The sequence below is a fragment of the Enterobacter sp. SA197 genome (assembly GCF_054131575.1).
Map to the genome: position 1 here is coordinate 4,258,672 of NZ_CP096393.1, position 57,671 is coordinate 4,316,342.

Below are 57,671 nucleotides of genomic sequence, written 5' to 3' on the forward strand. Positions count from 1 at the left end.
CTGGATCAGCGTTATTACCTCGCCATTTTGCAGGTTTATAACGACAGCCAAATCCGCAACCACAGCCCGTATGCCGATGTTCGCGACTATATTAATGACGTGATGTTCTCTTTCTCACGCAAAGCACCGGTAGACGACGTTCTGGTGATTAAGCACCACCCTATGGATCGTGGTCATCGTCTTTATGGTCCGTTAATAAAACAGCTTGGCAAGAAGTATGGGATTACAGAGCGTGTTATTTACGTGCATGACCTGCCCATGCCTGAGTTGCTGACTCACGCCAAAGCAGTAGTGACTATCAACAGTACGGCAGGAATTTCAGCGCTGATTCACAACAAACCGCTGAAAGTGATGGGGAACGCCCTGTACGACATTAAAGGAATGACGTATCAGGGACATTTGCACCAGTTCTGGACGGCCGATTTTCAGCCAGATATGAAGTTGTTTAAGAAGTTTCGTGGGTATTTGCTGGCAAATACCCAGATTAATGCGGTGTATTATGGGGAAAAAATAGACAGCATGAATGCAGACACTCCGCTAAAATTTAACTTAAAAAATGCTGGCCTTACAAACTTATATACAGAAAAATGAGCATTAACTTTTAAATTTTATTATATATAACACAAGGTTATCTTAAGTAAATGGCTATACTCATCCGAAGGAAAGTGATGGTAAACCAAGAACAAAAGCTAAGCTTAATCTAGTTTAAAAACACTTCACAATGTAATAGCGGTACTAAAAACCGTTATGAGATTGAACATTAATACACTTCGTGTAGTATAACATCAGAAAAAATTCGGAGGTTTAATATGCAAGAATGCCTTTACGAGGACGATGAAAATTTAGTGCTTTTCCAAAAAGGAACTTCCGATTTTCTATTGATAACCTTTAACCATATGGGTAAGCCCGGCAGAAGAGCCTTTTGGGGTCAAGATGTTGCGGAGAAATTAGGTATAACTTGTATTGGGGTTGTCCCTAAACATCCTCACTGGTATCCCTATAACGACGTTCAAAAATTTCTATCTAATATACTTAAAATTTCAGAGAATTATAAAAAAGTCATACTTTATGGATTTTCAATGGGTGCATACGCATCATTGAAGTTTTCATCTGCGCTAGGGGCAACGACTGTTCTTTCATTCAGTCCCCAAATATACATAGACCCGGACTTAATACAAAATTTCGACAAACGTTATGAAGAGCATTTTGATGCTGATAATCACAGTGGCATGAAAATATATGATGGCGACTGTATTTCCAACCCCTTCATTTTTTATGACCCTGAATTCAGTGTGGACTTGCAGCACATTCACTTGCTTCCTAAATCCTGTAAACCATTATTAATTGAAACGCCAAATTGTGGTCATAATTCGATAAATGCAGTATTGGGAACTGAAAAATTTGGGAAATTAATTTCGTTAATTATTTCAGAAGACAATCCCCAGAGACTGATACAAAAAAACATACATGGCTGGTCTTAATTAATAAGTCGCCAATATGGCGGCTTGATTAAAAAATTATCGTTCTTTATTCTCAATTATTTCCAGACGTTTTTCAATTTCATCTAAACGATACCAACAGGATTGTATAGATTTTACTATTGGAGGAATAAATTCATCATACCCCAAAGTGTAAATATCATCACCACCATTTAAGGCATGATGTTGTAACCCACCAAATTCAATATTTAAAGACTCACAGAGTTTTTTTACCTCTTGAGCTATGAACCAGTGATGATACCGAGGCTGTTTATAGGTTCCATCAGGTCTTAGGCTTTGAAAATTAGTATTCTTATGCTCACTTAAATTTCCTGAATGAGTTGAATGAGATATATCCCCGCCATTGTCGTTATTATTTCTATCATCTATCTGAACATAATCGTCGCGTAAATCCCAACGACCATCTACTGCTCTAAGACCAAGAATGAATTCAATACCAAGCACAGTATCTCTTAAATCAGCCTTATCCCTAAGATCTGCTCTGTTATGCACAGTACCATAAACATATGTTGTAGAGCGACTATTACCTAGCTGCACCTGATTGTTGCCTGAGGCGCGGCAATTGTATCCAAGCAGGGTTGTATTATTTAGATCAATGGCATTTCTTCCTAATTGAGTAATACATCCAGAATTTATGCCTAATGCAGAATTGAATTTACCCGTTAAATTTGAAGACAGTGCCCACGTACCAATAGCAACGTTTTTATAGCCTTTCGTATTTTTTGCAAGAGATTGATATCCAATTCCTACATTAAAGTTACCAGAGGTATTTTTAAGACTAGAATGACCAATTGCCACAGAACACTTTGAATTAGCTGTTGTAGAGCCTAAAGCGTTAAAACCAACTGCTACTGTTGCACTTACATTTGAAGACTCAGCACACGCCCCTGCGCCTACCACCGCATTCTCTGAACCAGACATATTACGCCGCAATGAAAACATTCCCACCCCGACATTATCATGCCCCGTTCCACCTTTTTCATTTTCAGCTGCGTTGAGACTATTACCTGCGCGATAACCGACAAAAGTATTATTTGACCCTAAATTATAATCACCGGAAAATGCACCAATATATATAGAGTTTGATTGAGATTTATCTCCAGTATTAGCATTTGCGCGGTACCCTATAGCTACAACATATGAAGAACTTAATGACTCACCTAAGGATTCAAATCCAATTGCGACATTAGAGTTACCATTCTGTAATTTTTTTCCAGAGCCAGCACCAAAAAAAGAATTATAACTACCTTTATTCAACCATTCGCCCGAAATAGAGCCATAAGCAGTATTGGCATCACCTAAACTTCGATACAAAGCTTGAAAACCTATAGCAGTATTATTGTTACCGTTGACATTACTTAGTAATGACTTTGATCCAAAAGCAGTATTATTACCTCCTTTAACTACGGACATTAGTGCTCGTGCTCCGAAAGAAGTATTATCATATCCCTTCGGCATATCGGATATTTTTAATAACTCAGGCATTATCTCATCACCATTGTTACCATTTCCGAACACATTGAATGTACGTATGGACTCTGCAACGCAACCAAGGGTTAACGTCCCATTTTTGATACTTATTACAACATTAGTATCTTTTCTTGTACCAGCAGCTAAAATAGTTCTTTCATCAATCCAAGAAAAGTCTACTACTTTTCCATCATACTTTAATGTGACATCTTCTTTCGAAGAAAAATTATAAAATAAAGTATAACGCTCATCGACATCTAAGCTTCCAGAAGAACCACCGCGCCTCCACCACTCCGCGTTATCGAACTTTAAAACACCAGGCCCGAAAAATTTTACTCTATCGCCAATAATCATCGGGCTTGATAAACGCCAAATGCCTTTAGGCACATAAATTATAGACTCTGTAAGTTCTGCATTTTTAAAGCTCTCATCGCAAAGTTTATAACCATCCCCTATGGCTCCCCATGCACGTATATCGGATGTATCGCGCCATCTTGAAATCTGTAATTTTGGGTATTTATTAAAACCATTAGGATCTGATAACTGAACTCTTAGCGAATTAGCACTCATATCTTTTATTTCTTTTGGCCCCGAATTTTCATTTTTTGATAATTCAGGGCTGACCTCTTTGGGGCATTAGCATCGCTATTCTTAGCCCAGTTTTTCGAACTAAGGCTAAAATTAATAATGGCTGAGGGTATTAACCATTTAAAGAAAAATCTACGTGAAATTGACATAAAGATTCCATACTGCGCAGATAAATTTTTATCGTATGCATATCATCATTTCTAAATTAAAAAAAATGGAATACTCAAGTATTCCATTTTTTATCTATACGTTAATGTTAACTCATATAATCCTTACCGATTCTTTTGATAAATCCACTTTTTGAATCAGCGAAAAAAAGATAAGGATTTTTGATGAATTTTTTTCTCTTGCGTTCATTCAAAGTCTTAGTAAGCACCCAATAAATAAATCTCTTTTTGAATTTTTCATTAGAAATCAGCTTTGGTTCAGAAAAATTTATTTCCGATTTGACACTCTCAACTCTAACGGGCGCTTTAACCTTAACAGTATTATTACGAACGCTATTATTTAAATCATTAAGTAGTGCTTCTCTACCCTGTTTCCAGACACATTCATTTTTGACATTTTGAATGTCAGGCAATATCGTTTTGTATTGGGTTCCGCCATAAGCATCTTCGAACATAACACCTGATAATATTCTTGCATCACGCGGATGAGGTTTAGAGAAATAATTATCTAAATTGCGAAGAGTTTTATTAGGTTCAATGTCAATACGCTTGAGTTTGTCGCTAAGGATATTAACAACTTCAGAAACGTAATTTATTGCCCCTTGTTGAATATCCTCAACAACAATTTCTCTAACATTTTCTACAGGTGAATGGGCCATAAAAACAGGCGTTAATTTACCGTTCCAATCTTTTGACATGCGAACAAATGTTGTATCGGAACAACTAAATAGAGTTTCATACAACGGTACATGTCGACAGAAATTATGATAAGTATCATGTCTATCAATAAATTCTGCCAGATAACCTTTAATATCAAGACCGTTTTCAGCTACACGTTTAAGTGCGGTCCTAAAGGTGATCAAATAATAACCACCAATTTTTTTACCATTGGGAGACAGCTGATGTAAGGATTGTTGCATTGTTCCTGCATAACCAATATCAACTATAGATGCTTTACCATCTGTAAAGACTTTTTTATCTGCAAGATATTGAAGATATAGATCACGTTCTTTTTCCGCTACGGCTAATACATCATCTTTTATATCTATTAACAGATCTTGTAGTTTATCAATATCATTAGCAGTCAGTTTTGAATGTCTGTTAAAACCATGCTCAGCTAATTTTTCGTCTGAAATAGTATCAATTTCTAAACCAAAACGATGAAGTAGTAAATGTGCGATTCGTACATTATTTGCATAATCTACGTTCACCAAATCAATAATATCATCATGGGTCTTAACTTTTGCAAGGTTTACTGCACGGCGTGAACAAAGGAGATAATGTGATTCTGGTGCGTTGTCATATAATTTAGCAACAATATCATATGCTCGCTTCATTAACTTTCCATCTCTGGAAAGAAAATATAATCTTTCAACTTTGTCTTTGATTGAGTTTTCCACCAACCATTTCGCATAGCCGAGTAACAGAGCACCAAGGCCATAATATCCTAACTTTATAGGAGACCCCCCGAAAAGTGTTCCAGTACGGAAAGGTAAATATGGATTATCATGAAGATTATTGCCCGCAATAGATAATAGCATCTTCCAATCTAATGAATGCCTGCTTTCATCTCTACTCCACGGTCCCCTATAATCTGAGTATAAGGTAAATTCATCATAAGCTTTTTTCAGATGGAATGGCTTTATCTTTCTTGCCTGTGCTTTTTTTACGTCGGCCTCAACATTATCACCAACGTGTAAAATTGTTTCAGGGCTAATATCTAAATCTTTTAGCACATAATCAAAGAGCGCACCGCTGTGTTTTTTCACACGATGTTCAGATGAGACGTACAACTTTGAATATTCGCCATAACCATTTTTCTCAAGAACTTTCGCTAAGAATTCTGCTGATAAATACATATCTGACACGAATATTATTTTTTTACCCAGTTGCTTGGCTTCAAGATACGCTCTATAGCCACTTTTCCTTGGATAAAGAAGATCATATTCAGTTTGCATTTCAAGCTGCATTAATTTTTCGCGAGAATCATCGCTTAAATTTAAATTCTCGGCTATGATTTCGTAAATTTCTTCAAGGGTAATTTCACCCAGTCCTGCTTCGATAGCGTTTTCAAATGCAGCTCTTTCAGCATTCTTACGTTCACGCTTAAAATTCAAATATGGAATGTTTGTAATTATTCGAGCATCAGATTCAATAAAATCGTAAAGATCCGTTGGATGCCTAAATGGGCGCATTAATAGTGTATCAAAAATATCGAAAGAGACAACTGGGTAGCGTCTAATCTGCTGAGAAAGTTCTTTACACTGATAATCATCTGGAGGTGAAAATTTTCTAGTATAAGGTAAAAGTGATTCAAGACTAGCTGTTTCTCGTCTTCTTTCGATAAGTTCTTTTGCTACGTTGTCAGACCATTTTTGATTATAATTAGTATTAACCGAATTAATTAACCACTCTGCATATTTATCATTAGAAAGATAATCTTGGGGGAGGTTTTTATAGTTAATTAACGATAAAAGCTTTTCATCTTTATAATAAAGATTTAGGCCATTAATTTGTTCAGAAAACTCTTCAAAATTAGAAGCGCTAGCAAACTCACTAATATGGCTTTTACCAAGTGTTAATAATGGTTTACCCCAATATGCCGCCTGATATCCCAGAGAAGACGAAATAGTTATTACACCATCAACTTCTTTCGTTAAGTATTGAGAAACCCAAGGTATTGAATTTGTTTCATCAAAGTATTTGAAGTTGGGATATTTTGCGCGTAAATATTTGATACTTTCGGGGCTAAGAACTGCGCTCTGAGTATCGCGTGAAATATAGTTGGTTACTAACAAGGCAACATTGCTTGATATTTTCTTCAAGCATTCAACTAAGATATCAAATTGACTTTTCCCCTCGCCAAGAACCGATGAGATCATAAAATAATTATCGATTTGGAGTGGGAAAAGAACTACTTTTGAAAATTCTCTTTTGATATTTTCAACAATGTGCCTGGTAGGACTTACCGACGATAAGAAAATTTCATCCTTTTCTCTTAATTCATAAAAATCATTTAATTCTTCTTCACCAGGTACGTACTCCTTGATTTCAGAGCCGCCTGCAAGCAGGCCTGAATCAAATGAAACCATATTAGCATATGGAGGTCTGGAAAAGACCCCAGGCATTTGGTAAACAATTTTTGCTTTAGGGAAAATAGTTTCCAAGTAATAAGCTGGAGACTCCCAAACTATAATAATATCTGGTGAGAAGGCAGGATCATTTATCGAGCTTAACAATTGATTTTTAATGAGCTCTACTTCTCCAGGAAAATATTTTTTTTCCTGATGTCGCATTGAACGTGGAAAATATCCCTCGCCATTCATCCATTCAATGGGATCAATGACTGCTACATTACCAACTTGATTCAATTTATTTTCATCAATACATTTCTGAGCCACTGACTCACTTAAAAAAGTAATGACGTCGTGCCCTTGATTTCTCAAGGACATAATCTGAGGAAGTAGTGAATTTCTTAACGTTGCATATCTGAAAACAGGATTTCCGAGTTCAATTGATGGTTCTAAAAAAAATAAAATATTCATATTCTTCCTGCTTAACTTATATTTTCGCTAACATTATACTGTGATATAGCATCTGAAATATTTTCAAAGTAAGAAACAGAATTGTTCCTATCAATCAACAAAGCACTATCGCAATATATTTTTAAAGAGTTCAGGCTATGCGAAACCATTAAAAAATTGGAAGTTTTATGTTTTTCTTTAAACATGTCTTCACATTTCTTCTTAAATCTGGCATCACCGACGGCTGTAACTTCATCTACAAGATAATAATCGAAACTGAAAGCCATACTTAAACCAAATCCAAGGCGTGACCGCATACCTGAAGAATATGTTTTAATAGGCATGTCAAAATATTTTCCTAACTCGGCGAAATCCTCTACGAAAGAAACTTTTTCTTTAAGTTCATGACTCTTTGAATAAAGTCTGGCAACGAATTTAACATTTTCACGCCCTGTTAAACTGCCCTGAAAGCCCCCAGCTAAACCAACAGGCCATGAAATAGATCTGTCTGTTAGAATCCTTCCACTATCAGGTCTATCAATGCCACCAATCATGCGTAATAATGTGGATTTCCCGGCACCATTCCGTCCAATCAAAGCTACACTTTTATTTGACGGTAATTCAATATTGAGGTCTTTAAAAACGTAGTGCCTGCCTTTCGGAGTACGGTAGGACTTAGTAAGATTTTCAATATGAATCATGATGTCAACATTGCCTCCTCACTTTTACGATACAAAGCTAGGCCTAAAAAAAGTGTAACCAGCGCGCACAAAGCAATGTAATTCAGACTCACGCCTTCACTAATATAACCAGCAACTACTGATTCGCGACTTAACTCCACCACATGTACTATTGGATTCCACAGCAAATATGGCCAGTACTCTTTAGGAACAGCATGAAGTGGAAACATTATGCATGAAATAAAATACAATGGTTTAATTAATATTGGTAGAAACTTCTCTGTTTCCGGGAATGTTTTTCCTAACACCATAAAAATCAATCCTAGACCAAATGAGAATACTACAAGAAGTATCCACGCCAGCATTAAATTAATAATGTTTGTTATAGCAAATTCTTCCCCTAATAGTCCTACTACCGACATAAGAACAATGTAGACTCCGCTATAAATAAGCGTTTCTAAGAGCGCTCTGGCAATTATAGTATCGACAGGCTTTACAGGTCGGTAATTGAATAGCCCTTGGTTTGCCTCAATTGCTCCGATAGAACGAGTTGCTATGCTACTAAATAAAAAAAATGGAATTAATCCGTTTAATAAGAAAACAGGAAAAGAGATATCAGGCATGGTTTTATGCATGAGATATCCAAAGATTGTTATCAGAACTAGCAAATGCGCTGCAGGCTCTAAAATCGCCCACAAATACCCTAAACGGTACTTACCAAAGCGCGTCTTAATCTCGCGCAGAAACAGCGCTTTTACAGCTGCCTGTTGAACTTCTAAACCACTTCTGGCCATGAGAGTAGTAACCCTGAACTTTCAGACACGCTACCGCCCCTGGCTGTAGCAACCAGAGCGCTTTGAGCGTAAGGATATGAAGCGAAGCATATTATTAGCTTGCTAATCTTTTAAAAAGGCAAAAAGCTGCCCTTCGGCGTAAACTTGTTGATAGGAAGGCAAAGAGGTAAATCGTAAAACCAGTGGGTATCTTCCTGATCCTAACTTCCATAGGTGGTAAAACGGCTATAAATGTAGCGGGGTATTAACCTAAATTATATATTTTAAAACCTATCAATACTACTTCATTGATGCACAGCACCTATCAAAGATGTAACCAAAATACCTTGTCCTTTATAGCGCTTCTAATTCAACCAGTTATAGGTCACTCGAATTATGCATCACTGCTGGCTATCGAAAGCCTGGTATTTTAGCACTTCATTCTCAGCGCGACTTTTTATCATTCCCGTCCCATCAATACAATTAATAGGGCAAAGCAACCCTAAAAATAGGTAGTAAATAATAGATGTGTAGTGATGATGGCGGAAGCAATCTTATCAGGCATCACCGACCTCTCTCCGCCAGCGCCTCATCCAGTTCCTTATAGCTTTCTACCAATTTATCCAGTGTTGCCCGGTTCAACCCACTCGGATTAGGTAACACCCAAACCTGGGTCACACCAATAGTAAAACCCTGCTTCCCCCATGCAGCGCCGCGTACACTAAACGCTTGCTCAAAGGCTTGCTTACCTAAAATGGCTAACGCCGCAGGTTGGTAATCCTCAATCTTTCTGATCAGTTCTCGCCCACCGGTACGAAGTTCTTGCAGGCCCACTTCGCTGGCCTGCACTGTTGGTCGTTCAACTAACATAGTTATGCCGCAACGCGTCTCTAACAGACGTTTTTCCTCTTCAGGCTTCAGGAGTTGCTCAGTAAAGCCTGCCTGATGAATGACCTTCCAGAATCGGTTACCCGGATGGGCAAAATGAAAACCAGTGTGAGCTGATGATTTCCCCGGATTGATGCCACAGAACACCACACGCAGCCCAGGTTCAAGAATGTCGTGGATCATATGTATTCCCCAGAATGTCAGTACCTTGCTTAAGTATAAAGGATTGAATTCTCATTGGTTATAAAACAAGCAGCTAAATGAATGGTGCTGGATTGCTCAGGAAAGTTCCTCTATAATCGTCCGCCTCGGCCCCTTAGCTCAGTGGTTAGAGCAGGCGACTCATAATCGCTTGGTCGTTGGTTCAAACCCAACAGGGGCCACCAGATAAAACAAGGAGTTAGATGAGAAATCATCTGACTCCTTTTTCGTTTTATACGAATCGGGTCAGGTAATGGGTCAGGTAAGGAATTGCCTCCCTGCCCTCTTCATCTCGCTGCCAGCATCCCCGGATAGTGCTTCGCCACGATATCATTCATCTTTTCTGTCAGGTCGATACGTTTAAAAGTGATGTGCGCGGTTCCTTTCTGGAAGTAACGTATACTGAAAAAATCATCTTCGTAAACATCCTTCGAAGGGTTATCCCGAATATGCTCCATCAATCGAGTAGTAACATCACCACGGTTATCGGGTATCGGTTTACCATCCAGCAGAAATAACATTCGTTCCAGGTCCGCTAGTTGATCCCGTCGCCAACCCCAGTTCAAACTAAATCCCCAGCGGTTATGCGTCACCAAATTGTTGACGATGATCTTTTTACCAAAGCTGCAGGGACTATTGGTTTTGTAATCCCACGACAGCCCTTTGAAGACATTGATAATGCCACGCTCAAATACATCCATTTTGTTCAGATGTAGCTGCTCAAAAGTACTCAGGATATTCGCCTCGCTGATGGCAGGCAGATCCCCCTCCTCCAGGTTCTTATGCCACTGGTCACGGGCCTGAGCATCCATCAAGGCCATCATGCCAGACTTCAACATCAAATCGCGCCAGATACTACGGTCAATATTGCGGGTAACGGCAGGCAGTGCTTTATCGACCTTTTCGGTCATCCAGCTATCGTAACGATGCCCGGCTTTCATCGCCCAGTCTTGCGCTGTACCACCGCCAATTTCTGAGGTTAGCTGTGAAATGGCATCAAGTTGCTGGATGAGTTGCTCGATCTGTTTTAGTGCTGTATCGCGGCCTGTCACTATGCGTTCAATACTGGTCGAGCAAATTAGCTCGCTATGATCGGTTAATACTTCAGCTTTAGTTTGCATGACATTTTGTCCTTAAAAAGCAAACGCGCCCGCCGGGTAATGGCAGGCGCATTATGCAATATGTAAACAAGGGAGAAAGCTCAGAAATTTAAATCAGGAAGGTTGTACGCAATATTCACCGTACTACGTTGTTACGGCTTTGCCGCAACAAGCCAGTTGCCTGCCGTGCTCGCAGAATATCTACAGCCCGAAGATAAGGTGATTGTTCCTGCCAACTAAACCTTCTGCGATCGATACGAACAAGCTCGTATTTTTCCACCAGAAAGTTAACGGCATTGGCCAGCGTGATACCTGCATCGATATGTTCCTGTATAACGGATTCATCCCTGAACGGCGTGTCGTTCAGAGTCAAGCCATAGTGTTGTTCCAGCAGGCGTGTCAGTAGAATTTGCCAGATAGCCACGGGGGACAGGCAGGGTTTTACCGCCCGCGAAGTTGCTGCAGATTGAGGTTTCATGCTTGCTCTCGTGAAAGTAATTAGCGCTTAGTGGGATAAATGGCGATGTATACGTAGCCGCAACTGCCGAGGGTGTCGGCTTCGCAGGTAAAACCGGTGTGGTACAGGGTGACGCAATGAACGTGTAGGGGATTCAGTTCACCGGTGGTCAGCATCGATTCCATCTGGCTGATAAAGTGCGGGAATGTTTCATCCAGCTTCTGGCATTCGGCGTCACTGAACTTACCGGTGATACTGGCCCGGTCAGCTAGGTAGTGCAGCCAGTTGCCCTCCTGCACCAGACGTGTTCCCAGGCGCGGCATGATATCGCGCTGCAAGCCCCAAGTGATGTTGCTCATTACAGTTCTCCACTATTGTCAGTTCAGGGTGATGCTCATCAGGCAGGCATAAGGCCCGTTGCGGTCCTGGCGGCGTTCGGCGTACACAGCCAGGACTCCTGTGCTATCCGGAACGTCCCTGCCGGTGTAATGGCAGACGCTACCGTGCCACTGATATTTTCCGGTGCAGTAGCGAAAGATTCGGGACTCCGGATGCTGGCGGTATATCGTCATTGCCCGGCGCTTACTGATAATTTTCATGTAATTCCTCACAGCAGACCGTGTTCTGCGAACGAATAGATTTGCCTGCCGCCGACAATCAGATGGTCAGGGACGCGGATATCCACCAGCTGAAGTGTCTGTATCAGGCGCTGCGTGAGAGCTTTATCAGCCTGGCTGGGCGTCGTCTCGCCGGAAGGATGGTTATGCGCCAGTATCACCGCTGCGGCATTGAAATAAAGGGCGCGCTTAACGACCTCCCGGGGATACACCTCGGTACGGTTAATTGTGCCGCTAAAGAGCGTCTCATGGGCAATAAGCTGATTCTGGTTGTCCAGATACAACACCCGGAACTCTTCCCGCTCAAGCGCGGCCATATGCAGTCGCAGCCATTCACGTACGGCGTGGGTGGAGGTAAAGGCTACCCCGGGCTCATGCAGATGCCGGTCCAGAACCCTGAGCGCCCGCTGGATGAGACGCCGGTCCTGTGGCGTCATCTCGCCGGGTAAAAAGGAAAGCTGTTTCATCCGTTGTTCCTCCGGTCAGTCGATGATACGCAGAATGGCGTGGGCTTCTGGATGCTGCAGCGCATAGTCCCGCAGGCGGTAATAGTGCTCCGTCATGGCATCGCATTCGGTGCGACAGGCGTGATGGCTGTAGTCAATCAGGCTGACAGCGATACCGGCAGCTTCTGCAATCATATCCGCATCATTACCGTTCATACTGTTGAACAGACGCCATTTATCGTCACTGTCAGCATCAGGGGCCATAAACGCGCCGCCATTGCTGAGCGTGTAAAAGGACCAGATACCACCGCTGTACTCATCACAGAAGCGGTCCATCCAGGCAAAAATGCGGGGTTCCAGCGTTATCCATTGTGGGATAGAGCCAAAGTGCTGTGGCCAGAAATCGAGACGCTGTTCGTCGGGAACCTGCGTTACTGTGAGTTTGAAATCGGATTCGTTAGCGGGTACAAGGTCGTACTGTGTCGCTGTTGTCATGTAAATGTCTCCGTCAATAAAAAGTGCCAGCCGCGATGGCTGGCGTGTGGGTTAATAAAGGATGGTCCGGGAGATGTGGCTGTCGGGAATGGGGTTTGTCAGTCGGTGAGTAACGACCTGCGGATGCCATAGCGCCGGATATATGGGGTAAGTTCTGCACCGGCATCGGGCTCAAAATTCCAGGCACGCCAGACCATGCCGCCATCATCGTCGCGCACAACCAGACGAAAATGCGTGGTCTGGTCATCTTCGATGGTGACGTTGTGGTAACGACTGATAATGGCTTCGGCGTGCTGCCGGGTGAAAGAACCGGGCGGTAGTAACGGGGATTCAGGCATGATGATGACCTCAAAAAGCAAAAAGCCCTGTTGCACATGTGCAACAGGGCTGGTCGAATGACTTATGTGAAAAGGCGTCAGGGTTGATCGAGACAATCCTGCCAAGTGATATCTTTCAGCGCATCGTGAAGACCACGGGCACTGAACGGTTTCGATTCTCCTGACTGTAAGGCGGTGAAGGCCAGTTTGTCTTTTGCTCCTGTGTGCTTCAGCGCTTCAAAAGCCACCTGAGCCGGAACGACCTCGCCAGGAAGCAAAATTTCATTCTCAAGCGAGTATTTTTCATTGTTTATCAGAAGATACACCCTGCTCATTCCTTCATCAGAGGTGGCGCGGTAATCCTCTTTCGGAACCTGCCGACCACAACCATCTTTTTGTAGCTGCAACTGATGGTCAGTTTCTCTCCGGCCTGATCGCACACGGGTCTGACACGCAAAGAACGGCTGGAAGCCCTCCTGCTGCAGGCTATCCAGCAAAGAGATGGTGGGTATATATGTGTATCTTTCACTACGGGATTCATATTTGTCATCGCTGAATACGCTGGGTACCACGCGGAACAACTCTTCACGGGTTAACGGACGGTCACGACGGATAAGGTTTGCTGCGCCAAAGCGCGAAGCCAGACGGGTCATAAGCAGACTCTTCAATACGGGTAAAACAAATAAAGAAAGCCCTGCCGCACTAGCGACAGGGATCGGGAAAGAACAGGCAGGCGTTAAACGTTCAGAAGAAGAAATTCCAGACAGCCCGGGCAACCGACACCACGGTGTTACGGACGGCCTGTATTACGGCCCGTACCGGAGCCGGTATCAGTGGGAAAGCACTTACCGTGTCCAGTACCGCGCCGACCGTTTCACCAAAATCGTCACGTGCTTTTTCCTGGACTGTCGTTGTGCGAAAGGGAGACTGCAGTTGCGCCACCACCGGGCTACTGGCCTCACGTGGCAGACACTTTATCATCCGCTCGGCCATCACCCGTAACCCCCACTGCAGACGGACCGACACCGCACACACCGGATGTACAGGTTGAAACAGCTCGTGCAGCAGGCAGATTTTGCGGCTGATATTCTGCTTCTGCGCCGTGGACAATTGACCACTACCGCTGGTGGGTTCAGTCTTGTCCGACTGGCTGATAACAAACAGCACCTTATGCCGGAATGCCTCCCCAATCACCTGATGATAAAAATGCTCATCTACTGCCAGCGCCCGGTCATCTGCCTTAATCAACCACAGTACCAGATCGAGCCGGGAAAGTTGTTCGCGGTACAGCGCAGCATACTCGGTATCGCGAACGCTACTTTCCCCAGCGCCGGGCAGATCCACCAGCGTCATATAGCGGTCGCCAACCTGCAGGCGAAAACGCAGTAGTTCACGGGTACAGGCCTCCACATCGCTGACCGGCGATACCTCTCCAGCAAACAGGGCATTGCAAAGGCTACTCTTTCCCGCTCCAGTTTTACCCATAATGCCGATCACTGGCTCGTAGTGAGCAAGCTGGTTTATCTGTTGCAGAATACGCTCTGATGCCCACTGTGGCAGGCCAGAAAGCGACCTCTGCAGCGACTGCAAGCCTTCAGATTTTTTCATCATTACTCCTCTGAAAATGAATATAAAAACAGCAGAACCGTGAGATTCCGCCGTTAATTAGGTATGTTCAGGAGAATGATATATATCTGAATGTTTTTATAAGTTACCGATACAGTTTAGTAATCTACTTAAAACAATAAGTAACCTAAAAACTTTTGGTGTATAACTAATATCGCCATGACTCTCTAAGCCATTCAGCACGTTGTAAAATGCCCGGGGCTTTGTTGAATAAATAAGATTTCGTGCGAACGACCCTGTAGCTGGCTGGATTTTCAGGCAATACGCACGCTTTCTGGCATCCCAGCCTTTGTCATCCTGTTCAACGCACGCACCATGGCCATAGCTTCCGCTACCTGACCATCGTAGTCACGCAGCGTCAGTGAATCTCCCAACAACTGCTTCATTCTGTACATTGCCGTTTCCGCTATCGAGCGACGGTTATATTCCGTTGTCCATTTCCACCGTGCATTGCTTCCGCTCAGCCGCTGATTAGCAACGGCACGGTTGCGGTCTGCGTACTCACCGGGCCAGTAACCTGCTCCTTTTCGGGGAGGAATAAGCGCGCTGATTTTTTTGCGGCGCAGTTCATCGTGACAGAGCCGGGTATCGTAAGCCCCGTCTGCCGCGGCTGCCCTGATTTTTCTGTGAGTCTGCCGGATAAGGCCCGGGAAGGCTTCTGAGTCCGTGACGTTATTCAGCGACAGGTCTGCATAGACAACTTCATGTGTGTTGCTGTCAACAGCAAGATGCAACTTTCGCCAGATACGACGGCGCTCTTTGCCGTGCTTTCTGACTTTCCATTCGCCTTCACCAAAGACCTTCAGCCCGGTGGAATCAATCACCAGGTGTGCGATTTCACCCCGGGTGGACGTTTTGAAACTGACATTAACCGACTTTGCCCGCTTACTGACACTGGTGTAATCCGGGCAGCGCAACGGAACGTTCATCAGGGCAAAAATGGAATCAATAAAACCCTGCGCAGCCCGCAGGGTCAGCCGGAATACGCGTTTAATCACCAGAACGGTGGTGATGGCGAGATCAGAATAGCGCTGGGGCCTTCCTCGTGATGAAGGCGTTGCCGACTCATACCAGGCCTGAATCGCCTCATCATCCAGCCAGAAAGTGAGGGAGCCACGGTTGATGAGAGCTTTGTTGTAGGTGGACCAGTTGGTGATTCTGAACTTTTGCTTTGCCACGGAATGGTCTGTGTTGTCGGGAGGATGCGTGATCTGATCCTTCAACTCAGCAAAAGTTCGATTTATTCAACAAAGCCCTTTAGACGCTATAAAACGATTTCTGAGTCACAAAAACATTGATCGGCCGCATGAGTAATAAATTTAAATTCCTTGATGTAAATAATTCATCAGGTTTATGATTGGCAATACCACGACAATGTAATTTAAATTTATTCGGATTGCAGAATGACGCGAAGCTACAAAGACATCGCCCACTTTACGGCAGGCTCGCACATCAGCCGTATCCAGCAAAACGCAGATGGGTCCGCATTTCGTTTCTATGCGACCGAACAGTTTCTGGTAGATGACTGGCAGTCAGATATTGTGTCAGCCGAGATAGAACAGTGGGTGAAAACGCATCAGGATGTTGTGCTGGCGCAGAAAGGAGATGTTGTCATAAGCCTGATTCATGGCAAGGCGGTTCGCGTGAGCACCGAAAATGCCGGACGTATTTTAGGTAACAACTACGTCAAAGTGGATGTGGATGACAGCCAGATTAATACAGCGTGGTTTCTCTGGCATTTCAATGAAAGCCCAGAGGGGCGACGTCAGCGGATTCAGGCCACCCAGGGTTCAACCGTCGTACAGCGTATCGCGGTTAATGAACTGAAAAATTTTACCGTTACCCTCCCACCACTCGCACAGCAAAAAGCGATGGGGGGGCTCTATCTGGCGGCGCGAGAAAAACGCTTTTATCAGCAGCGGATTGCCGCCCTGAGCGAACAACAGATCCTGAGCCTGCTCAGTGGTATGATTTGACTTATTACGTCACCCTTTCGTGACGAAGAAAAACAACAGGAAGAACTATGTCCCCCCAGATTGAAGCGCAAAATTTAAGTGAACTGCAAGGCCGCCTGTGGAATATCGCCGATACCCTGCGCGGTAAGATGAATGCCGATGAATTCCGCGACTACTGCTTAGGCTTTATCTTCTACAAATACCTGTCAGAAAAATTTGTCGCGTATGCGAACAAAATCCTGGCGGAAGATGGCATTCAGTACAATGAATTGACTGCGGAACATCCGGCGTATCAGGATATCGTTGATGCGGTAAAAGAAGACAGTATCCAGACCTTAGGCTATTTCCTGCCGCCAACGGATTTATTCCACACCATGGCTGAGCGTGTGGCTAAAGACCCCAAGGGCACAGGCACCGGCTTTATTCTGGAAGACCTCGCCACTACCCTACGCAACATTGAACAGAGCACGCTGGGTACCGACTCTGCGGATGACTTCAGCAACCTGTTTGAAGATCTCGATTTAGGCTCAAGCAAGCTTGGTAATACTGCGAAAGCGAAAAACGAATTGATCGGCAAAGTCGTCACTGAACTCGACAAACTGAGCTTTAACCTAAGCGAGGCGAGTTCCGATATTCTGGGTGATGCCTACGAGTACCTTATCGGCCAGTTCGCCTCAGGCGCAGGTAAGAAAGCCGGTGAGTTCTATACCCCACAGCCGGTTTCCACACTGCTGTCGAAAATCGTTACCACCCACAAGCTGAAGCTGAAAAACGTGTATGACCCGACCTGTGGCTCTGGCTCTTTGTTACTGCGCGTGAAACGTGAAGCCTCGTCGGTGGGTAAAATCTACGGCCAGGAGATGAACCGTACCACCTATAACCTGGCGCGTATGAACATGATTCTGCACGGGGTTCACTATGCAGATTTTGAGATCATTCAGGAAGATACGCTGGAGCACCCGCAGCATACGCATCTGAAATTTGACGCCATCGTCGCCAACCCACCGTTCTCCGCCAAATGGAGCGCCAGCCCGCTGTTTATGAACGATGATCGCTTTGCCCAGTACGGCAAACTGGCCCCATCCAGCAAAGCGGATATGGCGTTTGTACAGCATATGTTCCATCACCTGGAAGATGACGGCACCATGGCGGTGGTGTTGCCACACGGCGTCTTGTTCCGGGGAGCCGCCGAAGGTCATATTCGTCAGTTTATGATTGAGAAGCTGAACTGCATCGATGCGGTGATCGGCTTACCCGCAAATATTTTCTATGGAACACCGATAGCTACTTGCGTATTAGTGCTGCGTAAATGCCGCAAACACAACGACAGCATTATGTTTATCGACGCCAGTAACGATTTTGAGAAGGTGAAAACCCAGAACCACCTGCAGTCGGAGCATATCGACAAGATTGCCGATACCTATAACGACTGGAAAGCGATCGAGAAATACAGCCATATCGCGACGCTGGAGGAGATCCGCAACAACAATTACAACCTTAATATTCCGCGCTATGTTGATACTTTTGAAGTGGAAGAAGAGATTGACCTTAACGCGGTGGCGCAGGAAATTCGCGATCTGGAAGGAAAAGTGGCGGAGATTGATAAGACCATTACTGGGTTCTGTAAGGAGTTGGGGATTGACACGCCGTTTACGTTGACGGAGGGAAATAAGTAATGATGCCGAAATTACGATTCAGTGAATTTAACATGCCATGGAAGCAAACGACTTTAGGGAGCGTTAGTTCTCACGCTGCCTATGGCATGAACAGTTCAGCAATTGAATTTGATGGCGTAAATAAATATATTCGAATCACGGATATAGATGACGATACAAGGGAGTTCACCCCTTCCCCTTTAACCACTCCATCAGGTAAGCTTGAAAATAAATATCTTCTTAATAAAGGAGATATCGTTTTTGCTCGAACAGGAGCAAGCGTAGGTAAGTCATATTTATATAAACAAAAAGACGGCAGGCTTTATTTTGCTGGGTTTCTAATAAAACTAACAATAAACAAAGCCAATCCATATTTTGTTTATAACCAAACGCTTACTGAAAAATATCGTAAGTGGGTTAAAATTTACTCAATGAGATCAGGGCAGCCTGGCATTAATGCTGAAGAGTATAAAGAGTTTGAATTTGCAATACCTTCTTTGGAAGAGCAAACCAAAATCGCCGATTTTCTGTCCTCTGTTGACGAAAAAATCTCGTTACTGAACCAGCAGTACGACCTGTTATGCCAGTACAAAAAAGGCATGATGCAGAAGATTTTTAGTCAAAAAATTAGATTTAAAAGTAATGATGGTAGCGATTTCTTAGACTGGAGAACAGTACAATTATCTGAATGTTTGTATGAGCATAAGAAAAGAAATAAAAAACTAATTTATAGCAAAGAGCAAGTTCTGTCTGTCTCAGGTGATGTTGGCATTGTCAATCAAATAGAATTGCTTGGAAGATCATATGCCGGTGAGTCTGTTGAAAATTACCATATTGTCCATCAAGGAGATATTGTTTACACAAAAAGCCCACTGAAAGAAAATCCTTTTGGGATAATAAAATCAAATAAAGGAAATTCTGGGATAGTATCAACATTGTATGCTGTTTATAGTTGCCTTGATTGTATCGATCATAACTATATTGACTATTATTTTTCAAGAAAAGAAGTTGTTAACAACTATTTGAAACCGTTGATAAACAAAGGTGCTAAAAATGATATGAAAGTTAATAACCAGCATGTATTGACTGGTGATATCGTTTTACCTTCTAGAGAAGAACAAGAGAAAATAGTTTCTTTACTGTCTATGCTTGACGATAAAATCGCCGTCAAAAAAGCAGAACTGGACAAGTTAAAAACCTGGAAGCAGGGCCTGCTCCAGCAAATGTTTGTATAAAAATCATCCGGCCCGACCAACTCCGGGCCTGCACAATAACAAAAGGCACTACACACTGATGGCAACGCAAAGCGAATACGAGTTAGAAACGCAGCTGGTGGAACAGCTGGTTGGCATGCACTACGAACGGGTGAATGTCACCGATGAAACCAGTATGAAAGCCAACCTACGCAAGCAGATTGAAATCCATAACCGACTGGAATCTGCCCCACTCACGGACAGCGAGTTTAACCGTATTTTCTTGCATCTAACCAAAGGCAATGAAGTCATCGATCGCGCCAAAATTCTGCGCGATCGCTACCAGTTATTGCGCGATGACGGCACCGAGAAATGGCTCAGCTTTATCAATAAAGAGGAGTGGTGCCAGAACGAGTTTCAGGTGACAAGCCAGGTGAAGCAGTTCAACGCCGAGCAAAACACGCGCAAAACTCGCTTCGACGTCACGCTGCTGATCAACGGCCTGCCACTGGTGCAGATCGAACTTAAGCGTCGCGGCTTGGGGCTGAAAGAGGCCTTTAACCAGATCGATCGTTACCATCGGGATGCTTTCTGGGTCGGCAGCGGCCTGTTCCAGTATGTGCAGATCTTTATTATCAGCAACGGCGTGGACACCAAATACTACGCCAACAACCGCGCCAATCATTTCGAGCAGACCTTCTTCTGGACCGATGAAAAGAATAACCCGCTCAAAACGCTGGAGAAATTCACCGACGCATTTCTGAAGGTTTGTCACATCGCCAAAATGATCACCCACTATACGGCGTTGAACGAAACCCGTAAGTGCCTGATGGTGATGCGCCCCTATCAGTTTTACGCCTGTGAGGCGATGATCCGCCATGTGAAGGACAATCTCCACAAGCAGGGACGGCCGGAGAACGGCTATATCTGGCACACCACCGGCTCCGGTAAAACGCTGACCTCGTTTAAAGCCAGCCAGGTGATTATGGAAATGCCGGAAGTGGATCGGGTCATTTTTGTGGTCGATCGCCGGGATCTGGATTATCAGACGGCGAAAGAGTTTAACGGTTTTGCGAAAGACAGCGTGGATACCACCAACAACACCAGTACGCTGATAAAACATCTTAAGCAAAGCAGCACCAAACTCACCCTGACCACCATTCAGAAGCTGAATAACGCCATTACCCATGAAGGGTATAAAGCGCAGCTCGCACATCTGCGTAAAGAACGCATCGTCTTTATCTTCGATGAATGCCACCGCAGCCAGTTCGGTGAGACGCACAAAGCGATTGTGAACTTCTTCGAGAATGCGCAACTGTTTGGTTTTACCGGGACGCCAATCTTTGCCGATAACGTCAATATAACCAATGGTGTCAAACAGACCACCGAACTGTTGTTCGATAAATGCTTGCATAAATACGTGATTGTCGACGCCATACGGGATGAAAACGTTCTGCGCTTTGCCGTGGAATATGTCGGTACTTACAAGCGCAAAGAAAGCAGCAATGAGATCGATATCGATGTGGAGGATATCGACACCAAAGAGGTGATGGAAAGCGACATCCGGTTGGGCAAAGTGACCGACTACATCCTTGCCCACCATAACGCCAAGACCCGCAATCGCGAGTTCACCGCGATGTTCTGCGTCGGGTCAGTCGATATGCTGATCACCTACTATAAACTCTTTAAAGAAAAGCAAGCCGCACTGCAGGCGGCGGATGCCAACTACAAGCCATTAAAAATTGCCACCATCTTCACTTATGCCGCTAATGAAGCGGATAAAAGTGACAAAGAGGCAGTAAACGGCCTGCTGGATGAAGAAGATATCAGCCTGCCGCAGGGCGCGAAAGTTGATTCCTCAAGTCGCGATCATCTGGATAGTTTTATCAAGGATTATAACGAGCTGTACGGCACCAGCTTCTCGGCCAATGATTCAAAGAGCTTCTACAATTACTACAAAAATATTGCCCAGCGTACCAAAGAGAAAGGCATCGATATTCTTCTGGTGGTGAATATGTTCCTCACCGGCTTCGACAGCCCGGCGCTGAACACGCTCTACGTCGATAAAAACCTGCGTTTTCACGGCCTGGTGCAGGCGTTTTCCCGCACCAACCGCATCCTTAACGAGAAGAAAAGCCACGGGAATATCGTCTGCTTCCGTAATCTGAAGAAAGCCACCGACGATGCTATTGCCTTGTTCTCGAATAAAGATGCCTCTTCTACGGTGCTGGTCAAACCTTTTGACGAGTACTTCGGGGATTATCAGGACGCTGTCGATCGCTTGTTAACGCTGACGCCAACGGTAGAAAGCGTGGACGATTTACCTGATGAAGACGCACAACTGGCATTTGTAACGGCGTTCCGTGATGTGATGCGTTTGAAAAACATCCTCGAAAGCTTTGCCGATTTTGACGATGCGGCGAAACCGCTCTCGGACCAGACGCTGGCCGATTTCACCAGTAAATACCTCGATATCCACGACAAGGTGAAAAAGCACTCCAGCAAAGAGAAAGTCTCGATTCTTGAAGACGTGGATTTTGAAGTCTCTCTGATTCATCGCGACGAAATTAATGTCGGCTATATTCTGCGTCTGATAGCGGGTATTCAGGCGATGCCGCCAAAAGAGCAGCAGGAGCAGAAGAAAAAGATCATGGATATTGTCGACAGTGACGTCACGCTACGCAGCAAACGTGAGCTTATCGATAACTTTATTGAAAAAAGCCTGCTACATGCCGCGCATGACGAAGATATCACTCAGGTGTTTGAAGCCTATGTCGAACAGGAAAAAGGTAAGGCGCTGGCTACGCTGTGCAGCGAAGAACGACTTGATTCTATTAAGCTGAACGGCTTACTGGACAACTACCTCTTTACCGATGTGATGCCACGAGAAGATGAAGTGGCGGAAACGCTGACCTGGACACCAAAGATTCTGGAACGTAAAAGCGTGCGAGCTCGGGTCTACGACCGTGTTCAGAATGTGATTGATACGTTTATCAATGGGATGCGCGGGTTTTAAAAACTGTATGGCCTCTAACGGGGCCTTTAGCATAATTTTTATGAGGTATGTTTTATGTCGGTGGTGGTAGCAAGTTGTAATTTAGCCCAGCTGTTATCTGGCGAGGTGATTACCCCAACGGAAGGAGAACTAATTACAGGAAGCTTAGCTATTCCAGAATACCAGCGCCCCTATTGTTGGGGAGAGTCACAACTGGATAAGTTGTGGAAAGACTATCTTCATTATAAAAAAAATCATCAAGAGAATGCCTGGTATCTTGGCAGTCTAATACTGCATAAAGATCCTTCCGGAATATTAAATATTATTGATGGCCAGCAACGACTAACCTCATTAACACTGATTAATGCGATATTGAACCCCCACCAAATATCAAAATATGCAAATAATGTATCCTACCATTCTCCACAGTCTCAACATCAAATCAGAAGCAATTTTAAATGGTTGTTGAAAACTCTTAAACAGTCATCAGAGCCAACATTTTCAGCCACTGACGTAAACTTTACTCTGGTAGTGACTGATTCAGAAGATGAGGCATATCGATTTTTTGAGACGCAGAATACCGGAGGGGTTCGCCTTACAGGCTCAGATATTATAAAAGCACATCATTTACGTAGTATTGAACGCCAACAACAAAATCATTACGCCCAGCGCTGGGAAATATTGGGAGATCTCAACCCTATAATTAACTCCTTACTTCGGGGAAGGTTTTGTAATACGTTGCACAAGCGTGATGTACCAAGCCATCGAAAACCTTTGCTTGTGCGAAATGCGGTAGTAACAGAATTTGGGGAAATGACAACTATAGGGCCAGATATTGCATATGGACGTTCTGTAAGTCATCGAAAAAATAAGCATAGCCAAGGCCGCTATTTAGTTGAACAAACACTAGAAGGTTATGAATTACGGCAACCCCTCAATACAGGGATTAATACTATTCACTACCTAGCCTACTTTCAGGGGATTCAAAACCATTTTATGTCTCCTGAGATGGATCCAGAACTTGCCATTACACCAGAGCATCAAAATTTCCTTCAATGCTACCAGGAACTAATTATACCTCTCGAAGGCTGCCAATACTTAAAAGAGTTACTTGATACTGCCTTAATGTTATACATCAGCCAATTTGGCGAAAAAAATTTAACCACGGCATTAAAGAAATTATTTATGGTGATATATTCACCACGAGTAACCAATGAAAAAACAGTTAAAGAGTCAACATTAAACACATTATTAGATAGGGCCCCTGTACTGGACTGGATTGCTACTAGCTATACCCCTGAGATGTGTTTTCAATGGTTGAATAACTATACTTTTGACATTGACATTAAGAATATAGGGCCTGATGATAATAGTGTCAAAAAACGATTCATTTACCAAGTGTTGCGTTACTTTGATATTAAAGTAAGTCATGACGCCCCCGCACAATCATTGGCTAATGAATATCAATATACTCTGCAAAATAAAATAATAAACTTGTCACATCAGGATTGAGAAAAATGACAAATCTACAAAAAGTTAACTCTGAATTGATGACATTACGAAATATAGCAGACAAAAATTATCAGTTTGTTATCCCTAGCTATCAACGACCGTATGTCTGGCCAGACAGCGATGTGCTCAAACTATTTGAGGATATTGAGAAAGCCTGGCAAGAAAAGGAGCGGTTATACTTTATTGGCACTATATTGACCGCCGAGCAAAATCCCACAGAAAACACCCGAATCCTTGAGTTAATTGATGGGCAGCAAAGAACCACCACACTGGTACTAATTGCTTTGGCATTCCGTAAAGTTGGTATCAATGCTCCATTAAGTAATATAGCAGTACTCGGTAAAAAACCACGTCTACAGTTTACTATCCGACACCAGGTTCAGAACCTTTTAGGGGGACTTGCAGGCTTAGAACAGTATCAACTCCCTTCAGCTAACGACATAAAGAATGATCCCTATCTAACCCATTTGGATGCAGCCTTATCTGTTCTTATAAAAAAAGTCGATACGTTAAAATACCAAGCAACTGAACTTGCGGATTATATATTCAATAATGTTCAGTGGGTTAATAACTGCGTCCCTCGGACAATGGATTTAAATCTCCTTTTTTCGACAATGAACACGGCGGGTGTTCAGTTGGAAGCATCTGATATTTTAAAATCACGGCTTTTAAAAAAAATAAAATCTAACAAAAGTTTTTATGATGCTATCTGGCAAACCTGCCAGCACCTAGAAAATTTTTTTGAGAGAAACGCCAGGCAGACTTTCACTGAAGCTGACTGGGATTCCATCACGGATGAACAATTGGCAGTTGTACCACCTACGCTAAACGTTTACGCAAAAGAAGAAACTCACTCAGTTGTAGCGGTGAATATCAGCGAACTATTTTCTCAGGTCCATGAAGAGTTCGAAACAGAAAAACAGAAGTTATCTCTTCAAAACAAGGATGGTGTGTATTGCCGTTCAATAATTTCATTTCCGTTATTGCTGATCCATGTCTATCGAATTCATCTTGCCAGGCATGGACAATCCGATATTTCTACCCGGCTACATACCGATAAGCTGTTAGAAATTTTCTCTCATCTCTGCTCTGCCGAAGAACAAGAAATTAAGAGCTTTTTTGAGTTGTTGTGGAAAACTCGTTATCAGTTCGACCGTTGGGTCATCAAGTGGATGGAGCAAGATAAGGAAAATGAAGAGCTTCGACTAACATATGTTTCACGTAGCCGTTCCGGTAATCATTGGTATATCAATCGCTCTCAGAAAGAGATAAATGCATTAACTCTGCTACAGAGTGTACGCCTGTTTACCGGTGAGCGAAGCGCGCAATATTGGCTAACTCCCTTCCTCGGGAAGCTATTAGAACAACCCGGTGATAACGAACAACAGGTTCTAGCCCTTTTAGAAAGGATTGACAACGAGTTGTCTATGGCCGCTGATAATGAAACGCAGAAAAGTGTAAGTTTTAAACAGGCAAAATCGGAAAATGCGTCACTGAGAAAATGGGCAGAAATACGCATGTATTTTTCTGAAAATCATGGCACGCGTTTTGAACATTATTGGTTCCAAAAATTAGAGTTTCTTCTATGGAAAAAATACCAATCAGTGTGGAAAGATAATCCCAAGTTTAAAAAATACCGTATTACCGCAAAAAATTCGGTTGAGCATGTTTATCCGCAGCAAGAAGAGTACCAGCGCTATTTAGATAAAGAGAGTCTGGATAGTTTTGGAAATCTTGTGCTTTTAAGCCCAGGTGAAAACTCTGCTTACAGTAACCAAGCTGTCGGCAAGAAAAAAATCGATTTTGATGCTAAGCCGGTGTTTGATTCACTGAAGCTCAAAGCTATTTTTGAGGCTCGCCAGGCTGCCGACGAAGCTTGGGGAGAAGAACAAATATCTCAACACCAGCAAGAGATGTTAAAGGTATTCGATGCACATTACATCGAGTAGAGGGGTTGTTAAACTTCCACAAGCTAGTTTGACACTATGCCCACTATCGTGGATTCTTTTTGCATATCTGATAATCTGATGGAGCATCCAAACAATGGATTTCCCTGGCTATATTTGCACAAACTCGCCATCAATATCGCTCAATATAGAGCAGAGTAAGGCGCTCACAGCGATCAATGAATGGTTCTGTGATAGCGCCTGTCCGGTCTTCGCCCTTACAGGCGCATATAGCACAGGAAAAAGTAAGGTGCTGCAGGCGCTGCTGAAGCAAATGCCGAAAACTATAACCACTCGGCGTTATTTGGCTCCTAACGCTCGAACTGCCAGACTGCACGTTACCGGTCAGATAGAAGAAGTTACTAGTATCTATAGCTGGCTCTACAGCCAACACCCTCAGGATATAAAAGAAGATAAGCCGTGGTACCCAATAAACTGTCAGGATCATGAAGTTTTTAACGCACCACAAGAGTCTTTGTTAGTCATTTTCGATGCACATTTGCTCGGTAATGATTTTTTTGCCTCAGATACTGCACTTTACGGTAGTGGTTATATTCTCAGCGATTTTTTGTTGCTGCTGAAAGGCAAAATGCAGGATGCTCAGCCGCAATCACTACCTAAAATTCTGTTACTTGGCGACCCTTATCAGCTAAGGCGTGGTGCCAAAGAGAAAAGTCTGCTGGAAGGCCTGATATTCCAACAGCAACAGATCCCTTTCCTTACAGTTGAGTTGAATTCACAGGATCGTGATTTGGAATCACGGAATGAACAGCTCGATTTTCAGCGCGAATTGGTTGGTCAACTCGCTGCACAAAAATTCATTCAATTACCCATCTGCCAGCAGCTAGCGCTCCGTACTATAACCAAGGGAGAACAAACAGCTCAGATTGCCGAAGACCTTATCTCTCCGGGCTGTGAGTGTATTTATCTCTGTGCAACTAACGAACGGGCTCAAGCAGTAAACTTTGGTATCCGAAGCAGGTATTTACAAGCACGAGAGCCGGGTCATTTAGTAGAAGGTGACCGTATTGAAATTTACAACAAAACCTATAGTTTTGAACATGATGGTGATGCGCTGAATGAACATATACCGCTACATGCGGGACAATTCGCAAGAGTAACTCAAGCAGCCAGAGGTTTCTTCAGTAAAAGCATTACGCTTAAAGGCCGAGATAAACCCACGACCGTTGAATTTGCCCACGTTACACTCCAAAGCAATGACACTTCTTCCACCGTACTCTACCTACCGGAGTTTTTGACTTCGCTTAAACCTGAACTTGATACTGACAAACTGCTGGCACTACGAATTTGGGCTCGAGTAGAGGCAGATGAGCAGCTTAAGGAGTCGAAATCTTCCCTGGAAGGGATGGATAAAAAAAGCTCGGAATACAAGGCAGCACGCGAAGAGTATCAAAAAAAGCACAGTCAGTTGATTCTCAATAGTAAATTTACCTACGCCGCTCGACTTCGCTACGCCTGGGCACTCACTGTGCATCGGGCGCAGTCACATCCTCCATTTAAGAGAGTGATTCTGGAAGCGAGTGCTGCCCATGATACTGACAACCCGGCTACCGATAGTTATTTCCGTTGGCTTTATACTGCCACAACACGAACCATGCATACGCTGGATATACTTAACTATCCTACGCTTAATCCGCTATCAAAAACTGAATGGCATTTATCCTCTATCAGAACAGTACCATTGGTTGTAAAACAGCATTTTCACTTTGCTAAAAACAGATTACCTACAGAGAACGAGCTAAACAGAGAGCTACCCGCAGGATTCAACCCGAAAACACCTGAGTTATTTGCACTACTACTGGCTATAAGTGACGCTCTTTACCATAGCGCGTGGCGTATAAGTTCAATACACCAGCATCCCTATAAAGAGCGCTATTTCCTTAATAACGAATGCGGTGAAGCAACACTAGACTTCGATTATAACGGTAAATTTGAGGTAACTATTGGGAAATACCAGGGGCTAAGTGGCAATGCTCAACTGGAAAAAGAGTTAAGACAACTACTCAATACACCAGTAGTTTGGCTCGATGATAACATCCGTATAGCTATGCATTTTATCGATACCCTAATTGCCAAAAAAGGATGGCGAATAATTGACATCGATGAGAAACCATACAAGGTTTTCGCTATTGCAGAGCATTCCACAGGCAAATTAAAACTGGATATTAATATACCTTCTGCGAGTAGCATTTCTCGAAAAGGCGTTATCAGTAGTATTCATCTGGTCCAAGCTGATTCTAAAGCTGTAAGCACACAATTTAAGGTGGATTTCATCAATGGCTGAGCAAGTTTTCCAACAAATCAACCGTTTGAGGAAAAGTGGTGAACTGGATGCAGCCTGGGAACTAGGTTGTACAACAGTGCAGCAAAACCCAAGTGATAGCTTTCTTAAAGGGGCTTTCTTCTGGGTATGTTATGCATATTTAAAAGATGTACGGGATACTATTAAAGCGCGAGCCGCAGCAGGGAAAAGTGAGTTTACACCTACGCGACAAGAAGCCGAACGAATCGACTTTTTATTGGACTGGATAATCTGGCTTGATTTACCGGACAGTGGTTTCGAGTATCGCAGCCTGCTACTTATCTTTCAGGCTAATTTGGAGCACTTCCCCAAATTGATGCTGCTACTGGCCAAACATGCGAAAACCCTATTCAGTCCGGAAGACAAACAGCCGTTTATTACGGAGAAAGGCGAATCTCCTAGCTTGATGCTGAAATTTACCCGCAAGCTTGCGAAAACCTGGAGTAGCCAGACTACATTGCGTCATCTATCTGTGGATGACCTGATCACTTTGCTGACACTAACGCGCCATGAAGTTAAAGATACCCAACAATTAATCTGGCTTGATTATGACGAAGCGCGATGCCTTATTGTTGCAAAACGCTACGAAGAGGCGCGAAAACGAATACTGGCAGTGCTGCGTAAAAAACAGAATGAAGCCTGGGCGTGGGGGGCACTAGCGACCACTTACCGCCAGAAAGATCCTCAAGCTGCTATTACCTTGTTTGCTAAAGCTTTGAGTTGTGCCCACGATGATGCTCTGGCGCTTCCGACTCTAAAGGGATTCGCTGTACTGTTAGCAGCTGAAGGTCTTCATAACGAAGCATCAATCTGTGTGCATAGGGCTGTTAATTGTTATTTGCATAACGGTTGGCAGATAAAAACTGATCTTGAACAACTACTCAACCAACCCTGGTATAATCACCAGGTAAATACTGAGCTACTTACCTCATTTATACTGCAGCGTTCTCAGAATGCGGCAGATTATCTTTTTGGTGAACGCGTCCAGAAGCTGGCTTTAGTTCAGAATATCCATGCTGGTAATCGTGGTTTCCATGCTTGGGTGAGCAGAAATCAAAGTCTGTCAGTCAGAATGAAACTTTGGTCTGATAAATTACCACTCTCACCTGGTGATTACGTTCAACTGACAATTGCTGAAGAGGATCAGTCAGTTGTTGCCGTCGCGCCGGCTCAAGCGCAGCCTCTTACAGACGCCGGTGAAATAGAAGATATACTACGTGTGACAGAAAAAGGTTTTGCTTTTGTGGGTGATACTTTTGTTCCAAAAGATCTCGTGCCTGCGGGAATGGATGGCCAAAAAGTACACGTTGTACGTGTTGTTGAACTCGATAAAACCAAAAATCGTTATGGCTGGAGAGCATTAAAAGTAATCATTTCCTGATGATTACATATTGAACACTGAAAAATCAGGCCTTTCCATTCATAAGAAAGGCCATTGCCGTAAAAAAATAATCACCCTCGACTACAACCGAAGTTCCGATCTCCATCGCCAAATATCTTAGTATCAAGCTTGGCTAAGTAATCCAAACGATTTAGTAAGTTGTTAAACTCCCCTTTAAAGTTAAGATCATTGACATCTAATATATAACGACAGTTTTCAGGATAATGAACTAATCCCGGATAATCATCCAGTTCCAACCCCAGGGCACTGTACCATGCCCTTACAATCATCATCCGTAAATTGCTTTCAGCCTCATAATCACCTAAATGGTAATAAGCATCTTTGTTAAAAAAAAGACCAAGATGAAAGTGGCATTTTCCCTCTTCGGAAAACTCACGTACCCAAACGTGACGAACACGGTTTGGATAGATTCGTTTACCGTTAGCTGCTCTGGCTTTCTCATTGGCCTCCAGCATTGCATTTAACGCATTACGGAAACGGGATATCGCTCCAGGCTCCAGATTTGGGAAACAGCAAACTGTATCTCCTCTATCTAAAATAGGGGGATAATGGGCATCAATACGTAATGCCATTGTTCTAGGGAATTCACTTACAGCATCATTGACGACTCGTTCAATATGCTTTTTATAGGCGAGTACATGCTCACCATGCGATCCTGGGTATGAATTCATAGATTAAATCCTTATGTATATTCCTACAACACCATTTAATTTTAATGATTTAAATAGATACAAGCATTACTTGATTGTAGGGTATATATAATATTAAAGATGATAGAAATATATTACCTATCCAACACTAAATTCATCAAAAAAATTACATTGCGTAACACCAATGCTTTACCAATCCACTCTGCAATTAATTTAACTATAAATATTAAATTCGATATTAGCGGGTGCTATAAATACTGTTTTTCCTTTTTTAGCAGCGAGTATCCTTTTTTTAGAATATAGTACACCTAACAACTCATTCAGTTTATTACGATTTCGAAACCTACTGGGTCCATATTGCAGTATAGTGTTTTTCCTGATGTAGGGTACAAAGCACCGACAGCAATACTCTTTAATCCAGAAGTAAAGTTCATCCGCTTCTGAATTAACCAGTGTAAATCTCGGGGGATTAGAAACAAGTCGAATATACTCATCAACATACCAGGCACTGATCTCCACAGCAGCCTCCGTAGTAAGAAGAGATATATCACCTTCATCACCATTAAAGTAATGCAATAATGCCGCAATTCTTGCCATATTTTCAGCCATTTTAGAGGCATAATCTTTAAAATTAGACAGCGCTCCAAGAATCCCCATTTCCGACTCAACTTTATTATAAAATTCGAGCCAGCGTTTTTCAGCCTCAGGGGAGAAGTACAGACACTGACGTTCATTTTCATCATTTCTGGTAATACTCTCGTTAACGATCCCCATCAGTCGTAGATGAAATACCGGTAGATGCTCGCTTGAGACAACCGGGCTGGTAATTTGCCGGTAGCCCTGTGTTGAACCAGGCTGACACATCAAGCACCGTGCGAAGAATCCGATCCCTTTCGCTGTATCGCCTTTTCGTTCCAGATATCCTTTTTTAAGCACATCAGGCTGGACCATCAGTGCCAGCGTCATTCTGGCATCTTTGATTAATTTATCTGGTTCGCTTTTTCTTTCCACGGGAAACATTGCGCCATCCCACATTTTATTGATGAAAGGCAGTTCATTCAGCGCATAGCCGTTAAAAATGGTGCCAGCTTCATCAGACATAAGCCCGATAGACCGCCAGCGCCCACTGAGATAGTCTTTTATCGCCGCAGGTGTGGCATCATTGAATATCTGTCTGAACCTGACCGGTGCTTTCGGGTATGTTGCCAACAGCGCTTTCAGTCGTTCATTCGTTGTGGAATGTTCTTTGTTACGGGAAATCTCTGATTTCAGTTTTGACATCAAGGCTTTCTTTTCAACATTAAAAGCCGTTTCCTCATTCCGCCAGATAATCAGATCCTGGGTATATTTTTCAAACCATTCATCTTCCAGCTGATACAATGGCTTCATTAGCAGTTTGTCCACCGTACTTTTGCGTTCACCCGATTCCGCCAGTGTCAGTAAAAAAAGCGATACCGGGCTGCGCAGATTATTCAGTCTGCACACATCAATCCGGTTCTGGCAGGCAAGAGAAATAACCCCTAGTACTGATGCGGCAATCAAAGCCTGAGGAGCCTGCGTATGCTGTTCTACTTCGTAAACTGCATTTCTGATGATCTGTGGGAACACATGTACAGGAAAAGGACGACCACACAGCATAGATACCTCTCATTCAGTTAACGTTTAAAACGATTTCACTCATATTGCTATTCCGCTATTAATAGTAGAAATAGCAGGATGAACTCGGGTCATCCAAAAAATAAATGCAAAAAACACCTGATGTTAACGCTCACTGATCCAATACAGCAGGTCACTTAACAGCCACCCGCAGGATTTCAGACCAATAGACTTACGCAGTGGAAACTGACCGACTTGCTCTAGTTTCCAGGCCGTTGAACGGGATACAGATGTAATGTGCTGACGCTCTTTTTCACGTACAAGGCGATCATGAGGTTCGCCATTGTTGCGTAATACCTGTAAGCGTTCTTCTGATGTTGGACTGTTGAATTTTGCTTTCATACTGCCTCCTTTGTTTCGATGGATGCAGCATGGCTCAAGCAGGCGTTAATATAAAAGAAGTTGACGGCTTATTAAGGTGCACATTGCTTATTGTGGTGCTTACAGTGGCTTGATGTGGTTTTTACGGTGGCTTAATGTGGGAGCTTTAAGATACATTTGAGGCTTCTTAAATAGAATATTCGATGTGTTTACCGTTTTTCCTTTGCGTCATTACGTTTTTAGTAAAACCTGAAACATAAATATTGAAAAGGTTAAAAGGGATATTCATTAAGAGATATGTATTAATCATGCAACTCACAATAATGAAAAAATCTCATAAATACATTTTTCTCAATATTAACTTTTCCATTTATGGCTATACTCTATATTAGCTTTGCATAATTAAGGATTAGTCAACAAAAAAAGTTATTATAACTTTCCCACCATAGATTGCTGAGAATGATAAATATTAGAACTCATGAATAATGCTAACAAGTTTTTATATTTGCCATAAAAAAATAAATTACTTGAAGTATCATTGAATTGATTTCAACCAGCGGCGAATAGTTTCCGGGCTGAATTCTCGTCCAGGTAATATATCCTTGGCATCCGAATTCAACATATTCGCGATTGGTGCAGCCTCAAGTTTACCATTTTTACTTTTATAGTGTTTACTTAACATTATAAATATAGCATCCCGTTCTGCCTTAGATACCCTTTCTTTAGCCCCTTTAACAATTTCTTTAGCGTTCACATTTTGATCAACGTTACTTTCTGCTCCGGGAACTACTGACTTTATATTTTGAGGTGAAATCTCAACTGTACCTTCGGTAAATAAAGACTCATCTAAAACAGCTTCAATGTCAGGTCCAACAAAGAAGTCTTCTTTGAAAATCACAAAAGAATGATTAAAAAATAAAATATGATCACTTACATTGCCATTAATAATTACTGCTCCGGGAGTATTAATAATAGCATTACGTGAGGTTCCATTTGCAATATGATACCCTTCATTTGCAAAACGAGTTATTTTAGTTGGTTTTACTTCCCAAAAGCCATATGCCAGACCTTGGTAAGAAATATAAGATGAAACAATTTCATTTTGATCTTTATTTTTTTCAATTTCACATTCTTGTGGATTTAGAGGAATAAAGACCCTGTAAGCCGTTGAACCAAAAACGCTTTGGTACTCATCAGAACCTGAAGTAATATTTTCTATTTCCGAATTGTCATCCCCTTCGAATGTTCTTTTCAAGCAACATGGAACAGCATCTAATTTCACAAATAGCTTCCTCGAAAAATTCAACCAATCGCTTATAACTTTCGTAATAGATATATTTTCCCGTTCACATATGTCAGTGATTGAAAGGAAAATGCCAGTCTCGACTGCATTATTATTTTTGTTATCTAAAGTAAACAAACATCCCCCCACTAATTATATAATAAAGATAGCGCTTTTAACTATTACGTTTATCATACATGATTTCTATTAAGAGAAACATAAAAATACATCGTTTTTAGAATCAAAAAAAACAAATTCATTAATGTGAATTAAATCACAAACTGTATAAATTAATCTAAAAAAAATAGACGTGTATCATATGGTGACAATTCAAGAATCACGCAACAGTCAAAAAATTCAGATGACTAGAAAACTCTTTGCCTTCTGCAGCGAATGGAGAATAAAGAACCAGAATTTTGGGCAAGACAAGCATACGCCGCCCTTCTATCTATTAATGATAACCTTGCTAGCATTCTCCTTCCGAACTAGAATCAGTGCAGTAAAAAGGGATCTCACATGACAAAAAAAACATCACATACTCAGATCACCAGGACTCAAATCTACCGTGCCGTCGCCAGCTCAACCGCGATCGAAACTGGTGTCTCTGTGCAAAAAATTGAGCAGCAACTCAAACAAAATCAGGCACAGGCAAAAGCCGTTGGCCTCGCCCGTTAATCTGGCAAGATGTCGCTCACCAGTTGCATCATAGGGCTGTAGTTCCCTGAGACACCCGCCTGTATTGCCTTGAAGTAAAACGCCTTGTGCTCATCCCACAGGCTGTAATCAAGTAAGCCCTTCCCTGCCAGAACCGACAGCACATCGCAAAGTAGCCGCGACAGACGCCCGTTACCTTCTCTGAATGGGTGGATCAAAATAAACTCCACATGGCATTCAGCCAGATAACTTACCAGCTCCAGACGAGCCAGGGATTTGAGTTCACCAGACCGAGAAAGAAACTGCTTCTCGAAGCCATCAAGCAGCAGCGGAATCCTGTCGGCAGCCGCAAACTGAAAGCCATCCTTAGTTAGGTTGGCATTACGCAGCCTCCCCGCCCAGTCGTACACATTCCCCAGCCATTGGCGATGCCACCTGCTGATGTGCTCAAAAGCCAGCGCCTCAGGCGGCTGGCCCTCAATAAATAGCTGCTCATACAGCATCAGCAGCAAGCCAGACTCCAGCGCCTCCATTTCCTGTTCATCAATAAATCCCAGCTTATTAGCCAGCACTAAGTCTCCAGAGCCCGGCTGATAGCGTTCCTCTGCAGAATTAAGCTCATATTTTGACAAGCTTTTACCTCCGCCCAAACAAGTTCACAACGTTGTTTTCCTGCTGCCGTTGATAGTTATTAACTCGGTCTTCCCAGATCTCAAGCGCCCTGCGCTTTTCAGTCAGGTAATCATAACGGTCATAGTGTTTCGAGCTGACATCATTCAGAGCATGATTCTGAATACGGTCGCGGATCTCTTTGCTGATCCCCGCCTCCCCCATCAGAGTCTTACAGGTCCGACGTAAATCTCGCGCTGTGAAAACTTTAAACTCAGGATTAAAAGCCCGGAAATACATGATGGAACGCGCCAGACTATCAGTACGTACCGGTCGATCTCCATTGGTCGAGAGTGGGAAGATATAGGGACTGTTGCTTTCCTTAGTCAGTTCTTTCACTGAGGCTAATTCACTCAATGCCGATTCAGTCAGCGGGATCAGATGTTCACGTTTGTTTTTCGATACATCGGCAATGACTAGTAACGTCTTTTGCTGCCAGTCAATCGCGCTCCACTGGCTGGCAATCATTTCGAAAGGACGTTGCCCACCAGCATAAACGCAGAAGCGGATTAAATGCTGCATCAGCGGCCCAACGTTGGTTGCCTCTGCGAATTGCTCTATGACAACATGCAGCTCTTCCAACGTTAACCATGTATCACCCACTTTTTCCGCCGAAGACTGCTTCGGTATGGCCGATACCGGGTTAACTTCAAGGCCGAACGTAATACCCACGCTGGTATTCATCGGATCGTTATCAGCCTTCAGACCGTAGTTAAATGCCGCCATCAGGTAGGAACGAATTCGGTTCGCATGGACCACCGCATCACGCTGGATAATGCCTGAGAGAATGGTTTTGATCTGCAGAGACGTCACGTCCTTCGCTTTGGTATCACGAGGAATAACCGAGTAGCACTCTCTTTCCATGCGCTTCAATACATCAGCCCACGTCCGCTTATTGTCGAGCTTCATCTTGTTAACGTAGCCATGCACCAGTTCTTCAAATGATCCTTGAGAACGATGGATCTGCATGATGTGCTGTTCGGCCAGGCGCTGTTGCTCAAGCTCTTGCTGGGGCTCTTTTCCTTCAACAAGCCAGGCACCATACTTTTTCGCCAGCTCATTGGCCTTCACCAGTTTCATCTCAGGCCAGATGCCCAATTGGATGAACTTCTCTTTTTTCCCTTTATCAACGTAGTAACGGAAATAAAAAACCTTGCTGCCTGAAGGCTGAACCTTAACGCCAAGCCTGCCGGTACCACGTTGAGCACTGTTGCTCCACACGTAGTACGCCGTGCTTTTTGTCTTCAATCCACGTATAGCAGTCTCGGTAAGATTAGCGGCCATGAGTTTACCTTTATGAGAATAAGCGTTACCTGACCCGATGCCCATTTCGGGTCAGGTAATGGGTCAGGTAAGGATAGTACAATGGGGAAATGAGAGAACCAATCAGAAACAAAAATAACTTAATAACCAATTGATTATAGGCAATTAAAAACACAAACAGAGACAATGGCGAACAATTAAAAACATGCCAATTTTATGACTCATAATCGCTTGGTCGCTGGTTCAAGTCCAGCAGGGGCCACCAAATTCTAGCTTTGAAATCATATGATTAAGCCACTCCATAGAGTGGCTTTTTTGTTTCTACGTTCTTCAGTGTCGCAAAAATGTTTATGCGCAACGAGCTGATACCGCTGCAATCGAGGTTTCTGAAGCTCAACGCGTGGGCGGGTGAGAAGATCATAAGGTTTCAGAAATACAGCCTTGACCCCGAAAAAGAGTAGCCGCCGAAGGGCGGTTTGTTTATACCCAACGCCCGTATGCGGCGCTTTACCTTCTCGTCACCCCTTTATCCAACCCAGTAGCTCGGAGGGTGTCACAGCCTTGCTGACGCGCGAAAATTAAATAAATAACGCCCCCGGCGCGCAGTGCTTTCCCCGCCTCGCCTGCCCGCTTCACGGGTCGGTTTTGATGCAGCTGCATAAGAACTTCGGAACCCTGGAGCGGGTCATCATCAGATGGGGAAAGAAACGCATGCAAACTAATGCATCAGATGCATGCGCTCTAAATAAAAAGACATATAACTGTTTTTATACGGATTTATTGGCCGTTGGAACGGGATAAAACCCGGTAAATTTTTCCAACAAAAGCAACGGTGATAACAGCAAGAATAATGGAAGATAAGCCAAGAAAAACAAGCATAGAAAGAAAGGGGCTAAACGTTCCCCACAGGCTTGTAAAGTCGCTAATCCTGCCCAGCAAACCCGTCGGAATATACCTTATTGCGAACTCTGGAATAATTAGAAAGAAAATAATTGCAATAATAACATAAATCGCTGCTTTTTTCCCTTAATCATTCTTTTCTTGCCCACTTTGACGAGCATGACCAATTATTAAGCCACAATACTACAACAAGCCTAATTGAAATGGCAGAAAACTATCTTAAACTGAAAATGCAGGCTGATAAACGGATGGCTATTGCTATAACAAAAGCATTACGCGAGTAACATGCCAGCCATATGAAGATAATTAACACGCATCCCATTAAAGAAATATTTATTGTCTACTATTCAATAAACTCCATTAAAATCCCTTCTAAAATGGAACCATGCATTTACTGATTAAAATTTCACGCAAAATAATTTACCTATATTAATCACAGCCCCTTACGCTTTTGGAAGCGTAAGAAAAATAATTTTGAGCTATTATTTTATGGCCTGGACACCCTGGCAAATAAACCTAAGGCTAATACTCAGCAAAGCTACCTTAGGCAACGCCACCGCTTTTACAAACTGAGAATCCAGAAACCGTTTAACGTGAAACCATAATGCCCCGCTCGCCCCCCTTTCCAGATAATCTCCACTACACTTTCCCCAACTTTATCGCTCTGAGAATGCCCTATGCTGCGCCCGTTACTGTTTATCTCCGCCCTGCTGCCTTTTTTCGCCTGCGCCCATAATTTCAAAGAGGGCGAACGGGTAGCGCCGGTCGGCGTAGCGGAGCGTGGCGAACTGACGCTTAACCAGGGCGAGATCCGCTATCGCGACTGGAACAGCGCGCGGCTTACCGGCAAAGTCGGGCTGGTGCTGCATGTCGCGGGCAGGCTGTCGGCGAAAGATCTCAATAAAGGCACCAGCGACGCCATCGCCGCAGCCCGCCTGCCCGCCGATAAATTCCAGGCTACCACCATCATCAATACGGACGATGCTATTCCGGGCAGCGCCATGTTTGTACGCCGCAGTCTGGAAAGCACCAAAAAAGCATTCCCGGCCTCGGTGTTCGTACTCGATGATAACGGTGCCGCACAGCGCGCCTGGGGCCTGCAACCAGGCAGTTCCGCAGTAGTCGTACTGGATAAGGAAGGCCGCATTCGTTTTGCCAAAGATGGCGCGCTCACGCCGGACGAAGTGCGTCAGGTAATGAAATTACTGCGTTCACTACTGGCGTAAAACTTGTACAACATGTTAACTCTGTGTAAAGTTTTGTGACGTGCTGAGTTCGCCAAAGAAATTTTTCGCGATTACGCTACGCTTTTTAAGAGAGTCCCCGGAACGATGAACGTGAAGATAATCAGTTGTTCATACACCGAAAATTCCACATTCCGCCTGTTGCGACGATTGTTGCGCGCCTGATGACAGCACCCTCGCACAGTTGCGCTTTTAACGCCTTCCCGTTCACAGCACCCGAACATCATCAGAGGCCTAAACCATGAACGCTAACGCCGTGAAATCTTCAGGGCAGGAAAACGAATTGCAGGCGCTGCGCGACGCCCTGCAGGCTCGCCTTGATGAACTTTTACCGCCAGGCCAGGAGCGCGATCTGGTCTGTGCCGCGATGCGCGAAGGCGCGCTTACGCCCGGTAAACGGGTGCGTCCGCTGCTGCTTATTCTCGCCGCGCGCGATCTCGGCTGCGACGCCAGTCAGCCCGCGCTGATGGATCTCGCCTGCGCGGTGGAGATGGTACACGCCGCCTCGCTGATGCTCGATGATATCCCGTGCATGGATAACGCCCAGCTGCGCCGGGGCAAGCCTACTATCCATCGCCAGTATGGTGAAAGCGTCGCGATCCTCGCCGCCGTTGCGTTACTTAGCCGCGCCTTTGGCGTGGTGGCACAGGCAAGCCAGCTTTCCGATAGCTGCAAAACCGAGGCGGTCAGCGAGCTTTCCACGGCGGTGGGCCTCCAGGGGCTGGTGCAGGGACAGTTTCGTGACCTCAGTGAAGGCAACCAGACGCGTAGCCCAGAAGCGATTCTCGCGACCAATGATCTCAAGACCAGTGTGCTGTTTGACGCCACGCTGCAAATTGCCGCTATTGCTGCCGGCGCGTCCGCCTCGGTGCGCCAGAAACTGCGCCAGTTCTCACGCCATCTTGGCCAGGCGTTTCAGCTGCTTGACGATCTGGCAGACGGCCTGAGCAATACCGGTAAAGACATCAACAAAGACGCGGGCAAATCTACGCTTGTGGCAATGCTCGGCCCGGAGGCGGTACATCGGCACTTGCGCGATCATCTTCTGCGTGCCGACGAACATCTCGCCTGCGCCTGTTCGCGCGGCGCGTCTACCCGCCGTTTTATGTACGCCTGGTTTGATAAACAGCTGGCCATGTTTGGCTAAACGCGCGCCTCTTCGCGGCTGACAGCGACTGTAACTGGAGTAGGAATGAAGGACAAGGAACTGAGCCAACGCAAGAACGATCATCTGGATATCGTGCTGCATCCGGAGCGGGCTAAACAGACAATTCGCACCGGCTTTGAACACTGGCGCTTCGAGCACTGCGCGCTTCCGGAGCTTTCGCTTGACGCCATCGACCTCAATACCCGCCTTTTTGGCCGTCCGATGAAAGCGCCGATCCTGATAAGCTCAATGACCGGCGGCGCGCGGCGTGCGAGCGATATCAACCGGCATCTGGCGGAGGCAGCGCAAACGCTGGGCCTTGCGATGGGCGTTGGCTCGCAGCGTGTTGCGCTGGAAAGCGAGGACAACTGGGGGCTGACCGGTGAACTGCGTAAATACGCGCCGGATATCCCGCTGCTGGCGAACCTCGGTGCGGCGCAGATTAGCAGCGCGCAGGGGCTTGATTACGCAAAGCGCGCCGTCGGGATGGTGGACGCGGACGCACTCATTATTCATCTCAACCCGCTTCAGGAGGCGCTGCAAACCGGTGGAGATCGCGACTGGCGCGGTGTGCTGACGGCCATTGAACGCGTCGTCAGTGCGCTTTCCGTACCAGTAGTGGTGAAAGAGGTCGGAGCCGGGCTCTCCGTGTCGGTGGCGCACCAGCTTGCACAAGCGGGCGTCACCATGCTGGATGTCGCAGGCGCAGGCGGCACCAGTTGGGCCGCAGTAGAAGGCGAGCGCGCCGCAGACGTGCATGCGCACAACGTGGCGATGGCTTTCGCGGGCTGGGGTATTCCCACCGCACAGGCGCTGCGCCAGATACGCGAGGCGCTCCCCACTATGCCGCTTATTGCCTCTGGCGGTATTCGTGACGGCATTGACGTTGCCAAAGCCATCAGTATGGGCGCGGATCTGGTCGGCCAGGCGGCGGCGGTACTCGGCAGCGCGACGACCTCAACCAGTGCAGTCCTGGCGCATTTCGCGGTCGTAATTGAACAATTGCGGGTCGCTTGTTTCTGCACCGGCAGCGCCAGCCTTAGCGCACTGCGGGATGCCCGGCTGGTTCGTACCGGGGATGAGGTATGAGCCACTACGCCGTTATCACGCCACCGCTCTACAGCCACGTTCATGCCATGCAGGCACTCGCGCAGGCGCTTATCGCACGCGGGCACCGCATCACCTTTATTCAGCAGGCAGAGGCCCGCACGCTGCTTGACGATCCGCGCATCGGCTTTTATCCGGTGGGCGAAGCGAGCCACCCGCCCGGCAGCCTCGCCCGCACGTTACGCCTGACCGCACACCCCGGCGGCCCGGCCATCTTAAGCCTGATACAGGATCTGGCTCGCACTACCGATATGCTGTGCCGGGAACTGCCCGATGCGCTGTCGCGGCTTGGCGTGGACGGCCTGATTGTCGATCAAATGGAAGCCGCGGGCGGCCTCGTTGCTGATGCGCTCGGGCTGCCGTTTGTCTCCGTCGCCTGCGCCCTGCCGGTCAACCGCGAGCCAGGGCTGCCGCTACCGGTCATGCCGTTTCGCTACGCCCCCACGCCACGCGCACGCAAAATTTACCAGACCAGCCAGCAGATCCACGACTGGCTGATGGGCCGTCATGGCGCGGTGATAGCCCACCACGCGCAGCGCTTCGGGCTGCCGCCCCGCCACGGCCTGCACGATTGCCTCTCACCGCTCGCGCAAATCAGCCAGACGCTCAGCATGCTTGATTTCCCCCGCCGCGCACCGCCGGCGTGCTTTCACGCGGTCGGCCCGCTGCGACCACCCCAACCAGCCTCCGAACCGGCGTTACCGTCGTCGCGCCCGCGCATTTTTGCCTCGCTCGGTACATTGCAGGGTCATCGCTACGGACTGTTTCGCACTATCGCAAAAGCCTGCCGTGACGCCGATGTCGAACTACTGATTGCCCACTGTGGCGGGTTGAATGCCACGCAGGTTGCAAAACTGGAAACCTGCGGCTCCACGCGCGTGACCGGGTTTACTGACCAGACGTTGGCGCTCAGCCAGTCGCAGGCGGTTATCACGCATGGCGGGCTGAATACGGTGATGGACGCTGTCGCCAGCGCCACACCGCTGCTGGTCGTCCCGCTGGCGTTCGATCAGCCCGGCGTTGCGGCGCGGGTTGAACATTGCGGTATCGGCCGGCGCGTCTCACGCTTCACCGGACGCCGTGCGTTCACGCAAAAGCTTCAGGCGCTGCTGAGCGATGAGAGCTGTCGCTCGCGCCTTATTGCGATGCAGCGCGCACTCGCGCAGGCAGGTGGTGTTCAGCGCGCGGCGCATATCACCGAGCAGGCGCTCAGCGCGCGGCGGCCTGTTCTCCCGCAGGCGGTATCATGACAGCGCAATGGGATCTTATTCTTGCAGGCGGTGGCCTCGCGAACGGGCTTATCGCCCTGCGTCTGCACGCGCTCGCCCCTTCGCTGAAAGTACTGCTGCTGGAGGCAGGCGACCAGCCCGGCGGCAACCACACCTGGTCGTTTCATGGCGATGACATCACGCCCGCACAGCACGCCTGGCTTGCGCCATTGGTGGCGCACCGCTGGGACGGTTATGAGGTGCGTTTCCCGGCGCTGACGCGCACGCTTGATGGCGGCTATTACAGCGTGACGTCTGAGCGTTTTGCCGACGTCTTGACTCACACGCTCGGCGACAAGCTCTGGTGTAACGCGCCTGTCGCTGCCCTCACAACAGAGGCAGTGACGATGGCGGACGGGCGCACGTTGCATGCCCGCGCGGTGCTTGATGGCCGCGGCTGGCAGGCAAGCCCGCACCTGACGGTGGGCCAGCAGGCGTTTCTCGGCCAGCAGTGGAAACTCGCGGCGCCCCACGGCCTGACGCGTCCGATCCTGATGGACGCCACGGTGGCGCAGCAAGGCGGCTACCGGTTTGTCTATACGCTACCGCTCACGCCCGACACGCTGCTGATTGAAGACACGCACTATATCGACAGCGCGACGCTTGATCCGGCGCGGGCACGCGACAACATCGCCAGTTACGCCCGTACACACAACTGGACGCTTACAACGCTCGAGCGTGAAGAGCACGGCAATCTGCCGATTACGCTCACGGGCGCGCCGCAGGCGTTCTGGCGCGAGGCGCAGGGCATAGCGCGCAGCGGCCTGCGCGCCGGACTGTTTCACGCCACTACCGGTTATTCGCTGCCGCACGCGGCGGCGCTTGCTGACAGTATCGCCGCACAGCCGCCTGAAACCGCTCAGGCGTTATACGCGCTGACGGCGGGCTACGCGCAGCGCCAGTGGCGGCGTCAGCGCTTTTTCCGGCTGCTGAACCGCATGCTGTTTCTGGCGGGCAAACCAGACCGCCGCTGGCAGGTCATGCAGCGCTTTTATGGATTAAATGCGGGGCTTATCGCCCGGTTTTATGCCGGACGCCTGACCCCCTTAGATATGGTGCGACTGCTGACAGGCAAACCCCCGGTACCGGTGGGCGAAGCCTTGCAGGCCGTGCTTAAGCAAACACCCCGGCTGCGAGCTTTTCATCATGACTAAAACTGTTGTTATCGGGTCCGGCTTTGGTGGCCTGGCCCTGGCTATCCGCTTACAGGCGGCGGGCACACCTGTTTTGCTACTGGAGCAGCGTGATAAACCCGGCGGACGGGCCTATGTCTACGAAGATCAGGGTTTCACCTTCGACGCCGGTCCCACCGTCATTACCGACCCTTCGGCTATCGAGGAGTTGTTTACGCTTGCCGGGAAAAATATTGCCGATTACGTCGAGCTGTTGCCCGTAGCGCCCTTCTACCGCCTCTGCTGGGAGAACGGCCAGGTCTTTAATTACGATAACGATCAGGCAAGCCTTGAGGCGCAAATTGCGCGTTTTAACCCGCGCGACGTCGAAGGTTATCGCAAGTTCCTCGCCTATTCGCAGGCGGTATTTAAAGAAGGCTATCTGAAGCTTGGCGCGGTGCCGTTTTTATCATTTCGCGATATGTTGCGCGCCGGGCCACAACTGGCGCGCCTGCAGGCCTGGCGCAGCGTTTACGGCATGGTGTCGAAATACATTGAAAACGAGCATCTGCGCCAGGCCTTCTCGTTTCACTCGTTGCTGGTAGGCGGCAACCCGTTTGCGACCTCGTCCATCTATACGCTTATTCATGCGCTGGAGCGCCAGTGGGGCGTCTGGTTCGCCCGCGGCGGCACCGGCGCGCTGGTCAACGGGCTGACGAAACTCTTTACCGATCTGGGCGGCGAAATCGAACTCAACGCGAAGGTCACACGCCTCGATACCCGGGGCGATAAGATTTGCGGCGTCACGCTTGCGGATGGACGCCACATCCCGGCTCGCGCCGTGGCATCGAACGCCGATGTGGTGCACACCTACAACAATCTGCTCGGCCATCATCCACGCGGCGTGGCCCAGGCAGCGTCGCTGCGCCGTAAGCGTATGAGCAACTCCCTGTTCGTACTCTATTTTGGCCTCAATCATCACCACAGCCAGCTTGCGCACCACACGGTCTGCTTCGGGCCGCGCTACAAAGAGCTGATTGAGGATATTTTCAAGCGCGACTCGCTGGCGGAGGATTTCTCGCTCTACCTGCACGCGCCTTGCGTGACCGACCCGTCACTCGCGCCGCCGGGCTGCGGCAGCTATTACGTGCTGGCTCCGGTGCCGCATCTTGGCACCGCAAATCTGAACTGGGATGTCGAAGGCCCGCGCCTGCGCGATCGCATTTTCGATTATCTGGAGCAGCACTATATGCCGGGCCTGCGCGAGCAACTGGTAACGCACCGCATGTTTACGCCGTTCGATTTCCGCGACCAGCTCGGCGCGTATCAGGGCTCGGCGTTTTCGGTGGAACCCATCCTCACGCAAAGCGCCTGGTTCCGCCCGCATAACCGCGACAGCCGTATCGACAACCTCTATCTGGTCGGTGCCGGTACACACCCAGGCGCGGGCATTCCCGGTGTTATCGGCTCAGCAAAAGCCACCGCCGGGCTGATGCTGGAGGAGACACATGCCCGATAAACCGCTGCTGACACACGCCACCGAAACCATTGAAGCCGGTTCGAAAAGCTTCGCCACCGCCTCGAAACTCTTTGATGCGCAGACGCGACGCAGCGCACTAATGCTCTATGCGTGGTGTCGCCACTGCGACGACGTGACCGACGGTCAGGTGCTCGGGTTTCGCGCGCCGTCAGCCGCCACCGAGACGCCGCAGGCGCGCATCACCATGCTGCGTGAGTTAACGCTTGAGGCCTACGCGGGCAAACCGATGACAGAGCCAAACTTTGCCGCGTTTCAGGAGGTCGCCTTACAGCATCAGATCCCGCCTGCGCTGGCGCTCGATCATCTGGAAGGCTTCGCGATGGACGTGCGCGACGAACGCTACCGCACCTTTGATGACACCCTACGTTACTGTTATCACGTAGCTGGCGTGGTGGGCCTGATGATGGCGCGCGTTATGGGCGTGCGCGATGAGGCGGTACTGGATCGCGCCTGCGATCTGGGGCTCGCGTTTCAGCTTACTAATATTGCGCGGGATATTGTCGAGGATGCTGCCATCGGCCGCTGTTATCTGCCGGACGAGTGGTTGCTTCAGGAAGGGCTGCGCCGCGAGACGCTGGCGGCACATGAGCATCGTCCGCAGATTGCGCGCCTTGCCGCCCGCCTCGTGAATGAAGCGGAGCCGTATTACGCCTCGGCACGCGCCGGGCTGGCGGGGCTGCCGCTGCGCTGCGCCTGGGCTATCGCCACCGCCCACGGCGTATACCGGGAGATTGGGGTAAAAGTAAAACGCGCGGGCGTCAACGCGTGGGATTCGCGTCAGGGCACCAGCAGAGCCGAAAAGCTGGCCCTGCTGGGCAAAGGTGCCGCGATGGCGCTTAGCTCTCGCGGCGCGACCTCGACGCCTCGTCCGTTGACGCTCTGGCAGCGCCCTCACGCGCAGGACGACCGTTACGCTCACGCAACACCGCCTGCAGCTTAGCGACCGGCGGCGCATAGAGAAAACCAAACGAGACGCAGCCTTCGCGCCCGCGCACCGCGTGATGCAGTCGGTGCGCGATGTAGAGCCGCTTCAGGTAACCCCGACGCGGCACATAACGAAACGGCCAGCGCTGGTGGACCAGGCCGTCATGCGCAATAAAGTAGAGCGCGCCGTAGAGCGTCATTCCGGCGCCTATCCATTGCAGCGGCCAGTGGCCGCCCGTACCGAGTGCGATAAGCAAAATCGCCACGCCAGCAAACACCACAGCGTAGAGATCGTTAACTTCAAACCAGCCTTTGCGCGGCGTGTGGTGGGAAAGATGCCAGCCCCATCCCCAACCGTGCATGACATATTTATGCGTCAGTGTCGCCAGTATCTCCATCAGGGCGACCGTCAGTAACACAATCGCCACGTTATACAACACCGTCATAATTTCTCCTGGGCCCGATGGAAAGAAACGTCCTGTTGCCGGGAAACGTAAGCGCAATGCGCGCTGCAACCCAGAGAGTATAGCAACCCAGTCGCAAATACCTGATGCATTCACGAGGCGCGTAAGGATAAAAAAACCCGGCGAACCGGGGTAAAGGAGTGAAGGGCTAACGCTTAAATATGTTCCCATTCGCCCTGCGCGCCCGCGACGGCACGTTGTTTCGGCGCAGGTGCGGCAATCATTACCGATTCCGGGCTTGCCACCATCGGTCAGGTGGCGACAGGTGTTGGGGTATAGGTCGCGCCATTGCTGACATGAAACACGCCGACCCGCTGTTCAAGTTCTCGCGTCTGAGCTTCGGGTGACGAGGCGGCTGCCAATCAGCATGGCGTTCTGCTGCGTGGTAGTGTTCGTCTCAGGCATCGTCTGGCCAATCCGAACGATGCCGTGACGCTGCTGGGTACAGTCCCGGGCGATCTCATCCATGCTCTGACGCACACGAGCCCGCTCCACGCTGAGGGCTATTGTTTCACATGCGGTACGCCATGCATGTTGTCTTCCATACGCGTATAGCGGTCTCGATAAGATTAGCGGCCATGAAGTGACCTTTCTGAGGATAAATGTTACCTGACCTGATACCCAGTTCGGGTCAGGTAAGGGGTGAGGTAACGATAGTACAGTGAGGATATGAGTGAGCCATTCACAAAGAAAATCACATCGTAACTAATTAACTATAGAAAATTAAAAATACAATAAGCGTTATTAGCGAACGAATAGAGACATGCCGATTTCATGGCTCATGAGCGCCTGGCCACAGGCTCAAGCCCAGAGGTGTCCACAAAATTCTCGCTTTAAAATCATTATCAGGCTCACCTCCTACGGACAGAATAAGTATCTGCTCATTGATAGTGGGCATTCATAATATTTCGGATGCGCGTACTATCGTCGGTGATACTTTCAATTACCTGCATATCAGGTTGTATAAAGTAGCGACCTGCCTTTCAACCGTCAGGATTAGCACCAGCCGTTACGCCAACCGGCAAAATGTGCTGGCCTGAACCTTCCAAAAAAAGACTCCTCTTCTGAGAGTTCATTAAATAACAACCGACATATGCATGAGGTTATGCACATCTGGCGACATATCACGAATATGCGTACAGAAGGGCTTATCAGTAAATATATGAACTATAATTATTACTCCTGAATATAAATTGTTGATTTACGAATGGAGCAAAATAAAAATATTGTTGTCAATTACTAAAATCATACCTTGGAAGATTGTAATCCATGCATAGAAAAAATTTCCAACGCAATACCTGGCCCTGATTAATTTGCAAAATATCGAAATTCGATGCAATATCTCCTTGCCCCACTGCGCCACAAAAGGAGCTTATTGAAATGAAATTGAAAATCCTTTCCCTCTCCCCTCTGTTTCTGGCGGCCTGTAGCATGGAACATAATGCTTACCGGGTCGCTGATATAACCCTTAAAAACAATCAACCATGTATTTCAGTCAATAATGACTCCACCATTAAAAACGGTCATGCAAAATTGCTTACATTGTCATTGTCAGTCCGTGACGTTAAGGGTCATTTGCGGGAAGTATGGAAACAGGACAATTTCGACAGTCCTTCGTACACGATACATGCAGGACAGTGCATTCCTGTTAATTATCATTTTAGTCGCGATAAGGAATACAGCGTTACTGTTATTACTGCACAACCAGAGGATAAAGTTGCAACCAAAAGACTCTGGTCTGGTAGTTTTACTCTCAATGAACTTGCGACTAAATAACTCCGATATGTAGCGTCAGATACTAAAGCTTATAAATTACAACACCACCGGTCTGCCCACGACATCCTTCGGCATTGAGTGAGGTTCTGGCCATAGTGACTGTATATATCATATTGCGGACGGTGCAGGCTGATTCGTTAGCGCAAAAATTCATACGCCAGCGAATGTCGATAGGTCACGCTGCCCGGGTAATGACGATATGATATGCGCTGTATGCAGCCAGCCCATTTAAAGAGTCACAGGCTAAAACCCAGCAGAGGCCGCTACCATCCGTCAAATCCTGCTTCTTACAACGCTATTAATAAGCCCCTTTTCCTTTTCAGCATTCTTAGACGTCACTAGCCTCATAAAAATCTCGTATTATCAAATGATTAATCCACTCCAGGAACTTCATCTTTCTTGCAACGATTTAGCGCGCCATCGCTGCGTCAGGCTTTTGCATGAAGCGATTATTTCGCATCCTATCGTCTTTATATATCCTTAACACGCCTTAAGCCTTGGTAAATTTTACGCACAATATATATGCTACCCATTGCGGCCAGAATGGACGCCACCCCAAGAAAAATCAGCACAGAAAGAAGATGGCTAAAAAGCCCCCCGAAGCTCGTGTAATCACTCAGTCGCGCAAACTGGTCAGGCGTCAGTACACGAATTACTATTTCAGGAATTATTAGAAAAAAAATAATCACCACCAAAACATAAATTACTCTTCTGCCTGTTTTTTTCATTATCTTCCTTGCCTCTCTGACACTTGTGGCCAATTATTGACAGCTAAGATTATAACAAACCCTATGGAAATGGCAGAACATTTAAGCAGAAAGCGAGAGCAGAAAGAAAGCTGGAAAAATTATATTTCAGGCCCCAGTATATTACCTTATACTGTTTTGTGAAAAATCAGGCATGTTATGTCTCTTTATCGAACCTCATCTATCTCACGTGAGTTATGACGTTCAGGGGTGAGCAAACAGTCTATACATTACGGATAACGCTTTATATGAGGTATTAAAAAGATGAAAAAGATTTTATTGTTTATATGGGGGACGCACTCTCATTTAGTCCCTCTCGCACTTATTCTGGCGGGGGCTTTTCTATTTATCCGATTCATTCCGGACTATTCAGGTATGCTGACTTTCGTATGGTTTATTATCGTTTCTTATTTTTATATTAAATATAATCGCTGGTACTGACTGTCCCGGGTCAGGGCTATTTTTTATTTAGAGTTCTTAAAGCCAACTCAATAATAACTATGAACAGGACGCCTCCAGCCTGTGAAAGCGCCCTTCAGACTCAGTTTGCCGGATCGAACTCAATGTTCACCAGTGCGCGCAGTTCTTCTTTCATATACGTCGTAAAATATTCAGGATTTTTAATCACCACCCGGTCTGCGGATTCGATTTTATCTGCCCACCCCGCCACTTTTTTGGTGAATTCGGGGTTCCAGCCTTCCTGTTCTCCTCGCGCAAAAATCTCCTCTGAGTGAGCAGGAACACCAAGGTCCTTCAGGTATTTAAACATCCCCTTCGCTGTACTCTCATCCATGGAATGCGGCGTTGACGCTGACGTGTTCATACCGCCAATGAAGTCCAGTGCTTTATCAATTACTGTTGGCATATTCGTATCCTTAAATTAACCATCTAATAATCACCTCTTCACTATGGCCTGGAATGGCGAGGAGTCTGCAACTGATGGTTAAATCTGTTACCTGGAGCCAGAATCAGCGTCGCATGTGGCGGTTTTCTGTCCGATGGTGGTGCCCTTTTTTCTTCACCTGCCTGAGCCGCAACCCGCTGACATTCCCACTGGAACAACAGGTTCATTTGAAGGATTCTACAATGTACAAAGCCGCCAGCGGGTAACAGCCATTACTCTTCCCGGCCATGTTAATGGCAGAACAAACCGGTCTCGCTGGTTGAATACATTGCTATGACTTACTGTCTTATAAGGAATGACAAATGATGCTGCCCGGACGCAATCCTGAAGCCAATATGCCCGGCGACGACGTTGCTCGCTGTAATGACAAAGGTGCGACAGATTTCAGTTTCGATGCACCTGGTACTTCGATAGCCATCAGGTGTGATTTTGCGCTGGCGGTGCAGTAATGGGGTTTGCGACATTTATTTCCGGCAGGTTTTTTTGTGACCTGCTGGCCCACGGTCACGAGATGGAAGAGGTCATTGCCCGCGGTGATAACAGCCTGTTGCAGCACTCAACGCCGGGGCTGGAGCGCTGGTTTGATAAACCTCCCGCAGAACTTCCCCGGCAGAACGGGTTTCCGCTGGCGTTCGCGCTGCTGTTTTTGCTGGTCGCTTTCGCCGGTACTTTACTGACGCTGATGGCGTTACTGCCCAAACAGTCGCCGTCCGTGAGGGCATTTTGCTTCTTCGTGCCTGCGGTCCTGTTTATTTTCAGCAATCTGACCGCCACCTTGCTTATCGCGCGTGGCAGAACATCCGGGCTGGCGTGGTATGGCATGGTGCACCGCACACTTAGCGTGTTGAGCGCGGCGCTGCTGCTGGTCACTCTGCTGAACGGGCAGACACACCATGCGGTCATCATGCTGGCGTCGCTGATTGCTCTGCTGGCCTGCCGCACTCTGTTTAACGGACGAGGGTTTATTCTCTTCGTGCTCTATAGCCGCACGCAGCGCATCGCCACTCTCTCTCGTGAGATGCGCGTAAAAAATCAGTAGATGCAAAACAAAAGCCGCCAGCGGGTCACGCATGGCGGCATTGTTACTGGTTCAGGCTGTTACAACCCGGTGCTGAACGTAATCAAACCAAGCACTATACCCGGCGAGTTGGCTATCACAATCGGCCAGTTTTTCCTCTCACTCAGTAAACCATACGTCACCCACAGCACGCAGTTAACGGCGGCGGCCAGGGGCTGTAGCGGGTTGGTTTTCAGGCCGTTTAAATTATCCAGAATCAGTGGAATGTAGGAAATATACATAAAACAACACGCAATCGTGGCTATCCAGCCCACGACAAAATGCGCTCTTGAGTACAGCATCACGCTTCGCCTTATGACGTGCTTTCGTTAACTCCGTCAACGCGCCGGGCCACGGAATCCCGGTGCACCAGCGTTCCCAGATGCGTAGCGACACGCGCTTCATCCGGGTTCAACAATATTTCGACCGCGTCACGGATCATGTCGTCCATCGGGACGTGCATTGTTGTCAACGAAGGGGTGAAGTACTTACCAATCACGGAATCATCGAATCCGGCCAGGGAGATATCGCCCGGCAGGTTTTTGCCTGCTTCCTGGAAAGCTTTAGCGAGTCCAATGGCCATGTCATCGTTGGCCGCCAGTACGCAGGTGAAAGGGATGTTTTGTGCGAGCAACTGACGACCGGCTTCATAACCGCTCTCGGTACTCCAGGCACCGCGAACCACCAGCTTCGGATCGGGGCTGATGCCCGCTTTGCGCAGGGCATCGCGGTAGCCGCGCAAACGCCGCTCACCGGTTGGCGAGCCACAAATGCCTGCCACAAAAGCAATCCGGGTATGACCCTGGGCCAGCAGGTGCGTCACCATCTCTTCACTACTGCGCCGGTGATCAATGAAAACACACTGATGCCGGTTCCTGATAAGTTCCCTGTTAATAACAACGATAGGGGTCTGGCTGCCGTCAATGATGTCATCCAGCTCACTGACCGTCAGGTATTTGGGGTAGATCATGATGGCTTCGCAGCGAAGCTCGAGGAGTAAATCAATCGCGTTGCGCTCATCCTGGGCGCTGTGTTTACCGTCCGCGAGCACGAGTTGCCGGCTGTGGCTCTCACTGCATGTCGCGGCATGGTAAATCATGCTGGAAAAGAACGGACCATTGTAGAGTCCGTTGGTGATGACCAGCCCGACTGAATTGGTTTTACTGTTGGCAAGGTTACGCGCCAGCAGATTTGGCCGATATCCGGTATCAGCAACGGCCTGCATAATTCTGGCCTTTACCTCTTCCCGCACGAACACCTTACCATTCAGCGCGCGCGATACTGTCGCCTTCGACACGCCCGCCAGTCTGGCGACATCCAGTATCGTTACCATATTCAGACCTCAATCAAAGGGTGGCTCACAACACAGCATGCCTGCCCACCGGCAGACCTGATGCGTAAATACACGGCGAAAGATTTTCTCGTGAAGCCCGCCACTTCCAGCGGCGAGACTTCATGACACCATGACGTGTGCCCGTGTCTCTTTATGCCAGAGACATCAATGGCGACCCCATACCGATTGCGCCCTGAAGCTGATGCTTCGTCAGCGTAAAGTCTTCACTGTTCACCACCAGAACCGGGGTGGTCAGGTCGTACCCTTCGCGCTCAATACTGGCTTTATCGAATTCAAGAAGCGGCGTGCCTGCTTTAACCACATCCCCTTCTTTCACCAGTGGACGGAAATGCTGTCCCTGCAAGTTGACGGTATTTAACCCGACATGGATCAATAACTCAGCGCCATTATCGCACAATAACCCAATGGCATGATGTGAATCGATAAGCGTTGCGACCGTGGCGTCACAGGGTGCCACTACCCGCCCTTCCAGGGGCTTGATGGCGATACCATCACCCAGCGCTTTCCCGGCAAAAGCCTCATCCGCAACGCTCTCCAGCGCAATCACTTCCCCTTTCAGCGGGCTGAGCATCTCAACGGCGCTCACCGCTGCTGCATTCGGCGTTGCCTGCGCTTTTACCGGCTCAGTCGGTTTGGTTTCCTCTTCGTTTGCCGGATCTTCAAAGCCCACAAACTGCACCATCACGATGGTCAGCACGATCGCCGTACCAGCGCCCACCAGCTCACCAATAAAGGACATCGGCGCATCCGGGCTAATTGCATTGACCAGCGTGAACAGGCCCGGCAGCGCGGCATAAGCATAGTAGAGGCTACCGAACAGGCTCGCCACCACCGCACCGATAGCGCCACCAATACAGCCACAGATAAATGGCTTTTTAAAACGCAGGGTCACGCCGTAAATCGCCGGTTCGGTGATACCAAAAATCGCCGTAATACCGGCAGACATGGAGGTCGCTTTCAGTTGGGTATTCCGGGTTTTCAGGAAGACACCAAATACCGCCGCCATCTGGCCGATAACCGCAATGGTCTGGTAGGCCTGGAAGGAGTCGTAACCCTGGGTATCAAAGTTCGCCATGATCACCGGGGTAATGCCCCAGTGCACACCAAAGATGACGATTATTTGCCACACACCACCGATAACCGCAGCCGCCACCGCAGGCGCGGCCTGGAACAGCGCGTTATAGCCGTTAGCAACGCCCATTGCCGCCCAGGTGGTGATAGGACCAATGACGATGAGGGTCAGCGGCACAATCACTACGAAGCAGACCAGGGGTGTAAAGAGCGGGCTCACCACTTCCGGCATCAACTTTTCGACCCGACGCTCAAACCAGGAGAGTGCCCATACCAGGAACAGTGGCGGTAAAACGGACGAGGTGTAGACCGTTTTCGACAGCGGGAAGAAGAGGAAATTGATGCTTTCGCCGCCTGCAATACGCCCTGCCAGCGCCGCCCAGTCCGGGCTAATCAACGCACAGCAGCAGAGTACGGCAATAAACGGATTGCACTTGAAGTGACGTGCCGCCGTGATGGCAATAAACACCGGCAGGAAGGCGAATGGCGTCCAGGACATAAAGTTCAGCACTGCGAAGGTGCCGGTGGTTTTGATGTCGGCATCAATCAGGCCGAGGACAATCAGCAGCCCCTGCAAAATCCCCGCAGCCGCCAGAATGTAAACAATCGGCGCAAAGACGGCAGACATGGTGGCGATCACCGCATCCAGCCAGCGCGTTTTTTTCTGCGCGACCGATGCGGAGCCGGTCTCTTTAACTAATCCTGACATGGCGTTAAACACATCAGCCACATGCGTTCCGATCACAACCTGAAATTGTCCACCGCTTTCCACCACCGCAATCACCCCTGGCAAACTCTGCACCTGACGTTTTGCATCAGTGGGCGTGTCATTCAGTACCAAACGTAAGCGGGTGGCGCAGCGAGAAAAGCTATTGATGTTTTCTTCGCCCCCAACCTCCCGCAGGATGTCGCTAGCTAACTTGTTGTAATCCCGGATAACAGCCATGTTTTATCTACCTTTTTTTATCGGAAGTGCGTCATGTAACTGAGTGAAACCGGTTTCATGCTAACCTGGTCAATTGTCCATGCAACCGGTTTCATGGAAATATGAGAGGTAAATCACTTCACGTGGTGAATATGTTATGAGCAAAAAAGGGAGAGTGTGAGCGAGTACGGACGCTCCCCTCGCCCCTACGGGCAGAGGGTCAGGGTGAGGGGGAATTGTATGTGGGCACGAACCATTCCCTCGCCCCTTCGGGGAGAGGGTCAGGGTGAGGGGAATTGTACGCGGGCACGGACGGTCCCCTCGCCCCTTCGGGGAGAGGGTCAGGGTGAGGGGGAATTGTATGTGGGCACGGACGGTCCCCTCGCCCCTCTGGGGAGAGGGTCAGGGTGAGGGGGAATTGTATGTGGGCACGGACGGTCCCCTCGCCCCTCTGGGGAGAGGGTCAGGGTGAGGGGGAATTGTATGTGGGCACGGACGGTCCCCTCGCCCCTCTGGGGAGAGGGTCAGGGTGAGGGGAGAATTCCGCACGGATGCGAAAGGGATTATTCAGGTTACATGGACTCGTCCCATGCAGGCTACGTGGAATGGTTCCGTTCACCCTGAGTGCATTCTCCCTCTGAAGCCACCGCACCCGTGAACGTGCAAGGGAGGCTCGCCGCCGCCTCCCTTGCCACCCAGGCTCCCGGCGAGGAAAATCGCCGCTGCGCGGTCCGTTCGTCTTATGCCGCCGTGCTGTCGGGTCGGGGACCAGCCTGCATCCCTGCAGGCTATCCCCTCCGCCCGCGTCCCTGCGGGCGGTCCCGGCCCGTCGTCAACGCCTCACCGATTTTCAGCCGGACCGTAAGCCCCCGCTGCATGTCACTGCGTTTCAACAGACACCGCATCGCTTTAATGACTTACAGACAGTGAAAATAGCCAGGTGTGGCGGGTCCGGCTGAAAAGTACCGACGCGTTTTCGCGGGGCCGCCCCCCCCGTTGCACGCCAGGAGTTTCAGATAAAAAGCCTTTGCTGTTAAAAGCCAAAAACCGCGCGGTGGGTAAGGTGTGGGGAGTCCGGCTGGAAACTGCCGACGCGTTTTCGCAGGGCCGGGGCGACGCGCAGGGAGGCGCGGCGAGGGCGCGCGTTGCAGGGACGCTGCATCGCGCCCGGTCCCGGACAGCCCGGAGAAATAAGCGGAGGGTCACCGCGAAGCGGCAGTTTTCGTGCCGGGAGCCGGGATTGTTAAGGGCGTGGCGGAGAACGCCCTTAACACGTTCACGGGTGAAGGTGTTTCATGGAAGCGCGGCACATGAGGTGAACGGAACGATTCCACCGGAGGTAAGCAGAACCCTTTGAGCCAGCCGCACGCTCTTCCCCTCACCCCGACCCTCTCCCCAAAGGGGCGAGGGGGAAAGGCGTGCCCGGTTTAGCATGTGAGATGAACGGAACCCTTCCAGCCAGTCACCCACTGTTCCCCCTCACCCGACCCTCTCCCCAAAGGTACGAGGGAGAAAAGCGTGCCCGGTGGCCCATGAGGCAAACAGCCCCCTTAACGTATTTCTTTCACGAATACTAACGCACTGTAACCTGTCGCCTGTATTATGATTTCAACCATACCCGCGCTCACTGGCACATGCTAATCTGCCCGCGCTCGCAGATAACTTTTTACGCAGCTACGACGATGAGCGTATTTCAGATTTACAAATCACAACTACCATTAACTGAATCACTTAAGCGCCTTAGCGAAACGCCATGAACAGACCCATCAAACGGCTTGAGATCATTAAATACGCGATAGAACTGGAAGATGACGGCATCATCCTCAGCCAGCTTCCGCTGTTAAAAACCGAAGCGACGGACGGTGAACTGGCGTACATCGTATGGGCGCTTGAGGAGAAAAACTACAGCGACGCCCTGCGCGCCATCACGCACTGGCTGCAAAATCAGCGCTCGGTAGTACAGTGGCAGGATCCTCAGGTCGCAGCCAGCAAGCTGGAGCTAAAGGCACTGGAAGAACAGCTTCGCGAGCTTATCGATAAACGCAATGCGCGCATTCAGCTACTGGATGATTTCAACGACCTTTACCTCACGCGTCTCGGGCCGCTAATGTCACAAATCCTGCGTCTGCGTAAGATCCTGGCCGAGGCGACCCTGCGCCGACAGGAGGCGGAGGCCCGCCAGCGCGAAGACGACTACCTTCGCTGCCAGCAGTACCTGGCGCAAGCGGTAGAGGTGCTGGTCACGCTCACGCGTCGCTGGCAGAGTTTCCCGCCGCAATCCGCGCAGGCTGCCGAAGCCCGAAAACATCTCCAGCAGCAAAACGCGTTAATCAGCGCTCTGCTGGCAGAAGCGCAGGAACTGGAGCAGGGCCTCACACGCGAAGACGAACCTGCCCGCCAGGCACGCGATGACGCACGTCAGGAGTATGAGGAGTATCAGGAGCAGCAGCACGATGCAGAAAAACGCTTTGGCTTTGAGCAAAAAATGTCGCCAGATGAACGCTCAGAGCTGAAACGCCTGTGGCGCCAGGCCAGCAAACTGTGCCACCCGGATCTGGTGGACGAGGGCTTCAAAGACGAAGCGCATGGCATGATGGTGGAGCTGAATCAGGCCCGTCAGCGTGGCGATCTGGCCGCCATCCGATCCCTCCTTACCCGCTTACAAAAAGGGCTGGAGCCGTTAATGGCAAGCGATCGTCTGAATGATTTGCAGCGCCTGCGTCAACGCATCATTGAGGTCAAACAGCATATTGCCGGCCTTATTGAAGAGCTCAATACCCTTGAAAAAGAGGAGTCCTGGCAACTGGTTTCAACGCTTACCGACCAGGAGAGCTACTTCCGCCAGCAGGAGAAGGCGCTGGGAGAGATTCGTCAGACGCTTGAACAGCAGGTGAACGACGCCGAGTACGAAGAGGTCGCGTAACCGCAACGCCCGGCAGGTAATGCGCTACCGGGCACCTTTCCTTTATTTCTTGTGCCAGTACGCCTGGCCGCGCAGCAGATTCTGGTCGAGGTTTTTGCTCACTGCTAAATCCAGCAGTGACTTCACCACCGTGCCTTCACCGGTCAGCCAGAGGAAATATTCCCTCTCCGGCACCACTGCCGCTGCCAGCTTCTCCGCGGCCACGTTCGAACCATGACCTGTCACCCACTCAATGTTGTAATGACTCAGGTGGGCCAGATAATCCTTGTAAGACGCCTCGGCGATGGTCACCACAGCCTTCACTTCCGGGCGTACCGCCAGTTTATCCAGCGCTTCCAGGCGGCGGCGCAGCGCCGGCATCCCGGACTCATCACACACATAAAATTGCCAGGCATAATCTTCCGGCACCACCAGCGAACCGCGCGGGCCTCCGATGGTCAGCGAATCACCCGCTTGCGCCGTCATCGCCCAGCCGCTTGCTACACCGCCCTCATGGATAAAGAAATCAAATGCCAGTTCATGCTGACGTGCATCGTACAGCGGCGTGTAATCGCGTGATGCCGGACGCGGCCCCTCGCCCCAGACAATGCCCTCATCCGTCACCTGCGGCGGGGTAAAGGGCGTGCCAGGCTGCGGAAAAAATATTTTGCTGTGGTCGTCAAACCCACCTGAAGTGAAGCCTTCAAGCGCTTCGCCGCCCAGGACAATGCGCTGGAAACCCGCGCTGATACGCTCGACGCGCAGTACGGTCAGCTCGCGAAAACGCAGCTCATTACGCACACGCTCTGGATAACGATGGTGTTGGATAGTCATAATCGGCCTTCGTGAAATGTAATACGATATATCTAAATTCAGATTAAATGATAATGATTGTTGTTTAACAAG

Annotated in this window: 50 protein-coding genes, 1 tRNA gene and 1 pseudogene (1 of these 52 running past the window's edge); 23 read left to right on the plus strand and 29 right to left on the minus strand. The window is 47.7% G+C overall.

Features of this window, described 5'->3' with window-relative positions; all coding sequences use genetic code 11:
• Window positions 1-591: the end of a capsule biosynthesis protein gene (locus tag M1D91_RS19895; protein ID WP_437432456.1), read on the plus strand. The gene continues 666 nt to the left of window position 1, outside the view; 591 of the gene's 1,257 nt are visible here — the last part of the coding sequence; its start codon lies off the left edge, out of view; its stop codon occupies window positions 589-591.
• Between the two features lie 218 nt (window positions 592-809).
• The gene (locus tag M1D91_RS19900; protein WP_437432408.1) at window positions 810-1,481 is read left to right on the plus strand and encodes a hypothetical protein; all 672 of its coding nucleotides are present in this window, start codon (window positions 810-812) and stop codon (window positions 1,479-1,481) included.
• Window positions 1,482-1,517: 36 nt separating this feature from the next.
• On the opposite strand, the gene M1D91_RS19905 is transcribed toward M1D91_RS19900, so the two are convergent.
• The 5 genes from M1D91_RS19905 to mug all read right to left on the minus strand — a co-directional run bounded on the left by M1D91_RS19905 (window position 1,518) and on the right by mug (window position 9,772).
• Window positions 1,518-3,539: a hypothetical protein gene (locus M1D91_RS19905; protein WP_437432407.1), complete on the minus strand. Its 2,022-nt coding sequence runs from the start codon at window positions 3,537-3,539 to the stop codon at window positions 1,518-1,520.
• 274 nt (window positions 3,540-3,813) lie between these two features.
• Entirely contained in the window at window positions 3,814-7,269 is a 3,456-nt protein-coding gene (locus tag M1D91_RS19910) for an HAD family hydrolase (RefSeq protein WP_437432406.1), read from the minus strand.
• Window positions 7,270-7,280: 11 nt separating this feature from the next.
• Window positions 7,281-7,949 (minus strand): ABC transporter ATP-binding protein, encoded by a 669-nt coding sequence (locus tag M1D91_RS19915; protein WP_437432405.1) that lies wholly within the window; start codon window positions 7,947-7,949, stop codon window positions 7,281-7,283.
• Window positions 7,946-8,722 carry an ABC transporter permease gene (locus M1D91_RS19920; RefSeq protein WP_437432404.1) on the minus strand — a complete coding sequence of 259 codons (777 nt, stop codon included), beginning with the start codon at window positions 8,720-8,722 and terminating at the stop codon, window positions 7,946-7,948. The genes M1D91_RS19915 and M1D91_RS19920 overlap by 4 nt, the downstream gene beginning before the upstream one ends.
• Window positions 8,723-9,265: 543 nt before the next feature.
• Window positions 9,266-9,772, minus strand: coding sequence for a G/U mismatch-specific DNA glycosylase (mug, locus tag M1D91_RS19925; RefSeq protein ID WP_437432403.1), 507 nt, complete (start codon window positions 9,770-9,772; stop codon window positions 9,266-9,268).
• Window positions 9,773-9,899: 127 nt separating this feature from the next.
• Between mug and M1D91_RS19930 the strand changes: the two genes are divergently transcribed.
• Window positions 9,900-9,975, plus strand: a tRNA-Ile gene (locus M1D91_RS19930).
• A gap of 102 nt (window positions 9,976-10,077) precedes the next feature.
• On the opposite strand, the gene M1D91_RS19935 is transcribed toward M1D91_RS19930, so the two are convergent.
• The 10 genes and pseudogenes from M1D91_RS19935 to M1D91_RS19980 all read right to left on the minus strand — a co-directional run bounded on the left by M1D91_RS19935 (window position 10,078) and on the right by M1D91_RS19980 (window position 16,026).
• The gene (locus M1D91_RS19935) at window positions 10,078-10,911 is read right to left on the minus strand and encodes a DUF4942 domain-containing protein (RefSeq protein ID WP_167610339.1); all 834 of its coding nucleotides are present in this window, start codon (window positions 10,909-10,911) and stop codon (window positions 10,078-10,080) included.
• Window positions 10,912-11,026: 115 nt separating this feature from the next.
• The gene (locus tag M1D91_RS19940) at window positions 11,027-11,368 is read right to left on the minus strand and encodes a TA system toxin CbtA family protein (RefSeq protein WP_050150735.1); all 342 of its coding nucleotides are present in this window, start codon (window positions 11,366-11,368) and stop codon (window positions 11,027-11,029) included.
• A 20-nt stretch (window positions 11,369-11,388) separates the two neighbouring features.
• Window positions 11,389-11,706, minus strand: a complete 318-nt coding sequence (locus tag M1D91_RS19945) for a type IV toxin-antitoxin system YeeU family antitoxin (RefSeq protein ID WP_437432402.1) — start codon at window positions 11,704-11,706, stop codon at window positions 11,389-11,391.
• An 18-nt stretch (window positions 11,707-11,724) separates the two neighbouring features.
• Window positions 11,725-11,946, minus strand: coding sequence for a DUF987 domain-containing protein (locus tag M1D91_RS19950; protein WP_249938829.1), 222 nt, complete (start codon window positions 11,944-11,946; stop codon window positions 11,725-11,727).
• A gap of 8 nt (window positions 11,947-11,954) precedes the next feature.
• Window positions 11,955-12,431: a RadC family protein gene (gene radC, locus M1D91_RS19955; RefSeq protein ID WP_050296583.1), complete on the minus strand. Its 477-nt coding sequence runs from the start codon at window positions 12,429-12,431 to the stop codon at window positions 11,955-11,957.
• 15 nt (window positions 12,432-12,446) lie between these two features.
• The gene (locus tag M1D91_RS19960; protein WP_437432401.1) at window positions 12,447-12,905 is read right to left on the minus strand and encodes an antirestriction protein; all 459 of its coding nucleotides are present in this window, start codon (window positions 12,903-12,905) and stop codon (window positions 12,447-12,449) included.
• A 98-nt stretch (window positions 12,906-13,003) separates the two neighbouring features.
• Window positions 13,004-13,243, minus strand: coding sequence for a DUF905 domain-containing protein (locus tag M1D91_RS19965; RefSeq protein WP_063163853.1), 240 nt, complete (start codon window positions 13,241-13,243; stop codon window positions 13,004-13,006).
• A 293-nt stretch (window positions 13,244-13,536) separates the two neighbouring features.
• A pseudogene (locus tag M1D91_RS19970) lies at window positions 13,537-13,875 on the minus strand (DUF932 domain-containing protein); the annotation flags it as partial.
• Window positions 13,876-13,966: 91 nt separating this feature from the next.
• A complete protein-coding gene (locus M1D91_RS19975; RefSeq protein ID WP_249938831.1) occupies window positions 13,967-14,830 on the minus strand; it encodes a GTPase family protein in 864 nt (287 codons plus the stop codon).
• A gap of 272 nt (window positions 14,831-15,102) precedes the next feature.
• Window positions 15,103-16,026 (minus strand): IS5 family transposase, encoded by a 924-nt coding sequence (locus M1D91_RS19980; RefSeq protein ID WP_451923531.1) that lies wholly within the window; start codon window positions 16,024-16,026, stop codon window positions 15,103-15,105.
• 225 nt (window positions 16,027-16,251) lie between these two features.
• Here M1D91_RS19980 and M1D91_RS19985 point away from each other — a divergent pair, with 225 nt between their 5' ends.
• The 8 genes from M1D91_RS19985 to M1D91_RS20020 all read left to right on the plus strand — a co-directional run bounded on the left by M1D91_RS19985 (window position 16,252) and on the right by M1D91_RS20020 (window position 29,808).
• Complete coding sequence (locus tag M1D91_RS19985; protein WP_063923462.1) at window positions 16,252-16,824, plus strand: restriction endonuclease subunit S; 573 nt, start codon at window positions 16,252-16,254, stop codon at window positions 16,822-16,824.
• 47 nt (window positions 16,825-16,871) lie between these two features.
• Window positions 16,872-18,479, plus strand: coding sequence for a type I restriction-modification system subunit M (locus M1D91_RS19990; protein WP_063923461.1), 1,608 nt, complete (start codon window positions 16,872-16,874; stop codon window positions 18,477-18,479).
• A complete protein-coding gene (locus tag M1D91_RS19995) occupies window positions 18,479-19,693 on the plus strand; it encodes a restriction endonuclease subunit S (protein WP_063923460.1) in 1,215 nt (404 codons plus the stop codon). Before M1D91_RS19990 ends, M1D91_RS19995 begins: the two co-directional genes overlap by 1 nt.
• 58 nt (window positions 19,694-19,751) lie before the next feature.
• Window positions 19,752-22,667, plus strand: coding sequence for a type I restriction endonuclease subunit R (locus M1D91_RS20000; protein ID WP_063923459.1), 2,916 nt, complete (start codon window positions 19,752-19,754; stop codon window positions 22,665-22,667).
• Between the two features lie 54 nt (window positions 22,668-22,721).
• Window positions 22,722-24,158 (plus strand): DUF262 domain-containing protein, encoded by a 1,437-nt coding sequence (locus M1D91_RS20005; protein WP_249938836.1) that lies wholly within the window; start codon window positions 22,722-22,724, stop codon window positions 24,156-24,158.
• A 5-nt stretch (window positions 24,159-24,163) separates the two neighbouring features.
• The gene (locus M1D91_RS20010; protein ID WP_437432400.1) at window positions 24,164-26,107 is read left to right on the plus strand and encodes a DUF262 domain-containing protein; all 1,944 of its coding nucleotides are present in this window, start codon (window positions 24,164-24,166) and stop codon (window positions 26,105-26,107) included.
• 94 nt (window positions 26,108-26,201) lie between these two features.
• The gene (locus M1D91_RS20015) at window positions 26,202-28,409 is read left to right on the plus strand and encodes a hypothetical protein (RefSeq protein WP_437432399.1); all 2,208 of its coding nucleotides are present in this window, start codon (window positions 26,202-26,204) and stop codon (window positions 28,407-28,409) included.
• Window positions 28,402-29,808 (plus strand): tetratricopeptide repeat protein, encoded by a 1,407-nt coding sequence (locus M1D91_RS20020; protein ID WP_145550668.1) that lies wholly within the window; start codon window positions 28,402-28,404, stop codon window positions 29,806-29,808. Before M1D91_RS20015 ends, M1D91_RS20020 begins: the two co-directional genes overlap by 8 nt.
• A gap of 71 nt (window positions 29,809-29,879) precedes the next feature.
• Here the strand turns inward: M1D91_RS20020 and M1D91_RS20025 are convergent, their stop codons facing one another.
• The 4 genes from M1D91_RS20025 to M1D91_RS20040 form a co-directional block, all read right to left on the minus strand.
• Window positions 29,880-30,500 carry an inovirus Gp2 family protein gene (locus M1D91_RS20025; protein WP_167610297.1) on the minus strand — a complete coding sequence of 207 codons (621 nt, stop codon included), beginning with the start codon at window positions 30,498-30,500 and terminating at the stop codon, window positions 29,880-29,882.
• A gap of 192 nt (window positions 30,501-30,692) precedes the next feature.
• Window positions 30,693-32,117: a YfjI family protein gene (locus M1D91_RS20030; protein ID WP_437432398.1), complete on the minus strand. Its 1,425-nt coding sequence runs from the start codon at window positions 32,115-32,117 to the stop codon at window positions 30,693-30,695.
• Between the two features lie 123 nt (window positions 32,118-32,240).
• Window positions 32,241-32,477, minus strand: coding sequence for a helix-turn-helix transcriptional regulator (locus M1D91_RS20035; RefSeq protein WP_046694510.1), 237 nt, complete (start codon window positions 32,475-32,477; stop codon window positions 32,241-32,243).
• Between the two features lie 514 nt (window positions 32,478-32,991).
• Window positions 32,992-33,738: a hypothetical protein gene (locus M1D91_RS20040; RefSeq protein ID WP_437432397.1), complete on the minus strand. Its 747-nt coding sequence runs from the start codon at window positions 33,736-33,738 to the stop codon at window positions 32,992-32,994.
• A gap of 516 nt (window positions 33,739-34,254) precedes the next feature.
• On the opposite strand from M1D91_RS20040, the gene M1D91_RS20045 reads away from it, so the two are divergent.
• Complete coding sequence (locus tag M1D91_RS20045) at window positions 34,255-34,413, plus strand: hypothetical protein (RefSeq protein ID WP_103161909.1); 159 nt, start codon at window positions 34,255-34,257, stop codon at window positions 34,411-34,413.
• Here M1D91_RS20045 and M1D91_RS20050 read toward each other — a convergent pair.
• The gene (locus tag M1D91_RS20050) at window positions 34,410-35,024 is read right to left on the minus strand and encodes a Fic/DOC family protein (protein ID WP_172665411.1); all 615 of its coding nucleotides are present in this window, start codon (window positions 35,022-35,024) and stop codon (window positions 34,410-34,412) included. The genes M1D91_RS20045 and M1D91_RS20050 overlap by 4 nt on opposite strands.
• 4 nt (window positions 35,025-35,028) lie before the next feature.
• Window positions 35,029-36,345, minus strand: coding sequence for a tyrosine-type recombinase/integrase (locus M1D91_RS20055; protein ID WP_167610287.1), 1,317 nt, complete (start codon window positions 36,343-36,345; stop codon window positions 35,029-35,031).
• Window positions 36,346-37,901: 1,556 nt separating this feature from the next.
• Here M1D91_RS20055 and M1D91_RS20060 point away from each other — a divergent pair.
• The 7 genes from M1D91_RS20060 to crtB all read left to right on the plus strand — a co-directional run bounded on the left by M1D91_RS20060 (window position 37,902) and on the right by crtB (window position 45,582).
• On the plus strand, window positions 37,902-38,450 hold the full coding sequence (locus tag M1D91_RS20060) for a YtfJ family protein (protein WP_437432396.1): 549 nt from the start codon (window positions 37,902-37,904) through the stop codon (window positions 38,448-38,450).
• 259 nt (window positions 38,451-38,709) lie between these two features.
• Window positions 38,710-39,615, plus strand: coding sequence for a polyprenyl synthetase family protein (locus M1D91_RS20065; protein WP_437432395.1), 906 nt, complete (start codon window positions 38,710-38,712; stop codon window positions 39,613-39,615).
• Window positions 39,616-39,660: 45 nt separating this feature from the next.
• Window positions 39,661-40,704 carry a type 2 isopentenyl-diphosphate Delta-isomerase gene (fni, locus tag M1D91_RS20070; RefSeq protein WP_437432394.1) on the plus strand — a complete coding sequence of 348 codons (1,044 nt, stop codon included), beginning with the start codon at window positions 39,661-39,663 and terminating at the stop codon, window positions 40,702-40,704.
• On the plus strand, window positions 40,701-41,972 hold the full coding sequence (locus M1D91_RS20075) for a glycosyltransferase (protein ID WP_437432393.1): 1,272 nt from the start codon (window positions 40,701-40,703) through the stop codon (window positions 41,970-41,972). The genes fni and M1D91_RS20075 overlap by 4 nt, the downstream gene beginning before the upstream one ends.
• The gene (gene crtY, locus M1D91_RS20080; protein WP_437432392.1) at window positions 41,969-43,144 is read left to right on the plus strand and encodes a lycopene beta-cyclase CrtY; all 1,176 of its coding nucleotides are present in this window, start codon (window positions 41,969-41,971) and stop codon (window positions 43,142-43,144) included. Before M1D91_RS20075 ends, crtY begins: the two co-directional genes overlap by 4 nt.
• Window positions 43,137-44,621 carry a phytoene desaturase gene (locus tag M1D91_RS20085; protein WP_437432391.1) on the plus strand — a complete coding sequence of 495 codons (1,485 nt, stop codon included), beginning with the start codon at window positions 43,137-43,139 and terminating at the stop codon, window positions 44,619-44,621. The genes crtY and M1D91_RS20085 overlap by 8 nt, the downstream gene beginning before the upstream one ends.
• Window positions 44,611-45,582 (plus strand): 15-cis-phytoene synthase CrtB, encoded by a 972-nt coding sequence (gene crtB, locus M1D91_RS20090; RefSeq protein WP_437432390.1) that lies wholly within the window; start codon window positions 44,611-44,613, stop codon window positions 45,580-45,582. The genes M1D91_RS20085 and crtB overlap by 11 nt, the downstream gene beginning before the upstream one ends.
• Here crtB and M1D91_RS20095 read toward each other — a convergent pair.
• Together M1D91_RS20095 and M1D91_RS20100 are read right to left on the minus strand one after the other, a co-directional pair.
• Window positions 45,479-46,012 carry a sterol desaturase family protein gene (locus M1D91_RS20095; protein ID WP_437432389.1) on the minus strand — a complete coding sequence of 178 codons (534 nt, stop codon included), beginning with the start codon at window positions 46,010-46,012 and terminating at the stop codon, window positions 45,479-45,481. The two genes, crtB and M1D91_RS20095, sit on opposite strands and share 104 nt — an antisense overlap.
• Window positions 46,013-46,348: 336 nt before the next feature.
• On the minus strand, window positions 46,349-46,510 hold the full coding sequence (locus M1D91_RS20100; RefSeq protein WP_437432388.1) for a hypothetical protein: 162 nt from the start codon (window positions 46,508-46,510) through the stop codon (window positions 46,349-46,351).
• Between the two features lie 900 nt (window positions 46,511-47,410).
• Between M1D91_RS20100 and M1D91_RS20105 the strand changes: the two genes are divergently transcribed.
• Entirely contained in the window at window positions 47,411-47,806 is a 396-nt protein-coding gene (locus tag M1D91_RS20105; protein ID WP_437432387.1) for a putative T6SS immunity periplasmic lipoprotein, read from the plus strand.
• Window positions 47,807-48,276: 470 nt separating this feature from the next.
• Here the strand turns inward: M1D91_RS20105 and M1D91_RS20110 are convergent, their stop codons facing one another.
• Together M1D91_RS20110 and M1D91_RS20115 are read right to left on the minus strand one after the other, a co-directional pair.
• Entirely contained in the window at window positions 48,277-48,534 is a 258-nt protein-coding gene (locus M1D91_RS20110) for a hypothetical protein (protein WP_437432386.1), read from the minus strand.
• 559 nt (window positions 48,535-49,093) lie between these two features.
• Window positions 49,094-49,417, minus strand: coding sequence for a DUF1889 family protein (locus M1D91_RS20115; protein ID WP_437432385.1), 324 nt, complete (start codon window positions 49,415-49,417; stop codon window positions 49,094-49,096).
• Window positions 49,418-49,758: 341 nt separating this feature from the next.
• Here M1D91_RS20115 and M1D91_RS20120 point away from each other — a divergent pair, with 341 nt between their 5' ends.
• Entirely contained in the window at window positions 49,759-49,905 is a 147-nt protein-coding gene (locus tag M1D91_RS20120) for a hypothetical protein (RefSeq protein WP_437432384.1), read from the plus strand.
• On the plus strand, window positions 49,905-50,495 hold the full coding sequence (locus M1D91_RS20125) for a hypothetical protein (protein ID WP_437432383.1): 591 nt from the start codon (window positions 49,905-49,907) through the stop codon (window positions 50,493-50,495). Before M1D91_RS20120 ends, M1D91_RS20125 begins: the two co-directional genes overlap by 1 nt.
• 59 nt (window positions 50,496-50,554) lie before the next feature.
• Here the strand turns inward: M1D91_RS20125 and M1D91_RS20130 are convergent, their stop codons facing one another.
• From M1D91_RS20130 to M1D91_RS20140, 3 genes are all read right to left on the minus strand, one after another.
• On the minus strand, window positions 50,555-50,815 hold the full coding sequence (locus tag M1D91_RS20130; RefSeq protein ID WP_437432382.1) for a SemiSWEET family transporter: 261 nt from the start codon (window positions 50,813-50,815) through the stop codon (window positions 50,555-50,557).
• Between the two features lie 11 nt (window positions 50,816-50,826).
• Window positions 50,827-51,846: a LacI family DNA-binding transcriptional regulator gene (locus tag M1D91_RS20135; RefSeq protein WP_437432381.1), complete on the minus strand. Its 1,020-nt coding sequence runs from the start codon at window positions 51,844-51,846 to the stop codon at window positions 50,827-50,829.
• Between the two features lie 151 nt (window positions 51,847-51,997).
• Complete coding sequence (locus M1D91_RS20140) at window positions 51,998-53,884, minus strand: beta-glucoside-specific PTS transporter subunit IIABC (RefSeq protein WP_437432380.1); 1,887 nt, start codon at window positions 53,882-53,884, stop codon at window positions 51,998-52,000.
• A gap of 1,732 nt (window positions 53,885-55,616) precedes the next feature.
• Between M1D91_RS20140 and M1D91_RS20145 the strand changes: the two genes are divergently transcribed.
• Window positions 55,617-56,786 carry a DNA repair protein gene (locus M1D91_RS20145; RefSeq protein ID WP_437434278.1) on the plus strand — a complete coding sequence of 390 codons (1,170 nt, stop codon included), beginning with the start codon at window positions 55,617-55,619 and terminating at the stop codon, window positions 56,784-56,786.
• Window positions 56,787-56,828: 42 nt separating this feature from the next.
• Here the strand turns inward: M1D91_RS20145 and M1D91_RS20150 are convergent, their stop codons facing one another.
• Window positions 56,829-57,599: a siderophore-interacting protein gene (locus tag M1D91_RS20150; RefSeq protein WP_437434277.1), complete on the minus strand. Its 771-nt coding sequence runs from the start codon at window positions 57,597-57,599 to the stop codon at window positions 56,829-56,831.
• Window positions 57,600-57,671: the final 72 nt, after the last annotated feature.

Excerpts from the sequence above, each read along its gene's own strand:
- M1D91_RS19900 (WP_437432408.1), top strand. The coding sequence starts at position 810 with ATGCAAGAATGCCTTTACGAGGACGATGAAAATTTAGTGCTTTTCCAA.
- M1D91_RS19905 (WP_437432407.1), bottom strand. The coding sequence starts at position 3,539 with ATGAGTGCTAATTCGCTAAGAGTTCAGTTATCAGATCCTAATGGTTTT.
- M1D91_RS19910 (WP_437432406.1), bottom strand. The coding sequence starts at position 7,269 with ATGAATATTTTATTTTTTTTAGAACCATCAATTGAACTCGGAAATCCT.
- M1D91_RS19915 (WP_437432405.1), bottom strand. The coding sequence starts at position 7,949 with ATGATTCATATTGAAAATCTTACTAAGTCCTACCGTACTCCGAAAGGC.
- M1D91_RS19920 (WP_437432404.1), bottom strand. The coding sequence starts at position 8,722 with ATGGCCAGAAGTGGTTTAGAAGTTCAACAGGCAGCTGTAAAAGCGCTG.
- mug (WP_437432403.1), bottom strand. The coding sequence starts at position 9,772 with ATGATCCACGACATTCTTGAACCTGGGCTGCGTGTGGTGTTCTGTGGC.
- M1D91_RS19935 (WP_167610339.1), bottom strand. The coding sequence starts at position 10,911 with ATGCAAACTAAAGCTGAAGTATTAACCGATCATAGCGAGCTAATTTGC.
- M1D91_RS19940 (WP_050150735.1), bottom strand. The coding sequence starts at position 11,368 with ATGAAACCTCAATCTGCAGCAACTTCGCGGGCGGTAAAACCCTGCCTG.
- M1D91_RS19945 (WP_437432402.1), bottom strand. The coding sequence starts at position 11,706 with ATGAGCAACATCACTTGGGGCTTGCAGCGCGATATCATGCCGCGCCTG.
- M1D91_RS19950 (WP_249938829.1), bottom strand. The coding sequence starts at position 11,946 with ATGAAAATTATCAGTAAGCGCCGGGCAATGACGATATACCGCCAGCAT.
- radC (WP_050296583.1), bottom strand. The coding sequence starts at position 12,431 with ATGAAACAGCTTTCCTTTTTACCCGGCGAGATGACGCCACAGGACCGG.
- M1D91_RS19960 (WP_437432401.1), bottom strand. The coding sequence starts at position 12,905 with ATGACAACAGCGACACAGTACGACCTTGTACCCGCTAACGAATCCGAT.
- M1D91_RS19965 (WP_063163853.1), bottom strand. The coding sequence starts at position 13,243 with ATGCCTGAATCCCCGTTACTACCGCCCGGTTCTTTCACCCGGCAGCAC.
- M1D91_RS19975 (WP_249938831.1), bottom strand. The coding sequence starts at position 14,830 with ATGAAAAAATCTGAAGGCTTGCAGTCGCTGCAGAGGTCGCTTTCTGGC.
- M1D91_RS19985 (WP_063923462.1), top strand. The coding sequence starts at position 16,252 with ATGACGCGAAGCTACAAAGACATCGCCCACTTTACGGCAGGCTCGCAC.
- M1D91_RS19990 (WP_063923461.1), top strand. The coding sequence starts at position 16,872 with ATGTCCCCCCAGATTGAAGCGCAAAATTTAAGTGAACTGCAAGGCCGC.
- M1D91_RS19995 (WP_063923460.1), top strand. The coding sequence starts at position 18,479 with ATGATGCCGAAATTACGATTCAGTGAATTTAACATGCCATGGAAGCAA.
- M1D91_RS20000 (WP_063923459.1), top strand. The coding sequence starts at position 19,752 with ATGGCAACGCAAAGCGAATACGAGTTAGAAACGCAGCTGGTGGAACAG.
- M1D91_RS20005 (WP_249938836.1), top strand. The coding sequence starts at position 22,722 with ATGTCGGTGGTGGTAGCAAGTTGTAATTTAGCCCAGCTGTTATCTGGC.
- M1D91_RS20010 (WP_437432400.1), top strand. The coding sequence starts at position 24,164 with ATGACAAATCTACAAAAAGTTAACTCTGAATTGATGACATTACGAAAT.
- M1D91_RS20015 (WP_437432399.1), top strand. The coding sequence starts at position 26,202 with ATGGATTTCCCTGGCTATATTTGCACAAACTCGCCATCAATATCGCTC.
- M1D91_RS20020 (WP_145550668.1), top strand. The coding sequence starts at position 28,402 with ATGGCTGAGCAAGTTTTCCAACAAATCAACCGTTTGAGGAAAAGTGGT.
- M1D91_RS20025 (WP_167610297.1), bottom strand. The coding sequence starts at position 30,500 with ATGAATTCATACCCAGGATCGCATGGTGAGCATGTACTCGCCTATAAA.
- M1D91_RS20030 (WP_437432398.1), bottom strand. The coding sequence starts at position 32,117 with ATGCTGTGTGGTCGTCCTTTTCCTGTACATGTGTTCCCACAGATCATC.
- M1D91_RS20035 (WP_046694510.1), bottom strand. The coding sequence starts at position 32,477 with ATGAAAGCAAAATTCAACAGTCCAACATCAGAAGAACGCTTACAGGTA.
- M1D91_RS20045 (WP_103161909.1), top strand. The coding sequence starts at position 34,255 with ATGACAAAAAAAACATCACATACTCAGATCACCAGGACTCAAATCTAC.
- M1D91_RS20055 (WP_167610287.1), bottom strand. The coding sequence starts at position 36,345 with ATGGCCGCTAATCTTACCGAGACTGCTATACGTGGATTGAAGACAAAA.
- M1D91_RS20060 (WP_437432396.1), top strand. The coding sequence starts at position 37,902 with ATGCTGCGCCCGTTACTGTTTATCTCCGCCCTGCTGCCTTTTTTCGCC.
- M1D91_RS20065 (WP_437432395.1), top strand. The coding sequence starts at position 38,710 with ATGAACGCTAACGCCGTGAAATCTTCAGGGCAGGAAAACGAATTGCAG.
- fni (WP_437432394.1), top strand. The coding sequence starts at position 39,661 with ATGAAGGACAAGGAACTGAGCCAACGCAAGAACGATCATCTGGATATC.
- M1D91_RS20075 (WP_437432393.1), top strand. The coding sequence starts at position 40,701 with ATGAGCCACTACGCCGTTATCACGCCACCGCTCTACAGCCACGTTCAT.
- crtY (WP_437432392.1), top strand. The coding sequence starts at position 41,969 with ATGACAGCGCAATGGGATCTTATTCTTGCAGGCGGTGGCCTCGCGAAC.
- M1D91_RS20085 (WP_437432391.1), top strand. The coding sequence starts at position 43,137 with ATGACTAAAACTGTTGTTATCGGGTCCGGCTTTGGTGGCCTGGCCCTG.
- crtB (WP_437432390.1), top strand. The coding sequence starts at position 44,611 with ATGCCCGATAAACCGCTGCTGACACACGCCACCGAAACCATTGAAGCC.
- M1D91_RS20095 (WP_437432389.1), bottom strand. The coding sequence starts at position 46,012 with ATGACGGTGTTGTATAACGTGGCGATTGTGTTACTGACGGTCGCCCTG.
- M1D91_RS20105 (WP_437432387.1), top strand. The coding sequence starts at position 47,411 with ATGAAATTGAAAATCCTTTCCCTCTCCCCTCTGTTTCTGGCGGCCTGT.
- M1D91_RS20110 (WP_437432386.1), bottom strand. The coding sequence starts at position 48,534 with ATGAAAAAAACAGGCAGAAGAGTAATTTATGTTTTGGTGGTGATTATT.
- M1D91_RS20115 (WP_437432385.1), bottom strand. The coding sequence starts at position 49,417 with ATGCCAACAGTAATTGATAAAGCACTGGACTTCATTGGCGGTATGAAC.
- M1D91_RS20120 (WP_437432384.1), top strand. The coding sequence starts at position 49,759 with ATGATGCTGCCCGGACGCAATCCTGAAGCCAATATGCCCGGCGACGAC.
- M1D91_RS20125 (WP_437432383.1), top strand. The coding sequence starts at position 49,905 with ATGGGGTTTGCGACATTTATTTCCGGCAGGTTTTTTTGTGACCTGCTG.
- M1D91_RS20130 (WP_437432382.1), bottom strand. The coding sequence starts at position 50,815 with ATGCTGTACTCAAGAGCGCATTTTGTCGTGGGCTGGATAGCCACGATT.
- M1D91_RS20135 (WP_437432381.1), bottom strand. The coding sequence starts at position 51,846 with ATGGTAACGATACTGGATGTCGCCAGACTGGCGGGCGTGTCGAAGGCG.
- M1D91_RS20140 (WP_437432380.1), bottom strand. The coding sequence starts at position 53,884 with ATGGCTGTTATCCGGGATTACAACAAGTTAGCTAGCGACATCCTGCGG.
- M1D91_RS20145 (WP_437434278.1), top strand. The coding sequence starts at position 55,617 with ATGAACAGACCCATCAAACGGCTTGAGATCATTAAATACGCGATAGAA.
- M1D91_RS20150 (WP_437434277.1), bottom strand. The coding sequence starts at position 57,599 with ATGACTATCCAACACCATCGTTATCCAGAGCGTGTGCGTAATGAGCTG.